This is a genomic window from Halobacillus sp. Marseille-P3879, assembly GCF_900240285.1.
GTDB lineage: Bacteria > Bacillota > Bacilli > Bacillales > Halobacillaceae > Halobacillus_A.
The window spans coordinates 288,358-346,028 of the sequence record NZ_OESS01000003.1; the positions used below are offsets into that span (position 1 = coordinate 288,358).

Consider the following 57,671-nt stretch of genomic DNA (forward strand, 5'->3'; position numbering starts at 1 on the left):
TACAGCATAAACTCATCTGTTGTCTGGTCAAATTCACCCGATAGAATCTCCCCGGTAAATTTCATTCGATCACCCCATCGTTTTTTGTCTCTTGTTAGTTTGTCCTGTTTAACGGTCCATATGAGAACTTTAGAAAGGCAGGAGCGTGTTTATAGACATCGTTCTTCTTTTCCTTTTACTATAGAGATGAGAGAAACAAAATAGAAAGGATGAAGAAGATGAAAGTACTCGTTGTTGGAGCAAACGGTCAAATCGGTAAGCATCTTGTTTCATTTATTCAGGAGCATGACAGCCTTGAGGCCAAAGCCATGATCCGTAAGCAGGATCAAGTCTCCTTTTTTGAAAACCTGGGTGCGGAAACGGCAGTCGTCGATCTGGAAGATGATATAGAGACTATTGCCAAAGCGGCTGAAGGAGTCGATGCGGCTGTATTCACAGCTGGTTCCGGGCCAAGCACGGGGAAAGATAAGACAATCCTAATTGACCTCGATGGTGCTGTGAAAACGATCGAAGCCGCTAAAGCAGCTGGAGTGAAACGGTTTATTATGATTAGTTCATTCGACACGAGACGAGAAGCCATTCAATCTGCCAATTCATCATTTGCACCATATGTGGCTGCCAAGCATTATGCTGATGAATGGCTGAAAAGAACAGATCTTGATTATACGATTATCCACCCGGGGATGCTGACCAATGATCAGGGGACTGGACAGGTATCAGCAGCTGTTGAAGTGGAAAGAGGAGAGATTCCACGTGAAGATGTGGCTTCGGTCATTGTCGCCAGCCTGGAAAACAACCAAACGATTGGGAAAGAATTCCAGGTTGTAGGTGGAACGACGTCAATTAAAGAGGCAATCGATTCGATTTAAATGAAGATATCTATTCGTACGAAAAGACGATTTACCTAATAAGGTAAATTGTCTTTTTTGTATTTTTATAATGTTTAACTTTGTTAAAGGTCTAAAGTATAAGAAAAACTGTGACTTCCCCGTTGGACTTAGCGTTAAGCCAAGTATTTCTAAGATTGCGGATTGGTGAACCTTGAGGAACCAGGGCTTTTGCGCGCATCCTCCAACTTTATTATCAATTTTTATTGAACCAGAAAGTATTCAAATAAGCCGGCTCTGCAGTGTGCTATGATATTCTATAATCGGAATTATCAAAGGAGGCCCTTTCACCATGTTCACGTTAAGAGACGCGATTGGTATGCGGTTAGAAGACATCCAGGAGGAGAAAAAGTATCTGCGCGAAACGATTAAGCAGCTGACTATGGAACAACAGGAATTAATCGACCGCCTCGAGCGTATAGAAGGGAAAGAAGAAGAGAACATAGATGATTCTGCGGATTTCCATTCTTTAGTGGAAACAGTAAACGATGGGAAAGTACAGCGTCAGGAGTTTTTGGCGCATTCCTCCATAGAAAAAGAATCGAGTGAGCTGCCGCCGGAAGCATCTCAAAACGAATATATTCTTCCTACGGATCCGTCAGCATTTTCTTCAGACCGATCTAAAAGCATGACTTATAAGGAATTAACCCATATTTTGATTAACTATGCGAAGGAACATAATAATCAGGTCGATCATGAAGAGTTTGAGAAATACTTAATTGATCATTACCATTTTAATCCGGAGAATTTCTCTCATATCATTTGGAGAGCTAGAAAGCAGGATCGTCGGCTTCGCAGTGTCATCAGCGGCAATCGGAAAATCACGATTCTAGATAACAGTGAGCATAAAGACAAGTAAAGTGGATCCGGGTCTTACCAGGGCATTGATAAGAAATCCATTGAGCTTAGAAGGTAAGACCTTATAGAACCATAAATGAATAAAGAGGCCTAAATTCTTTCCAATCAAAAATATCCTGGCAGCTTATTGCCGGTTATTCAAATTTATTGTGATAGTGAGCCAGTGCGATTAAGGGGAAAATGTAGCGGTAGCTGTGATAGTGAATGTAGAACGTGGCTGCCATGGCCTGCCCTTTCGGATAGTCAGTCGTCCAATCTTCTTTTTCAATCGACCGTAGGAGATAGGCGACTCCTTTCTGTATTTCTTCACCTGGTTGCTCTTCAATTGTGATCAGGATATCCAGGGCCCAGGCGGTGTCCGTCAATGTGCTGGCCCCGAGAGGAACATATTCTTTTTGGCTGTCGCTTAAACAGGATTCCCCCCATCCGCCATCACTGTTTTGAATACTTTTTATCCACCTGACAGCAGATTGTATGGATGGGTGCGTGGCTCGAGTACCTACAGCCGCAAGACCGGTGACCGCGGCCCAGGTGCCGTTAATATAGCAGATGCCCCAGCGGCTGTACCACGAGCCATCTTTCTTTTGATTGTTCAAAATCCATTTCACTGCTTGTTTTACCGTTCTCTGGTTCTGTGATAGATTCGTATAGTTTCCTAGAAATTCTAACGTTCTCCCGGTAAGGTCGGCGGAAGTAGGGTCACTAAACATGAATTCAGCCTTTTCAATCGGAAGTAAGCTAACCCATGGATTTTTAATGTTTTTTTCAAAGGAAGCCCAGCCCCCGTCATCATTCTGCATGGTGAATAACCAGAACAAGCCTTGATCCCATGCACCCCGGAAATCAGAGTTTATGGAAACCTGCTCAGCTATCGATCTTAAAGAAGCAGTCGTGTCATCGATATCAGGGTTCATCGTATTTACATCGGAAAATCCCCAGCCGCCTGGCCGTCCATTGGGATTATGAACAGCCCAGTCCCCAAATTTATGATGCTGGCGATCCAGCAAATAACGATTGGCCTTTTGAATTACGGGATCGTCCGAGGGGACTCCCGCCAGCTGCAGGGCCGTACTAATGAGAGACGTGTTCCATACATTGGCGGTCGTGTACTGCATATGAGGCAGCCCGTGAATGGTTGTTTTCATCGAAATCAAGCCATCCAGAGCATTTGAAATCAGAGTGTCATTCCTGGAGTAACCGAGTGAAAGTAAGGCAAATACCATTAAAAAAGTGGAACTGAAATAGCTGTAAAATGTCCCATCTGGTTCAATGCGGTCGAGCATATAGCTTTTGGTTCGCTCCATCGCCATTGAATGAAGCTGCGAAGGTAAGCCGATTAAGCTTTTGATTCCTTCTTCAATTGTTGAGAATAAAGAACGCCATTCTGCAGGGAACTCCCAGTTCTCTTCTTCCGCTCGGTTCGTAAATAAATCAGAAAGATCAGGGCTCAAAGCAGTCTTTTTACTAAATTTATTCTCAGCTAGTATTAAAATAGGTGCAAGATTGGTGCGGCCATAAACAGAGGTTTGATAGAAATTAATTGGAAACGACAGCGGCAGAAGCATCATTTCGACCGGAACTGGGAACATAGTCGGCCATTTATACTGACCGGTAATGGCCAGCATGATTTTAGTATAAATATTGACCTTTTCCATTCCTCCATTAGCCAGAATGAATTTCCTGGCAGCACGCAGTCTGGTGTCGGTTTTTGGAAAATACCCTGAGTACAACAGGGCGTAATAAGACTCCACGCTCAGTGCTAAATTTCCGTTTGGTTCGTCATGGAAAAGCTTCCATGCTCCATTATCCTCCTGCCTGCTGAGAATTCTTGAAGTCAGCCCCTGAATTAATTCTTCTTTATCCTCTATTTCTAAAGTCCTTAATAAAACGATCATGTAAGCATCTGTTAATACCCCTGTTTCAAATGGGTAGTTCCAGGAACCATTAAAAGTTTGATCGTACTTAAGCTTATCAATTATCTCTTGAATGCCCTGGTTGACAGGGATCCGCGCCATATACTTATCCTCCCCTGAAAAATTTGCTCAGTTATATGTATTCATCAAGTTTTAAAAGTATTTAGTATGGGGGGGAATATTAAAATCAAAGAAGTCATCGACTGCCAGCGAATTTCTACTGTGTCGCTGACTTCCAATAATATTTTCTTTTTCACCTTCTGTATCTTTTCTTAAAGTCATATTTACTTAAGCAGCCAAAAGGATGACTTCATATGCTGGCAGTTTCTTAGGCGGTTAATTCTAATAGAGATGAAGTAAACTAACTACATAAAGAAGAAGGAATGATACACTTTATTTAACAACTTATTGAATACAGGAGAAATTTCATGACCAAATCACGATTTAAGCTGAGCACGATGATTATTTTCTATGTGCTCTTAGTTGTTTTACTTTCACTGTTAATTACTGATCTGCTCATCACAGAAAATACGAGCGATGATATTCGTGATCAGCTTGAAGAGAAAGCGCTGATTGTATCCCGCTCTGTGGCAGAATCTCAGATTGTTCAAGAAAGTCTGCAAAATCAAGCAAACGATGAAACGATTCAGGATTATGCCATGAGTATTCAAGAAGCGACCGATGTTCTATTCGTCGTAGTCATGGATATGGAGGGGATTCGTAAATCTCATCCTAATCCTGAACGAATTGGAAAAAGCTTCGTAGGCGGCGATGAAGAAAGGGTTTTAAACGGGGAAGAATACATATCCATATCCGAAGGAACGCTTGGGCATTCGGTGCGAGCCTTTACACCGATTTATGGAACAGACGGAGAGCAGGTGGGGGCTGTATCAATAGGAATATCCTTAGATGCCGTGGAAGCTTCTCTTCAAAGGAGTCACCGAAACATTTTGATCGGCTCCTTAATTGGCGCTCTTGTCGGAGTAATTGGGGCTTTTCTGCTCGCTCGATATATTAAGAAAAGTTTGTTTGGGTTAGAACCTGTGGCGATAGCAAGAATACATGAAGAGCGTAACCGAATGCTGCACTCCGTTAGAGAAGGGATTATTGCTGTAGATTCCGATGCAAAAATTACGCTGGTGAACAAATCGGCACGGGAAATTTTTCAGAAGGCGGGGATCCACGTTGAAGATCCCTTGGGGCTGCACATTTCATATTATCTTCCCCATTCTATGCTGGAACGGGTTCTAGAAACCGGGGAGGCTGAGCTGGATGAGGAACAAGTGATCAACGGTTCATCTATTATCGTGAACCGTGTACCATTGATCGTAAATGATGAAGTAGTGGGTGCGATATCGACCTTTAGGGATAAAACCGAAGTGAATCAGCTGGCAGAACAGTTGACAGGCGTTCGATTATATGCGGAGTCGCTGCGAGCCCAGTCGCACGAATTTAAAAATAAGCTGCATGTACTGCTTGGTATGGTCGAGATGGAGTCCTTTAAAGATGTGAAATCGTATATTAAGCAGCTCGTAGATCATCAAGTTCACGAAGCAGATGCGATCACGAATAAAATAAAGGATCCCGTTCTGGCCGGGTTTATGATTGGTAAATTGAGCTTCGCCCGGGAACAAAATATTGATCTGTCTGTAAGCTGCGAAACCGTCATCCCGGCTCCGGGACATGTAGCGGTCACCCATGAATTAGTAACGATTATCGGCAATTTGCTGGACAATGCTATTGAAAGCCTGGCAGGGAGCGAAGAGAAAAGGATTTCCCTTTTTATGTCGTATGTAGATGAATTGCTGACGATTGAATTGAGCGATACAGGAACTGGGATTGAAAATGGAGTTCAGGAAGAAATTTTTCAAAGAGGGGTGTCGACAAAAGGAGAGGACCGCGGGTATGGACTGCATCTCGTGAGAGCAAGTGTCGATGCTCTCGAAGGATCACTTGAACTGGAGTCAATCTTACAAGAAGGAACGAAATTTACCGTAATTATTCCCTATGAAGCAGAGGTGAATGAAGAATGATTCAAGTGCTTATTGTAGAAGATGATCCAATGGTGGCTGATTTAAATAAAAGGTATGTTGAACAGGTCGAAGGTTTTCAGTTAGTGGATGCGGCTTCAAATGTAGAGGAGGCTTATCAGTATTTAGATCAATTTAAAATAGATCTAGTCCTGCTCGATGTTTACATGCCGGGAAAAAATGGGCTTCAGCTTCTGAAAGAGTTAAGAGAAAAGGATGAGCAGGTCGATGTGATCTTAATAACGGCTGCCTCTGAAAAAGAGCAGATCCAGCAATCGTTACGTCTCGGTGTCGTTGATTATTTAATTAAACCTTTTGAGTTTGAGCGGCTTAAAGAGGCATTAAATAAATATAAACAGCATCACTTTGTACTCCATGAGAAACGCAGCGTAAATCAGGATGAGCTTGATCAAATTTTTAGTAAGCAGGACCGACAGGATAGTTATCAAATTCAAGTACCTAAAGGGTTAACGAAAACCACCTTAGAACACATCATTGAGGTCATCCGCTCGAAAGGAGACGCTGCCTTTTCTACAGATGAGATTGCCCTGGATACGGATATTTCAAGAGTTTCGGTTCGGAAATATTTAAAGTTTTTAAAAGAGATAGATTTCCTAGAAGAAACTCTCATTTATGGAGTGGGCCGTCCGGTCTATCAATATCAGGTTAAAGAAATGCATGACATTGAGTTCTACCATTAAAAAAGCAGCCAAATCTGGCTGCTAACTTAGTAGTTCCTGTTTATTTAATAGTGTTACCTCCATCAATAACTATGTTTTCTCCGGTAATTAGATCCGTTGCATCACTTGCTAAAAACACGGCTATAGCTGCAACCTCCTCTGGATAACCAAAGCGGCCGAGGGGGATTTCTTTTTTGGCCTTTTCCCCTTTTTCTCCGCTCCATGCTTTTTTACCTAATTCAGTTAGGATTACAGTTGGTGATATTGCGTTAACGTTAATGTTAAACTGTGCCCATTCGTATGCCAGGCTCTTGGTGATACTGATAATTCCTGCTTTACTTGCGGAATAAGCCACATGATTGTCTAGAGCGATTAATGCAGCTTGGGAAGCCATATTTATTATTTTTCCTCCCTGCCCTTGTTCAATCATTACTTTGCCTGCTTTCTGGCACATTTTAAAGGAAGCTGTTAAGTTAAGGTCAAGAGTAGTCTGCCAGGCATCATCGGCTAGATTCTCAGCATCATCAAGTAAGACTACTCCAGCAGAATTCACTAAAATATCTATATTACCAAATCGGTTTTTCACTTCATCAATTGCATGGTCGATACTTTGATTATCCATGATATCACATTGAATCCCGATGGCTCTCTGTGGATCGATTTTTCTAGCTTCATCCATTACATAATCCTTCACATCCAGAATAGCAACATTGCTTCCTTTCTCTGCATACAAAGAAGCAATTGCTCTTCCTATTCCACTTGCCCCGCCAGTAATTATGGCTGTTTTTCCTTCAATATTAAAATTTTTGTCGTAACCTTTAAATTCCATTGTAATATCTCCTCTCTCTTTTTGTTAACGGTTTCATTTTTATCGTTAGGGATAGGAAACCCTTCGTTTCCTAGTTAAATACCGGGGTAATAAATTCTATATTTTGTTCTTTCAATTCGGTAGAAAGAGCTACATTAGAAACCTGGTCAGTAATTAAGATATCAATTTCTTCAGGAGTGGCAAAAACCGCACTGGAAGACTTTCCAATCTTAGATGAATCTACAAGCGCTACAATTTTATTCGATTTTTTTATCAATTCCTTCTTTAAAGCTACTTCATATAGGTTGAAGTCCGTTAAACCGTTTTCCACGGAGAATCCATTTCCTGAGGTGAACATTATATCTACATTAACGTGCTCTAATATAGACAATCCTAAAGTACCTTCAATAGAAGAAGAACGGTTGGTTAAAACCCCTCCAATTAGGATAACCGTAATATCCGGATTCTCCTTTAGTTCAAGAGCTGTAAGTACACCGCTTGTTACCACTGTTAAACGGATAGGCTGATTCTTGAGGTGACGAGCTAATTCCAGGGCAGTAGAGCTCGCATCCAACAATATGCACTGTTTCTCTTCGATAAGTTCAAATGCAGTATCAGCTATTATTGTTTTTTCCTCTCGATTTTTTTTCTCTCTTGCGGAAAAACTTGTTTCATTATCAGAATCCTCATTTAGCATGGCGCCTCCATGAGTCCTTTTGAGAAGTCCGTCTTCTTCCATTTTATTTAAGTCGGTCCTCAGTGTAGCTTCGGAAACTCCAATATGTGCAGCCAGCTCTTTTACAGTTACCCGTTTCTTTTCATCCAGCAGCTGCAGTATTTTGTTTCTTCTTTCGCTTACAAACATTTTCATGTGCTAAACATCCTTATTTTTATTATTAACTTAATGATATTTCATTTGTGTTTTTTTATCAATGTTAAAATGGTTTTATTTTCGTTTTATTTCGTTTTTATTGTTATTTTTATTTATTTGAAAACATTCAAAAATAATATTGACAAAACAAAAATTAATGATAAACTAAGTGCAAATGGTTGTAACCGGTTACAAAAAAACATCCATTATCCGATGAATTTTTTGTTTGCAGAGTAATCTATTTATAAAAGGAGAGAGCAGAAATGACAGAAATGCTAGCTAAACAACAGAAGCCACAGGTGCTTCCGGAAACGATGAAAGCAGTAGTTGCTTATGGACCTAAGGATTATCGCTTCGAGGAAGTTGAAACCCCAAAGCTCGAAAATGACAAAGAAATCATTGTGAAAGTGGAAGCTTGTGGAATCTGTGCCGGGGATATTAAAGCTTACGATGGTGCTCCCAGCTTTTGGGGAGATGAAACACAACCTGCATATATAAAAGCACCCATGATCCCTGGCCATGAGTTTATTGCTCGCATTGTTCAAATAGGGGACGCTGTGGAAGGTTTTGAAGTTGGAGATCGTGTCATTTCCGAACAGATTGTACCATGCTGGGATTGCAGGTTCTGTAACAGAGGCCAATATTGGATGTGTGAGAAGCATGATTTATATGGATTCCAGAAGAATGTTAATGGTGGAATGGCAGAGTATATGAAATTCACAAAAGAGGCGATTAACTACAAAGTACCGGAAGATCTTCCTATTGAACAAGCTATATTGATCGAGCCATATGCCTGCAGTCTGCATGCCGTGCAAAGAGCTCAAATTGAACTGGGAGACGTAGTCGTTCTATCAGGTGCAGGGACACTAGGCCTGGGTATGGTTGGCGCCATTAAAAAATCAGGTGCTGGGAAATTAGTGGTTTTAGACTTAAAAGAGGATCGTTTAGAACTTGCTAAACAGTTTGGGGCTGACCTCGTACTTAATCCTAGTGAAGTGGATGTCGTTCAGGAGATAAAAGATATGACTGAAGGTTATGGGTGTGACATTTATATTGAAGCCACAGGACATCCGAAGTCTGTAGAGCAGGGACTTCACGCCATTCGCAAATTAGGTCGTTTTGTAGAATTCAGTGTATTCGGTGAGCCGGTGTCTGTGGACTGGAGTATTATCAGTGATAGAAAAGAGCTTGATGTCCTGGGGTCTCATTTAGGTCCGTACTGCTATCCTCTTGTAATCGAAGGGATTGCAAATGGGGACTATCCAACAAAGGATGTAGTCACCCATCAACTTAATCTTAAAGATTTTGAAGAAGGCTTTGAGTTAATGAAGAAAGGCGATAAATCGTTAAAGGTCATTTTAAAGCCGTAACAATCTAAAGGGATGGTGGAAATAGAATGAATGATTTAACTCAGAAAGATTCTTTTCTCGACCGGATAGGTGTTCCTTCTCACTTGGCATGGGGATATTTTGGTGTACTGATCTTTATGATGGGGGACGGGTTAGAGCTTGCCTGGATTAGCCCTTATTTAGTTGACGAGGGATTGTCTGTATCTCAAGCCGCCACTTTAACTACTTCGTATGGTGTAACAATTGCGATTGCCGCTTGGTTTTCAGGAGTATTAACGGAAGCCATTGGGCCAAGACGAACGATGCTTCTTGGTGTAGGGTTATATATATTGGGTCACGTTCTATTTGTGGGCTTAGCGATTCCAACCCTTAATTATGGGTTAATGATTCCTACTTATGCACTGCGAGGTTTTGGATACCCGTTGTTTGCTTATTCTTTCCTTGTCTGGATAACGTACCGTACACCTCAGCATCAGCTCGGTAAAGCAGTGGGATGGTTCTGGTTTGTCTTTACTGGAGGTTTAAGTGTACTTGGAGCTTACTATTCAAGTTTTTCGATAGAAGTATTTGGATACATCCCAACACTCTGGACAGCAATTATCTGGGTTTTAATCGGGGCGTTTTTTGCTATTGTAGTTAACAAAGACAAATTTGAAATCTTGGATGAGAAGCCAAGTGATACCTCTAAACTTAAAGAGCTGTTAAATGGTATAACCATTGTTAAAAGAGAACCAAAGGTTGGGATAGCCGGTATTGTGCGGATTGTTAACCAGGCTTCTCAGTATGCATTTCCTTTATTTCTTCCTATTTATTTAGCTGATCAAGGTGTCAGCACTACGGTTTGGCTTAATATATGGGGTACCATTTTTATTTCGAATATTGCTTTTAATCTGATTTTTGGGTATGTTGGTGATAAATTTGGATGGAGAAACACTGTTACCTGGTTTGGGGCAGTAGGGTGCGGGGTTTTTACAATTATGTTGTTCTACATACCCCAAGTCTTTACTGGAAACGTCTTCGTAGTCGGACTTATCGGTATCCTTTGGGGTGCTTGCTTGGCTGGCTTTGTACCACTTTCTGCGTTGACACCGACATTAGTTGGTGATGGCGATAAAGGAGCAGCTATGTCCATCTTAAATTTAGGAGCTGGATTATGCGTATTCGTCGGGCCTGCTCTAGTCGCACTTTTCTATGATTTAGTAGATACTCAGGGAATGATGTTGATTCTAGCCGGGTTGTATTTCGGAGCAGCTATTCTAACCAGGTTCCTTAAAGTACCTGAAGAGCTTCTAGAAGAAGAGGGGAAGTCAGTTAAAGATGGAGAGCAGTCTGTCATTTGAAAATAGCGAGTAGATAGCTTTTTATTAGAAGCTATCTACTCCTGCTATATTCGTAGATTAGAACTAATAGAGCAAAGGGAGTGCACTAAAAATGAAGAAGCTTATTAATGATCCTAGAAGAGTAGTTGAAGAAATGGTGGAGGGATACGTCCATGCACATCCTGAATACATAAAACAATTGCCTGAAAATGAAAGGGCTTTAGTTACTTCGCGAGAGACTAGAGAAGGGAAAGTCGGGATCTTGATTGGAGGGGGATCCGGGCATGAGCCCGGTTTCTTAGGGTATGTCGGTGAAGGTATGGCAGATGGAGTAGCTGTTGGGAATATTTTTGCTTCGCCTTCCCCGGATCCTATATTAGAAGTTACCAAATCGATCGATAAAGGAGCAGGAGTCGCTTATCTATATGGTAACTATGCTGGCGATGTTATGAATTTCGGAATGGCGGCGGAAATGGCTGATATGGAGGAAGATATCGAAGTAGGAATGGCTTTAGCAACAGATGATGTTGCCTCTGCGCCGAAAGAAGAACAGGAGAAGCGGCGCGGGATTGCCGGAGAATTCTTTATTTATAAGGCGGCAGGTGCAGCAGCAGACTTTGGTTACAGCCTGGAAGAAGTTATTAGAGTAGCTGATAAGGCAAATACCAACACTCGTTCCATGGGAGTCGGGATCAGCCCATGCTATCTTCCGCAAACAGGTGAACCTAGCTTTGAGATCGGTGATGATGAAATGGAAATCGGTCTTGGACATCACGGGGAACCTGGCCTTGAAAAAGGAAAACTTGAATCTGCAGATGCCGTAGCAGACCGCCTTGTTGGTGATATTTTAAATGATGTTGAATTTTCTCCCGGTGAAGAAGCTGCAGTCTTAGTAAATGGTCTAGGTTCAACTCCTAAAATGGATTTATATATTGTCTATCGCAGGGTTGAACAAATCTTAAAAGAACGAGGAATTAAGATTTACCGATCCTACGTCGGTGACTATATTACCTCGCTTGAAATGGGCGGCTGCTCAGTAACTTTGATGAAGCTGGATGAAGAATTAAAGAAAACGATTGACCACCCTGTAGACTGCCCGATGTTCGTTCAAAAATAAAGGAGGTTTTAAAATGGAACTATCATCTTATGATTTAAAGAATTTTTTTAAAACCGTAGCAGCCATGGTGGAAGAGGAGAAAGATTATTTGTGTGAACTGGACCGTAAGTTGGGTGATGGCGATCACGGAGTCACTATGTCTATTGGCTGGCAGGCCGTAGATGACATTCTGGATACGGACCTTAAAGAGGAAGAAGATTGCGGGAAAATTAGTATGAAAGTAGGAAAAACGTTTTTAAGTGCTGTTGGATCATCTGTTGGCCCTTTGTATGCTACTGGTCTGATGAGGGGAGCTAAATCGGGGAAAAAGAAAACAGTGATGGATGAGAAAGATTTAGTAGAGTACTGGATAGCTTTCGCGAGGGGGATTAAAGAAAGGGGTCAAGCAGAAGTAGGAGAGAAAACCATGGTTGATACACTTGAACCATTTGCAAACACTCTTGAGGAGAAATACGCTCAAACCAATCAATTCTTTGAATCGTTTGAGCATGCCATAAGCGATGCGGAAAAAGGGATGAAATCAACTAAAGATATTATATCTAAGAGAGGTCGTTCCAGCCGCTTAGGTGACCGTTCGGTTGGAGCACAGGACCCTGGAGCCACTTCCGCGTTTATGATTTTGTCAGCGTTTCATAAATTCGCACAGAATAGGTCTACCCAGGTTAGTTAACTGGCATCACTTAATCAATGAACTTAGCTTTTCATAATAGGAATCAGGATCAGCTTATTTGTTTCTGATTTCTTTTTTTTACAAAAAAACAAAAACGAAAATAAATAACAATAATAAACGAAAATAAAAAATAAATAATTATTGATAAACGAAAGTATATGTAATAATATGAAAGTATATAATTGAAGTTAATGAAGGGAGATAGTTTGATGAGGATTGGAATCGGAAGTGATCATAACGGATTTGCATTAAAAGAAGAGATCAAAGGGTTTATCGAGAAAACGTTCACCCATGAGTTGGTGGATTACGGATGTTATTCATGTGATTCTGTTGACTACCCTGACGTTGCATTTGATGTATCACAGAATATAAGTGAGTCTAAATTAGACCGGGGCATCTTGATCTGCGGCACAGGGATCGGCGTAGCGATTGCAGCTAATAAATACCCGGGGATTCGTGCGGCATTAGCACATGATACGTATTCTGCAGAAAGAGCTCAATTGAGCAATAATGCTCAAATAATTACGATGGGGTCACAGATTATAGGGCCAGAGGCAGCGAAAAAAGTAGTGGAAGCTTATCTTCATTCTACTTGGGCAGAAGGATCAAAACACAAAGTGGATAAAATCATCAAAAAGGAAAGAGAGTTTTTTCGTCAAGGAGTGGGCACCACGGCAGCCGGAAATCAGTGCCGTTAAAACCGAGGGGGTATGCTTTGATGCAACCATTATTACTGGATTTCTTAAAAGTGACTGAATCTGCCGCTATTTCTGCTTTACCTTGGATAGGAAGCGGAAATAAGATCAGCGCAGATGACGCTGCAACAAATACGATGCGTAAAAAGCTGAATGGCATGAAGATGAACGGCAGGATCGTAATTGGCGAAGGAGAAATTGATGAAGCACCTATGCTGTATATTGGAGAGACCTTAGGAACAGGTCAAGGCCCGGAAGTTGACATTGCAGTCGATCCCATCGAGGGGACGACTCCTACAGTAAATGGCCAGAGTAACGCCATTACTGTAATAGCAGCAGCACCTAAAGGGACGCTGCTGCATGCTCCAGACATGTATATGAAAAAAATTGCTGTCGGTCCGAAGGCTAAAGGTGAAATTGATATTGAGGCCCCGCTTAAAGAAAATTTAAGAGCTGTAGCAAAAGCAAATGGAAAGAGCGTTCAAGAATTAAATGTACTGATCCAAAACCGTCCACGTCATCAAGAATACGTTGACATTATTAGAAGTGAGGGGGCTAAGGTTCATCTATTCAATGACGGAGACATTATCTATGCCATAGCTACTTGTATTGAAACGTTGGAAATTGATATGTTTCTTGGAATTGGAGGAGCTCCTGAAGGGGTGCTTGGTGCAGTAGCTCTGAAATGTCTCGGTGGTGAAATGCAAGGTAAGCTTATGCCGCGGAAAGAGGAGGAGGCCAGACGTTGTATCGAAATGGGGATTAATCACCCAGAACGAGCGTTAAGCCATACAGATTTAGTAAACTCAGAGGAATGTATTTTTGCAGCAACCGGCATTACGGATAACCTATTCCTAAAAGGAGTCAGGTTGAACAATGGCAGCAACCTCACCCATTCCATTCTTATTAATGGAAGAGAAAACCAACTAAGGTATGTAGAGAGTCAATACCCCGTTGCCGAAATGGTTTAAAGAATTGAATATGTGGAGAATTCCTACGGTCAGTAAACTTTTAAAGAGGTGAAGGAAATGTTGGAAACGAGTGTGTCAACTGCACAGCTTTCCATTAACACGATTCGAACCCTGACTATCGACGCGGTAGAAAAAGCAAACTCGGGTCATCCGGGTATGCCGATGGGGGCAGCGCCAATGGCATATACTTTATGGACAGATTTCATGAACCATAACCCGGGAAATTCCAAGTGGTTTAACCGAGATCGATTTGTATTATCAGCAGGGCACGGCTCAATGCTTTTGTACAGCCTTCTTCATTTATCAGGATATGGCGTAACGATTGATGATCTTAAAAACTTTCGACAGTGGGAATCAAGAACGCCGGGACATCCTGAATTTGGACACACGGATGGTGTAGAGGCTACGACTGGTCCATTAGGCCAGGGAGTTTCGATGGCAGCTGGTATGGCGATGGCTGAAGCGCACCTTGCAGCTAAGTATAATCGTGAAGGCTATAATGTGGTAGATCATTATACTTATGCTATTTGCGGAGATGGTGATTTGATGGAAGGGGTTTCTCAGGAATCAGCTTCTTTAGCGGGTCATCTTGGTCTCGGAAAGCTTGTGGTGCTTTATGATTCTAATGATATATCGCTCGATGGGGATTTAGATCGCTCTTTTAGTGAAAGTGTGGAGAAACGATATGAAGCTTATGGGTGGCAGGTCATTCGTGTAGAAGATGGAACGGATACGGACAGCATTGCAAAAGCAATCGAACAAGCTAAACAAAATATTGAACAGCCATCCATGATTGAAGTAAAAACGGTTATCGGATATGGTTCACCTAATAAGTCTGGAAAATCAGCTTCTCACGGAGCTCCTCTTGGAGAGGAAGAAGCGATGGCAGCTAAGGAATACTACAAGTGGACTTATCATGAACCTTTTTATGTTCCGGAGGAAGTCTATCAAGACTTTAAAGATAAAGTGAAAAGTAATGGAAATAAACAAGAACAAATATGGAATGAATTGTTTCAGCAATACAAAGAAGTTTATTCTGAGTTAGCAAATGAGTTAGAAACCGCTATAGCCGGAGGACTTCCAGAAGGATGGGAAAATGAGCTTCCTGTATACACAGAAGGAGAAGACAAAACAGCAACACGGGCGTCTTCAGGGGAAGTGATCAATGCGTTGTCTCAAAAGGTTCCCTACTTGTTCGGAGGAAGTGCTGATTTAGCAGGTTCAAACAAAACGGAGATCAAAAAAGAAGAAGATTTCTCCCGTGAGAACTATGCGGGTCGAAATATCTGGTTTGGAGTTCGTGAATTTGCCATGGCTGCAGCGATGAATGGTATGGCGCTCCATGGTGGATTAAGAACGTATGCTGGTACTTTCTTTGTATTTAGTGATTATCTGCGTCCAGCTCTCCGGCTTTCGGCCATTATGAATCTTCCGGTCAATTATGTATTAACTCACGATTCCGTGGCTGTAGGTGAAGATGGACCAACACATGAGCCGGTAGAACACCTCGCTTCTCTTCGTGCGATGCCGAATCTTTCTGTGCTCCGGCCTGCTGACGGAAATGAAACCAGTGCCGCATGGAGAGTAGCACTAGAATCTAATAACACTCCACATGTGCTTGTACTAACACGTCAGAATCTCTCTGTTTTAGAAGGAACGGCCGAACATGCCTATGAAGGAGTGAAACGTGGAGCGTACGTTCTTAAAGATTCAAAAAAGCGTGTACCGGATGGGATCTTGCTGGCCTCTGGTTCAGAAGTTCAACTGGCTGTTCGTGCTCAGAAGGAATTGAAAACGTTAAAAGGCTATGATTTCCGTGTGGTTAGTGTTCCCTCTTTTGATCGTTTTGATGCTCAAAGTGCTGACTATAAAGAAAGCGTGCTTCCTTCCAATGTGAGAAAGCGGTTGGCCATTGAAATGGGAGCTTCCTTGGGCTGGGAACGTTATACAGGTATTGATGGAGCAGTGATTGGTATTGATAAGTTTGGCGCATCTGCACCAGGAGAAACAATCATTAAGGAATATGGTTTTACTGTAGATAACATTGTGGAACAAGCTGAGAACTTTTACAAATAAAACAAAAAAGCGTTTTTGGTGTGGGCATGATGTGAATCTTTAATTAATCGAAAGACAAGGTTTAAAAGCATCAAATTTGGCTGCTCTTCAGACTGTCGAAAAACTCGACAGTCTTATTTTTTGTTCTTTATGTATAATTCAACGGTTAAATAGTATGACAAAGAACTGGTCTTAAACAGCCAGTTATATTCAGATTAACCGTAATTCTGTACGTTTTGATTCGTGGAATCCATCATTTGAGCTGATTTCATCCCTACCTATTATAAGTACACCGTTTGTATATGTTTTTAAGTTTGAAAGTTCCTTATTCGTTCCCTTTTAGCTTTTTATCGTAAAAGGGTTTTTGGAAACGTCGAGACTCCTGTGGGAAATGCGGATAAGGTGTGACCCCGCAGGGCCAAAGGCCTGAGGAGGCACACCATTCGCCCACGGAAAGCGAGTTGTTTCCAAAAATCCTTTTCTCTACACCAGGCAGTAGAAAGGGATTAACCACAAGCTGAAAAGCAGCCAGATCTGGCTGCTTTTTTTAATTACAATAAGATTTTTACTTTCATATGATGGGCAAGTAAAGCGTTTGCATTTAAGATAAGGCCTATAAGTGAAAGCGATTTCTGAAAGCTGGAGGGCAAGTAAATGACGAGAGTCGATCTAAGTGAAGAGACATTGAATTTGCATCGTACCTTTAAAGGTAAAATCGAGGTGGCAAGTAAGATACCCGTCGATACGGAAGAGGATTTAAGCTTAGTGTACACGCCTGGAGTGGCTGATATATGTAAAGCAATTGCAGAGAATCCTGAGGAAGCGGACGAACTGACGTCAAAAGGAAATATGGTCGCAATTGTGACCGATGGTACAGCTGTATTAGGGCTTGGAGACATCGGACCAAAAGCAGCAATTCCGGTAATGGAAGGAAAAAGCCTTCTGTTTAAAAAATTCGCCGGCGTCGATGCTTTTCCGTTGTGCCTTGATACCAAAAGTACAGAAGAGATCATCGCTATCGTTAAAGCGCTTGCGCCGACATTTTCAGGAGTAAATCTTGAGGATATATCCGCCCCGAGATGTTTTGAGATTGAAGAGCGCTTAAAGAAGGAACTCGATATTCCTGTTTTTCATGATGATCAGCACGGAACGGCGATTGTCGTGTTAGCCGCTTTAATCAATGCACTAAAGATAGTGAAAAAAGCAAGATCACAGGCGAAAGTCGTAATAAATGGTGCTGGTGCAGCGGGGATCGCGATTGCGGAGCTGCTTATGGATGCCGGGTTTAATGATGTTACGCTTGTCAGCCTTGAAGGCGTTATCCGTAAAGGGGAGACATGGATGAACCCGAGGCAGCGCGCTATGGCAGAACGAACAAACCTTAACGGTAGACACGGTGGGTTAGATGAAGTCATCACGGGAGCAGATATTTTTATCGGCGTGTCAGCTCCGGAAATTGTAACCAAAGAGCAGGTTCAGCGGATGAATAACCATCCGATTGTATTTGCATTAGCGAATCCAGTGCCTGAAATTTACCCGGAAGATGCATTAGCGGGTGGAGCAGCTGTAGTAGGGACAGGCCGTTCTGATTATCCGAATCAAATTAATAATCTGCTGGCCTTTCCGGGCATTTTTAAGGGAGCGCTTAATCAAAAAGTGAGAGACATCACGGTTGATATGAAGGTAGCTGCGGCTGAAGGTATTGCAGCGGTCGTTACCGATCAGGAACTTTCTCGAGATTACGTCATCCCTGGTGCTCTAGATAAAACTGTTGCTCAAGCAGTAGCCGATGCCGTTGAACAGTCTGTGGAACAAAAGGAAGAGTGCTTAGTGTAATGCTAAGCCTCTTTAAAAATTAGTAAAGGAGAGATTGATATGTCCAGTTCAGCTGAAAGAGTTCAGGCCGAACAGCCGTCCCAATCCAATGTAACTTCCCTTACCAATGAAAAGAAAGCGATTACAATTTTTGGTCTGCCGCTTGTTTGGTTTATGGCGGTGGCCGCACTTACTTTAGTCAGCATGTATACCGGCAACTTACCGGGAGGAATGCTTGGCAGCCTGCTCGTAATGATGGTGCTTGGAGAGCTTTTCGGATGGATCGGCGACAACACGCCGGTCGTAAAAACTTACCTGGGCGGCGGAGCGATCATTGCGATTTTTGGTGCTGCCTATATGGTATATGCAGGGTTAATTCCGGACTCTACTGTCACGATGATAGATGATTTTATGAAAACCGGGGGCTTTCTTAATTTCTACATTGCCGCTTTAATTACAGGCAGTATCCTCGGAATGAACAAGAAAATTCTCATTAAAGTCGGCCTTAAATATTTCCTGCCGATCTTTGGTGCCGTTCTAGGTGCTATGGCTTTAGCCGGTTTGTTTGGTGCGATAGCCGGATTCTCGCTTCGGGATGCTGTGCTTGTCATTGCGATGCCAATTATGGGAGGAGGCATGGGAGCAGGTGCTGTGCCGATGAGTCAGATTTATAGTGAGCTGATGGGGAATGATCCAAGCTATTATATTTCCATGCTTGTACCGGCACTGGCCCTGGGTAATGTGTTTGCCATTATTATAGCAAGTATGCTGAATATCCTTGGGAAGAAGGTACCGTCCTTAACAGGAAATGGACAGTTGTTAAAGGGATTTGAATATAAGGAAGAGAAGTCAACGTTTGATATTCAAAAAATGGGTGTTGGACTGATGGTGGCGATTCTTTTCTTCACAATCGGTACTTTATTAGCCGGTTTTATTCCGCTGCACGCTTACGCTTTAATGATTATTATTGTAGCTTTGGCGAAAATCGCAGATGTCATTCCAAAAAGTGTGCTAGACGGAGCGAACCAGTGGTACAAGTTCGTCGCGAAAAACTGGACGCTTGCGCTGCTGTTTGGAATCGGGATCGCTTATACAGATTTAAACACGGTGCTTGAAGCCTTAACACTTCAATATATTCTAACCGTCCTAGGCGTTGTACTCGGTGCGGTAATCGGTGCAGGGCTTCTTGGAAAGCTTGTCGGTTTCTATCCTATTGAATCCGCGATTACAGCAGGGTTGTGTATGGCCAATATGGGAGGAACAGGTGACGTAGCTGTGCTTTCCTCTTCAAGAAGAATGGAGCTTATGCCATTCGCGCAGATTTCCTCTCGCTTAGGCGGAGCGATTATTCTGCTCCTGGCTGGCTTGCTTATTCCGTTATTTATGTAAAAGACAAACAAGGGTCTGTCCCCCAAAGCGGGTGGCAGGCTCTTTTTTTATTTGTGCGGAAAGCCCTTTTTCAAAAATGGAATAAATAGTAAGTCATAACTCTTTTCTTCAGGTTCAAAATAAATATGGTAAAACGTTAAATGAAGGAGCGAGAGAAATGACAGTAATTAATGATGTGAAAACTACTTTAGCTGGTCTGAAAAGTGCCCAGGCAAGCTTTGAAACATTCGCGCTGGGCACAGAAAATCAACAAGCTAAACAGCTTTATGAACAATCTGCAAAAGATACACAAGAATTGATTAATAATCTAGAGGCCCGTGTCACGCAGATTGAACAAGAAGAACCTCAATACAAACAACAATAATGGTGAACGGAAAAGGTTAGCTCATTATTGCTGGCCTTTTCTTTTTTAACCCGCTTGACCAAGGGTGGTGAATTTAATTGAAAAAATTTTTAATCGTAATGCTTGCTGTAAGTATTTTGGCTGCCGGCTGCCAGGAGGATAAGGAGTCAAAAGACAAGAAAGAATCTTCACAAACGGTCCAGCTTTCAACTAATAAACAACCGGCCGATCAAAACCCTTCTAAACAAGCAGAAAAAGTGCTGCAAAAGAAAAACCACTTAAAAGATATCAAAGCTGTAAACGATGATAAAAAGATTTTAATTGCGGCCCAAATTCCACATAATGAGCGTTTTAAAATAGCAAAAATTGAAAAGAAATTGACCAAGCAAGCCGAAAAACAATTTTCTGGCCACGAGGTTACACTCTCTTTAGATCTGAAAATTCATTTAGAAGTTAAAGAGTTGAAACAGCGAATAAAGAATAAGGAAGTCAGCAGGAAAGAAGTAACGAAAGAAATTGATCGACTCATCAAGCTTTCTAAAAGAAATCAATAAAGCAGGTGTTTACATGTCCAATAATAAGAAAAAGAATCTGACTCCGGTCCAACAGGAGTATCAACAATTTCAAAGTGATCGTGAAGTCAAACGACCTGTACTAAAAAATTGTATAAAAGCTTTTTTAATTGGGGGATTAATTTGTTTAGTTGGACAATGCATTCAAACCTTTTTCATATATAACTTTAATTTTACCGAACAGACGGCCGGGGATCCTACTGTAGCGGTAATGATTTTTCTTACAATGCTTTTAACTGGGTTTGGAATTTATGATCGATTGGCTCAGTTCGCGGGAGCAGGGTCGGCTGTACCCGTTACAGGGTTCGGTAATGCTGTTATTTCTGCCTGTATCGAACACCGCACTGAAGGGATGATCCTTGGTGTGGGCGGCAATATGTTTAAACTGGCCGGCTCAGTCATCATGTCCGGGGTTTTTGCTGCTTTTGTTATTGCTTTAATAAAGACCATTCTTATCGAGTGGGGTGGGCTGTAATGCGGACATGGATATTTAACAATAAGCCGGTGATCGTTTCCACGGGTACAGTAGGAGGTCCCTTTGAAGCTAAAGGAAAAATCGCTGAAGACTTCGATATCTTACATGAAGATTTATGGTTGAAGGAAGATACGTATGAGAAGGCTCACAAAGTGATGTTGGAAGAAGCGTCCTTAAGAGCCACAGAAAAAGCGGGAATTACGAAAGAACATGTCCAGTTCTTCCTTGGCGGAGATCTGATCAATCAGATTACTCCGACGAGTTTCTCAGCGAAGACGATCGGAGCGGCGTATCTCGGATTATTTGGGGCCTGTTCTACATCCATGGAGGGGCTGGCACTAGCTGCTTTTCTTGTGAATCATGGAGGAGCTGACTGTGTGCTGACCGGATCATCCAGTCATAATGCTGCTGTGGAGAAACAGTTTCGGTACCCGACAGAGTACGGGGCCCAGAAGCCGCCGACTTCGCAGTGGACGGTCACCGGCGCAGGGGTATCCCTGGTCAAGGATAAAGGGGAGGGACCGAGGGTAACTTCAGCTACGATTGGAAAGGTTGTAGACATGGGATTGACAGATCCTTTTAATATGGGGGGCGCTATGGCTCCGGCAGCGGTAGATACTATTGAAACCCATTTAAAAGAACGCGATATTGACCCATCCTATTATGACTTGATTGTCACAGGCGATCTCGGTCATATCGGCCGAGAATGTGCGCTCGATTTGTTTACCAAACATCATACGGAAGTAACAGCGGAACAGTTTCAGGACTGCGGATTAATGATTTACAGAGAAGGCCAGCCGGTGTTAGCAGGAGCCAGTGGTTCTGGTTGTTCTGCGGTTGTCGTCTATGGTCACTTATTAAATCGAATGAAAAAAGGAGAATTTAAACGAATGCTCGTCGTGGCGACGGGTGCTTTGTTGTCTCCTTTAACTTATCAGCAAGGTGAAACGATACCGTGTATAGCCCACGCGGTTTCCATTGAATATGGAGGTGGAAAAGAATGATCTTTTTTTGGGCTTTCGTAATAGGCGGCATGATATGTGTTCTTGGGCAGATTATGTTCGATGTGTTTAAACTAACGCCCGCTCACACCTTGAGTATATTAGTCGTCTCCGGAGCAATATTAGATGGATTCGGGTTATATGAGCCTCTTATCGCTTTTGCCGGGGCCGGGGCTACGATTCCTATTACAAGCTTTGGAAATGCTTTAGTTCACGGTGCTATGAAAGACGCTGAGGCTTACGGTGTTGTTGGTGTCATTACAGGAATGTTTGAAGTAACAAGTGCTGGTATCTCAGCAGCTATCATATTCGGCACGATCGCGGCTATCATTTTTAAACCAAAAGGGTAAGGAGCGGGAATTATGACAGTAGGTGCTAACGTCAAACAATGTCTTGCCACGTTAAAAAGTATAGAAGCAAGCCTTTCCACTCTTGCCAGTAACTCGAGTGATGAAAAGGCTCAGCGTCTTTTTCATGAACAAATGATGGTTATGGAAGAAATTAAAGAAGACATCATGAAACGCGTTGGTGAATTGGAACGAGAAGAAGAGCAGTATAAAGGATTTTAAATACAGGGAGTGATGAAGGTGCCGGACTGGCTGGATGTGGCCGTAAGAGGGGTCATTTTTTTAATCGTTTTATTTTTAATGACAAAACTATTAGGTAAAAAGCAACTGTCTGAACTATCTTTTTTTGAATATGTGTCGGGAATTACTATCGGCAGTATCGCATCAGAAGTAATTATCAATCTTGATAAAAAAATCTGGAACGGTATTATCGGGATTGTCGTCTTTTCCGTCTCGATCCTTCTTATAGAAATTCTTTCTCTATACCGTAAACGAGTACGTGATCTTGTAGAAGGATCAGGCACGGTGGTGATTAAGGATGGGAAAGTTCTGGAAGAGAATTTAAAGAAAGAAAATTACTCTACAGATGAGCTGCTCCAATTATTAAGAGGGAAGGACATTTTTAATCTTTCTGAGGTAGAGTATGCTGTCCTCGAACCGAGCGGATCCGTAAGTGCCCTTCTTAAAAAAGATTACCGCCCGGTGACGCGCAAGGACCTTGGTTTAACGAGTGTGAATGAAAAAGAACCTCAGACGGTGATCATGGATGGGGAGATTCTGGATGAAGCGTTGACCACCATTGGGAAAAACCGTGGCTGGTTACAGGCAGAGTTAGATAAGCAGAATATATCGATAGAAAACGTGTTCCTCGGCCAGATCGATTCCTACGGCGCTCTTACAGTGGACTTATTCGATGATAAAATCGAAGTGTCCGAATCGCAGGAGAGGCCATTGTTACTTGCCAATATGAAAAAATGCCAGGCCGATTTAGAATTATTTGCCTTAGCTACAGAATCTGAGTCGGCAAAGAATATTTACGCGGAGAATGCGAAAAAGCTTGAAAAATCGATGCAAAAATTGACACCTTATCTTAAGAGTTAATAGGGGAGATACTCTCTCAAACTAACGCAGGAATATAAGAAAGCCTTTCTTTGCAAGTAAGGCTTTTACATAGAATTTTTTCTTCTTACATAAGACTACTTGATCTAATGTCTAAGGCTTCACTGCTCTGAAATGGAAGATATAAGAAGATAATTTAAAAAAGCTTCCGAGCGACAATTACTCGAAGAGCCCCTCATGAACATGGTTATTAGAGGCTTGGATAAGTTTAAATAAGGCACGTTTACTGGGCAAATTCCTGGTTTGATAATTCACGCCATCCGTGGGTTAGAAGCTTTTCTACATAGGTCTCCAATTTGATTTCCTGCACTTCAATGGCCAACGGGGAAAGGGAAACCAGGCATTCTTCAGATTCATAATTAATCGTCACTTTTACCACTTCATATCCATTGTGAAAGCCAGCGTCAAATCCAGGGTCGTCTATAATATCACCTTGGACAGGACGAATATCAGAATCAAAGGATTTGACCATGGCGGCCGATTTTTGTTCCGTGTCCGAAGATGCGAAAAGAATTAAATGTATTTTCATAGCATGCTCCTTTATGTTTTATACTTTGAAGCTTACCGCAAACGCCTCTGCCTATCAACAGCATCTTAACTTATAAAACATGATTCCGCTGGAGCAAAGATTTTTATTATTCTTTTGCTGAATCAAGACATCCAAGGTCACTTGTGGGAATAAAAGAAAATGGGAATATCCTGCTTGTAACGGCTGACGGACGCAGCCCTGAAGAAAGTATTGGTCTCAGTTTCTATGAAAGTGCTCAAGTGCTTCAATCGCTTGGTGCAGTCGAAGGAATGAACCTGGATGGAGGCGGCTCGACTTCGATGACAGTAGGGGAAGAAATCGTTAATCAGCCATCTGATCCGGCTGGCGAGCGTCCGGTGTCTGACGGGATTTTTCTACTAAAATAACTCATAAGAATCTAAAAGTCTAAGTCTTGCATTTAAGGCTTAGGCTTTTTTTGCTGCTTTCTTAAACCTCTTCGAAAGATCCTCCAACTCCCAGAACAAATAATAGGGGTTTTCCCAGTTCATAATCGGGCATTTCCCTGATTACGAAATAAAAGAACCTTGCCTATACTTAAATTAGTTCAAAGCAAAACAAAAAAGTTAAGTAAGGAAGGTTATCTATGGCGCATTCATACGTTCAAGAATCTATTAAAAATCGGCGCTCCGTTAATCGGGCATTTGCATCCAAGTTCGCAAAGTCTATGTTTATCGCAGTCAGTTTACTCGTTATTTTAAGTTTTATCGGGACCCGGATGTTCACCCATGTGGATCTAAACTTATACGGCTATGTAGTAGGAACGTTCGTTTTTATCGGTGGTTTCTTCTATCGGTTTATAGCATGGGGAGAGCGGCCTCCTACAAAGATTTTTATGAAAAAAGGAATCAGGCTGTTATTCCGTAAATCTACACCAAAGACTACAGCAAACCATCTGGGAACCTATCAATTTATTTGGGATAGGGGAATTTACCGATGGACACAGCACCTGCTGATTGGCTGGGGCGTCATCCTTTCCTGTCTTGTTACTTTTCCTCTTGTCTTCGGTTGGATGTATTTCACGATGGAGGAAAATGGTTATTATACGGTGGTTGCTTTTGGGATGGATGTTATGCGTGTGGAGGCAGACGGCTGGCTTGCATTCTTCTTTTACAACGCCCTGAATTTTACAGCCATTGCAGTTATCCTTGGAGTTTGTATGGCTTTGTACCGCCGGCTGAAACATATGCAGGCAAGAGCCGAGCAGAAATTCATCTATGATTTTATGCCGCTGTATCTACTATTGTTTATCAGCATTACAGGATTAGCCTTAACCTTTATGAATGTGTTCCTTCACGGACAGGGTCATTATGTGATGTCGCTCATTCATCAATATTCGGTGATTGTGACATTAATTTATTTACCCTTTGGCAAGCTCGCTCATATTCCATTTCGACCACTCAGTGTATTTGCCAGGAATTACCGAGAACATTACAGTGAGCAATCGATGAAGAAGTGTAAAAACTGCTCCACTGAGTTTGTATCAACGGAACAATCCCGGGATGTCAGGGATGTGCTGCATGAGAATGCGATTCATTTTGATATGGAGGAAGGATTCAACTTAGCAGAACTGTGTCTTCCCTGCCGCCGTAAGTACCGAATGTCACGCTTTTCAGGTAAACCTACACACAAAGTAATCCACAAGGAGGCTAATCAAGATGCAAAAGGATAAATTTTTCCGTGAGATTGAGAACGTACGCCATCCAAATGAAAAACTGGTGAAAACCCACTGCAGCTACTGTGGGATGCAATGTGGAATGAACTTGCGAGTGAACACGTCAACGAACAAGATTATCGGAGTTGAGCCAAGGTATGATTGGCCGGTGACTGTTGGAAAAATGTGTCCTAAAGGCGTGACTGCTTATCAGCAGACCAACCATGAAGACCGGATCTTACGTCCGCTTATACGGGATGATGCTTCCTTAAAGGGAACGAAAGAAGGATTTCGTGAGGCGAGCTGGGAGGAAGCGTATGACTTAATCGCCCGCAGGTTTAAAGAGCTTCAAACAGACTATGGAAAAGATTCTTTGTCCGTATTCAGCGGGGTTTCCATGACGAATGAGAAATGTTACTTAACAGGTAAATTTGCCCGGGTGGCCCTGGGTACAAGGTATATCGATTATAACGGCCGCTTCTGCATGTCGAGTGCAGCCGGTGGATTCTTAAGAACCTTTGGTGTTGATCGCGGCTCTACCTTGCCCTGGACAGATGTTCATGAAACGGATTGCTTGTTCATTGCCGGAAGCAACACGGCTGAATGCCATCCGACTTCCATGTTCAGGGTGTGGGCGGTTCAGGAAAGAGGCGGTTATATTATTGTAGTGGATCCGCGGGAAACTCCTATTGCCCGTCGAGCAGACTTACACTTAGATTTGAAGCCGGGAACCGACCTTGCTTTAGCCAACGGAATATTAAATTTATTAATTGAAAATGGATACACAGATGAATCCTTTATCAGCAGCCATACCAATGGATTTGAAGAAACAAAAGCTCTCGTTAGTCAGTTCACGTTGGCCTATACGAGTGAAATAACAGGCGTCTCTCAAGAAAAAATCAAACGGGCTGCTGAGATTTATGGAAAAGCACCTAATGCCATCGTAATGTTTGCCCGCGGCATCGAACAGCAGCATAAAGGCGTTGATAATGTCTCAGCCTACACGAATATGGCCTTAGTCACTGGAAAAATCGGCCGTCCGAAATCGGGAGTTGCCACATTTACGGGGCAGGGGAATGGTCAGGGAGGCCGCGAACATGGACAAAAATCCGACCTGCTCCCGGGATATCGAAAAATAACTAATCCCGAACACGTTCAAGAAGTATGTGACGTATGGGGGATTACACCAGAAGAAATGCCGAACCCCGGTGTATCAGCTTATGAGATGTTTGAGCTTATGAAGGAGAAAACCATTCGCGGACTCTACCTGCTTTGTTCTAACCCTGCGGTTTCTGCGCCGAATCTTAACTTTGTAAGAGAAGCGTTGGAAAATCTTGATTTCATGGTGTGTGCCGACTTTTATTTATCCGAGTCCGCAGAATATGCCGACGTCATCTTACCTTCTGTTACCTGGTCCGAGGATGAAGGAACGGTCACGAACCTTGAAGGACGGATTATCAAAATTAATAAAGCCCAAGAGCCGATTGGGGAGTCAAAACCAGATTGGAAGATGCAAGTGGAACTTGCTGAAAAACTCGGAAAAGGAAAGTATTTCTCTCATTTAAAAACGGCAAAGGATGTAGCAGAAGAGTTCCGCTTAGCTTCTAAAGGCGGGTATGCCGATTATTATGGAGCTACATGGGATAAAATCGACAAACAGGATGGAGTGTTCTGGCCTTGTAAAGATGAAGCAGACAAAGGGACCCCCCATATGTTCCTCGATAAGAAGTTCTATCATCCAGACGGAAAGGCAAAAATTTGTGCACTTCCTTATAGACCTCCTGCAGAAGAGCCATGTAAGGATTATCCATTACGACTTACCACAGGGCGGGTTGTTTACCATTACTTATCAGGTAACCAGACGAGAAGAATTAAGTTTCTGCGAGATATGTGCCCCGATCCCTATGTGGAGGTTCATCCGCGAACAGCGGAGAAGTATCAGATCGAACATGAAGAGCTCATTAAACTCTTCACAAGACGCGGCAAGGCGGACTTTAAAGTAAAAATTACAGAAGCGATACGGGAAGACACCGTGTTTGTCCCTTACCACTTTGGGCATGAGAAATCTATTAATCTGTTAACCATTCAAGCTCTCGACCCGATTTCTAAAATGCCTGAGTTCAAAGCATGTGCCGCCCGAATAGAGAAAATAGAGAGGGAGAAGGTACGCTAAATGAAGAAACGATTATATATAGAACTTGAAAATTGTATTGGCTGCCGTTCCTGCCTGGCTGCATGTACTCAATGCGGCGGACATGAGGAACGAAATCGGAATTATGTATATGATGTCAATCCACTCGTTGACCGGCAGACTATGCCCTTAATGTGCCTGCATTGTGAAAACCCGGCTTGTGCCCGCAGCTGTCCTGCGCAGGCGATTCAAATTCACGAAACGGGAGCCGTTTTATCTGCTCTCGTGGAGAAATGTATTGGCTGTCAGAACTGTACGATTGCTTGTCCATATGGAATTCCTAAATTCGATACGGAGCAGAACCTGATGTACAAATGCGATCTTTGTATCGATCGCACAAAAGACGGCATTCCTCCAATGTGTGCAAGTGTGTGTCCTTCAAATACACTGCAGTGGCTGACGGAAGAAGAAATTGAGCAAAAAGAACAACAGCATAAACTCGATAACGATAAATGGGTAGCGAGCATGCCGTTAGAAGGAAGAACTGAAGTCAAAGTCAACCTGCCTGGAATTCTACAAGGAACGGAAAAATTGTTTTAAGGAGGACGTACGATGGCAAATCATAACGACCAGAGGCCATTTAAGGAAGATAATTATACGCATAACATTAACCGTAATGATGAACGAATGCTTGACCGCAGAGGTTTTATGAAAACGATGGCCGGAGCAGCAGGTGTGTTCGCTGTCGCCTCTCTTCCCTGGGGGGCAGTAGCAGCTAAAGAATTGATGGGGCTGAGCGAGAAAGAATATCCTCACCATAAAATCGCAGCCATAAAGGATATCCCTGTTGGCGAGTCAGTTAAGTTTGACTATCCTGGTGACCATGACAGTGCCCTGCTTATCCGCCTTAGTGAAGAAAAGTACGCAGCCTATCAAAATGCTTGTACACACTTGCAGTGCCCCGTCTTCTGGGAAAAAGAAGAAAAAGAGATGATCTGTCCATGCCACCACGGGAAATTTGACGCAGCTACTGGTGCACCGACAGCTGGTCCTCCAAGGCGTCCACTTCCTGAAATTAAAGTGAGGGTCAAGGATGGAGCAGTCTATGCAGTTGGAGTGAAACGTTATGAAACGTAGTTACTTAGGCGTCATCGCCCTATGTACAACTTTACTTTTAAATATAGTATTCATGCAGCTCGCTGTACATCAATATTTCTATGAAAACTATGCTGCTACGCTTATTTACACAGTATTAAACATCATGCTTTTCCCCCTGGCCGTTATTATTTATAAGCGGGAGAAGAACAAAGGAGGCAGCCAGTCCGATGAAAAACGAAACGTTTCTTGATTTTTGTTTTATACGTGAAGAAGAAGGTGGATTCTATGAAGACATTCATCACATGCTCACCTCTTTGTTTAAAGGTCAACGCCTTCACTGGTATTTAGATGAAAGAATCGATAACGGGGTAGAAATAATTATCGCTGAAGTAAAAGGAATGAGCAAATGGTCCTCAGAAAAAGAGGTGGAAGAATATTTGGAATATCAAGCGGATGAATCATTCTGGAAGGTAATACAGGGATATCACTTCCGTATCTACCCGGCTGAGAAAGGGTGTGCGACCTGTGGAAACCGTTCATAGAGAAGACCTCGAACCCTTTGTATCTACTTTTATCCAGGTTGGCATTTTCGGGAGGGACGATGAAGACCACCCGCCCTGGCTTGACAAAAAACTTGTAAAAACAAGCCTTTGTCCGGATCAAACCCATTTGCGCATTTACTTTGATTTACAAACGTTCGTTGCGATTCCTTTAATGAGTGAGGTCGAACGGGATGCTGATCAGTGGTGTGCTTATGATCAGGAGAGTGGATTAAGGTATGTCATAAAAAGGAGGAATACAGAATGAATAAGATAAAGAAGGTCCAGCTTCCCTTACAGACCTTAAACCTCGTCGTTGGATTTATGATTTGGGTATTGATATCTTCTCTTATGCCGTTTATTACAGAAGATATCGCCATAACATCTGATCAAATCGCCTGGCTGACAACCATTCCTGTTATCCTTGGTTCACTTTTAAGAATTCCTCTCGGCTACTTCACGAATTTATTTGGCTCTAGGATGTTATTTATGGGCAGTTTTATCCTATTGCTGTTTCCGGTTTATTTCATAAGCATCGCTGATTCATTTGCCGACCTGTTAATTGGCGGTTTCTTTATTGGATTAGGCGGAGCTGTGTTCTCTGTAGGGGTCACTTCATTACCAAAATATTACCCAAAAGAACGGCACGGATTTGTTAATGGAATTTACGGAGCAGGTAATATCGGGACCGCTGTTACAGCCTTTGCGGCACCAGTTATTGCTGCAAATTGGGGATGGACGTTTACCGTGCAGCTGTACCTCGGAATCTTAGCTGTTTTTATTATTGCTAACTTCTTCTTAGGGGACCATCAAGAAGAAAAGGTTAAAACACCAATCGTCCAACAGTGGAAAAGCGTCTATCGCAATAAAAAATTGTGGATTCTTTGTTTATTCTACTTTATAACGTTCGGTTCATTTGTTGCTTTTACTGTTTATCTTCCTAACTTCTTAGTGAATAATTTTGAACTGGATAAGGTGGATGCAGGCTTAAGAACAGCGGGCTTTATTGCATTAGCGACCTTCGCACGGCCAGTTGGCGGCTGGCTGGCCGATACCTTTAACCCGCTGGTCCTATTACTGTATGTGTTTGGAGGATTCACTTTCGCTGCGCTGCTATTGTCATTTGCTCCATCGATTCATTTATATGGGGCCGGGTGCCTTGTGATCGCCGTTTGTGGAGGCACGGGCAATGGCGTAATTTTTAAACTGGTGCCGACTTATTTCCAGAAACAAGCAGGCATTGTCAATGGGATTGTAGCGGCTGTCGGCGGATTGGGAGGTTTTTTCCCGCCCATTATCCTGACTCTGCTTTACCAAATCAACGGACATTACGCCATTGGTTTCATGGCCTTATCTCAAGTAGCTCTTGCCAGCTTTATTATCGTCTTATGGATGTACTTTAATAGTAAAATCTTTTCAGCTAATGAACTCATGCAAACGACTCCTTTGGGAATTATGGTAACGAACAACAAAGGAAACATTATAACCGTCAACCCGGCTTTCTCAAAGTTAACAGGATTTTCCTTGAAAGAAGCTATTGGGAACAAACCTAGTATGTTAAAATCGGGGAAACAATCCCAGGAATTCTATGATCAGATGTGGACGTCATTGAAGGAGAAAGGTTTCTGGCAGGGACAAATATGGAATAAAAGGAAGGACGGAGCTTTTTACTTAGAATGGCTTACGATTAACGCAATAAAAGATGACGCAGGCGAGGTCGTTCAGTATGCAGGATTCTTCAGTGATATCACCACTTCTGAACAAAAGGAATATCAGCAAGAAATAAATTAAATAACAATGTCCCAGGTGCAGGGAAAGCACCATCGGTAAAAATAATGAATTGGAGCTGTTTTCATTGATTAAAGTTCTTTTAGTAGATGATCATGCTGTCGTTAGAACGGGATTAAATCTATTGTTAAACTCCCAAGAAAACATGGAAGTCGTCGGGGAAGCCTCAGAAGGAGCAGAAGGTATAAAAAAAGCCCAGGAGACAAAGCCTGACGTGGTATTAATGGATTTAAGCATGCCCCATGGAAAAGACGGCCTGTCCTCCACTTCGGAATTGAAAAAAATTCTGCCCGAAACAGCCATTCTCATTCTTACCATGCATGATGACGAGGAATATTTATTCCGTGCGATCCAAACAGGAGCTTCGGGGTGCGTATTAAAAAGCGCGCCCCACAGTGAACTGATCAATGCCATTCAGTCAGTCAGCGTTGGTAACGCTTATCTTCATCCTTCCGCAACAAAGAAGTTAATGGAAGAGTATTTAGGTAATATTAAAGAGAGCGGATCAGATTTGTTTGAATTATTATCCGAGCGCGAAAAAGAGATCTTGACCCTCATTGCCAGGGGGTATGCAAATAAAGAGATCGCTGAGAAATTAATTATCAGTGTCAAAACCGTTGAAACACACAAAAGTAACCTTATGGAAAAACTCCAAATGAAAACGCGCCCGGAACTCGTTTCTTATGCCCTGAAAAAGGGACTGCTCGGATATGGAATCTAGCATCCAGCTGCTGCTGAACGGCGTTTGCTTGTAACTTATCAACTAGAGGGGGTAGTGATACCAATGGCTCATTTAACCAGCCAGAAAGAAGAAGCGACAATCGTTGTGGGCCCGGACGAGCGTATTGCATCTATGAACGATCAAGCTGCCCATCTATTTCAAATTGAAGAACAAGAGTCTTACATAGGGGAAAAAATTAATCTACTGCTGCCAGGAGTGAACGTGAAACGAATGGAGCAGGGAACGATTCACCATCATATCGGAAAAAGCCCTTCCCCGTTGTTTGTACGGAGGAACACCTTCCCTCTCCATGGCAGGAATTACGATCTGCTTGTCATTTTTTCAAATCAGGAAACAGCACTCATTGGAGAAGAGCCGCAAAAGGTATTAAATGAGCTGCTCGATATGAAATTTGCTTTAGATGAATCGACGATTGTGGCGATTACAGATAAGCAGGGAAAAATCAAGTATGTGAATGAGCAGTTCTGCCAGGTTTCCAAGTACTCAAGGGAAGAACTGATTGGTCAGGACCACAACATAATAAACTCTGGATATCATTCCCGTTCGTTTTTTAAAGATTTATGGAAAACCATTGGGCAGGGCGGTGTATGGAAAGGTGAAATCAGGAACCGGGCAAAGGATGGCACTCTCTACTGGGTCGACACGACAATTGTTCCTTTTCTTGACAGTGACGGGAAACCTTATCAATATCTAGCCATTCGTTCTGAGATTACAGAACGTAAGCGGGTAGAAGAGGAATTAAAGCACACGCTTAACCGGATTATGAATGTGCAGGAAGAAGAACAAAGAAGGCTGTCCCGCGAGCTGCATGATGGAATCGGGCAGAACCTCTACAGCCATATGATTACGATCAGTCGTCTGCGTGCGGAAACAGACCATCCGCTGCTCGACCAAATGACAGAAGAGGCAACAGACTTAATCCAAGAAGTAAGAAATATATCCTGGGAATTACACCCTTCTGTGTTAGATGATTTGGGGCTGATCCCAGCCATCCGCTCGTTTGTTAACCGCTATTCAGAACACTATCAGATCGATGTTATGTTTGAATGTATGCTTGACCATCGAATAGACCACCATGTTGAAATCGCTATTTATCGCATCATCCAGGAAGCTCTTACAAACATCCGGAAATATGCCAATGTAAACGAAGCCTCGGTAAGTATCCGGGAGTTTGACCATGGCATACGGGTAATGATTCATGACAAAGGGAAAGGGTTTGACAGTTCTACGACTTCAAGAGGTGTAGGATTGGTCAGTATGGAGGAACGAGCCAAATCGGTTCAAGGTAAGTTAGATGTTACTTCAACACCTGATAAGGGAACTACTGTTATTCTCGAAGTTCCTCAAGAAATGGATTCTTGAGGAACTTCGGGATTTTTTTTGTAAAAGAACGAATCAGCAGTTAAATAAGGACGTTCAATTATACGTAAAATTCCTGTTTCTGGATAATATAAGAATATTACTTTAAAAGGAATGGGTTTATGTATATTTTAATAAATATTATTTACCTGATAGCGGGCTGTCTTTGGGGAGATTGGAAGAATTGGAAGCAATACTATCCCACCATCCTTTTTTTTATCATTGGTGATCTTCTCTATAACTTTCTACTTTATAAGAAACCGATGTGGTTATTTCATGATTTGATTTTACCTAATCATACCACGGTAACTATTTTAGCTATGACTGTGACTTATTCTATTACTGTATTCCTTTACTTAGGGAATTTACCTAATGGATGGGGGAAACGAGCTTTATGGTATTTGTTATGGGTAGGGATCTATGTTACATCGGAATATATCAACAATAAATTAGGGTTTATTACATACCACAACGGGTGGAATATGGGTTGGTCCATTCTATTTACTGGTCTAATTTTTATTATTTTACCAATCCATTATAAGAAGCCTTTATTCGCCTGGTTGATTTCCGTAGTAGTGATAGTATCTTTGCTGATGATTTTTGATGTCAGAATTAGTGAAATGAAGTAGGATTTCGAAAGGCATATGAAAAGGAGGGACAGCATGACAGAAACATATGAGAAAATTCGTAACATGCACGAACAACTGACGGAAATGAGATATGATTATTGGATTTCATATAACGTATTTACTTTTCAATGGTGGCTCCTCTTGATAGTGCTTATTATTCCGTGGATTGTCTGGTGGAAATTAGTTGACAAGAGAAGGTTAAATCACATTCTGTTATTTGGAACTATATTGATGATATTTATTATCATGTTGGATGACTTTGGATTGGAACAACACCTTTGGTCGTATCCGTATCTTTTGACTAGTGTTCCAACCCGGTTGCTCCCCGTAGACCAAGGGATCATGATTGTTGCTCATATGCTGGTGTACCAGTATTTCCCTCGATGGAAAAAGTTTATTATCGCTAATGCAGTGATGGCCGTGATTTTTACATTTATTTTTGAACCCCTATCGGTTTGGTTAGGAATTTACCAGTTAGAGAACTGGCGTCACATTTACTCTTTACCTATCTACTTTTTAAAAGTTGTCCTGATAAAATGGTTAGTTGATGAGGTTATTCTAAAGAAGGTGCTTTACGAAAGGGAAAGAAGAAGTAATGACCCACAATTATAGTATCAGGAAGGAAATTGGGAATCAAAGTTAAAGTTTATTTATAATAACAGTTAGTCTGTAGGAAGCTGTAATTTAGAAGCTTACGTCATGGAAGAAAATGCATTGGAAGTTCCTGTATATGGAGAGAACAACAAAAGGGAAACCTAAGCCGCTGTTAAGCGACCAGTTATACTGGTTTATATATTTTCTGCTGCCATCTGTGGTAACCATAAATGATAAAGGACAGACCATACATCACTAAAAAATATTGCCAGGCGGAAATGTTTTTATATACAGCAATTCCTAACACACCTAATAAAGGAAGTGTAATAAAAGCCATAATTGCATCTAAAGCCAAATTTATAAACGTATACAGCAGAAACTTGTGTGAGGTAAATCTGAATATCCAAAAAGTCCCTATCAAGAAAACACCATAAGCAAAACTGACGTCAATCATATAGCCCCACGGCACAATTTGTTTGTAAATAACCCACCATTTATACGTATACGCAACTTGAAAAATAATGGTCATCAATAATGCGGTGAAAATAGTTACGGGCATATACTTTCTTCGAATTTCTGAACTGGCCAAAAGCAAAGTAAACCAGGGCAGTATTAAAGCAGCATACATAATCATTTCGACGGTCATAAGCTCCATTCACTCCAATGCTACTAAAAGATGGCTTGTTTTATCAGGAATCTAAACATGCATAGGGCAGGTGTTGAAATAAAGAAAAAATAGTTAATTTAGAGAACACCAGACTGTCGGATTTCTCGACAGCCTGGTGTATTTTAAGGGTTATTTTTTATTTCTTTGAGATTGTTGGTTTTGACGTTTCACTTGTTGAACATCTGTTTCCGTACCAAATTCTGTTCCAAAAGCCTGCTGGCTCATGTTTTGGCCACCTTGCTGTTGAGCATTTTGGGCCAGGTTTTGTAATTCCTGGGCTGCTTGTTCTTCACGCTGAGCCATACTTTGAGCTTTAGCACTGTTCTGCTGACGAAGCTGTTGAGCGTTCTGCTGTTCCTGCTGAGCGAGTTGTTGACTCTTTTGCTTAATATTTTGCTGTTGTTGGTTCTGATTGTTTTGGTGAGTCATGATAATTCCTCCTGTAGGGTTGTGGTTTTTCATTTCTTTGGCCCATATAATCTATAGGCTTCCCTAATTGATATGCGGGAAAGAAATAAGCAACAAACATACTTTTTCCTGTTTCGTTTACAATTATGTTTTCCAAAAAGAGGATGCAGAAATGAGTGAAAAGAATAGGTCAGTCATGATACTTTTTAATTGTTTCGGGGAAAATACTTAAGAGGAAGATAGTTGTTGGGGAAGAGAAGCAGGAAGAAGAAGGGTGAACTTGAAAAAGCAATTAGCAGTGGAGCAAAAGTGACCCGCACAAACCAGCTGATCTGTGCGGATCCTTTTTAAATTGATTTAAAAACTTCCTATATAAACAGTAAATACGGTCAACTGTCTGTTTTCTGCTTGTTTTCTTCGATGGCTTTCTTATCTTCTGATTTCTCTTCACCGCTTACGAGGTCGCTCGCAGCGTTTTTAAATTCCTTTAGTGTACTGCCAAACGCCTGGCCGATTTCAGGGAGTTTGGACGGACCAAATATGATTAAAGCGATGACGAGCACGAGAATTAATCCTGGAATTCCGATATTGGTAAGCATAGAGTCACCTCCGAATAATTTTTATACAATTGGCATGCCGTGACGTTGAAAGGCGGCGGCTTCCAGGTCAGACATCCCCTCAACTTCTGCAAAGGCTGAAAGCTTGTCTGATACTTGTGGTGCGTATGGTTTTGGAGGGGCGGCGTGGCCCATTTGTCTTCTGCGGCCGGCATTCTTCCTGGCGAATGGCCCCCAGATGGCAAAGGTGATTCCGGGCGTCTGGATATTGACGAAAAAGGTATCCCCCCGGGTAGAAAAGGCAGGCCCTGCCAGTTCGGAATCATTGATTTTATTTTCGGCAAACACGTACGTCTCACCTTCGGGGGTCATGCCGATTATCCGATCGACACCGTCGCCGTCTTCGGCAATCCAGAGGTCGCCCCACGGCGTAATACAAATGTTATCGGGCATTTCCAGGTCGTTCGCTGAACTGGATTCATAGAAAAGCTCTAACGTATTTGTCGCTGGGATATATCTATAGACGCGACCTAAATCTTTATCACCAGCCGAGGTGTCATCGAACCAAAAGACGCCGCCTTCAAAGAAAGCTCCTTCCAAACGGCTGAAAGCTATGCATCCTTTGTCTCCAGCTTCTGCAGTTGGTTTGTCGGGGTCAACATCCTTCCAAACGACTCCAAATCGCTGCCCGCTGTAAAATTTACTCGATTCATCTGAGCTCATCTCTTCAATAGCGGCTGCTTGAAGTTTGCCCCCTTTTTGCAGAGAACCGATCTTCTGACTGCGGTCATTGGGAATAAATCGATAGAGATAGCTTGGTCCTGCATCCTCGGTTAAGTAAACGATACCTGTCGCAGGGTCAATCGCTGTCGCTTCGTGTGAAAAAGCTCCCATCTCACGAATTGGGGTTTTCGAGAGCTTGTTTTCAGGATCGTTAGGGTCGACTTCAAATACATAGCCGTGGCCTTCTTCCAACGTCTCCTCACACGTTAACCACGTCCCCCAGGGCGTGGCCCCTCCAGCACAATTACGGATTGTACCAGAGGAGGACACGTACTCCTTCTTAATTTTCCGATCTGCTCCCACGACTAGGGTGGTAGTCCCGCCCGTGTGTTCTTTTCGGTAGGGGTTTTTACCGATGACGGGATACTTCGTGTTACCAGTCAACTCATGATTACGGACAAGAACTGTAGAGTTATCAACGCCGGAAAAAGCAGCCATACCATCAAATTTCTCAGGGATTGGCCGTCCGTCAGACAGCTTGCCTCCTTCTTCAGAAATGATTCGGTATTGGAATCCACGCGGAAGATCAAGAATTCCCCCGGGGTCCTTCACTAACGGTCCATAGCCTCCCACAATTCCCTTAGATTTACTCGGAGAGGCAAGAGCTTTACTTTCAGAGAAGGAAAAAAGGCCGGTTGTACTTAGAGCTAGAGCTGCCGTACTTACCCCGCCAGCCTTCAGAAAATCCCGTCTGTTCATATTGTTTTTTCTCATAATAAACTCCTCCTTGGTCAAAGGTTAAGCCACCGTCTGCTCGGCACCGTGTTGGGCGGCTGTTTTCTTCTTATAGACAATCGTGGATAAACTGATGCTGATCTCGTATAAAATAAAAAGCGGAACGATCACGAGAACATCAGACAAGAAATCGGGAGGTGTGATTAATACCGAAATTATCACCAGTACAAAATAAGCGATTTTTCTTGCTTTCTTAAGGCGCATAGGATTTAAGAGCCCAAGCCTTGTGAGAAACATGATAGCGAGCGGCATTTCAAACAACAGTCCAAACGGTACGGTTAGATTCAATAGAAAGCGAAAATACTTTTCAGCGGTAAACATCATCTCAAACTGCCCGGCTGATAGGGACGTCAGGAATCCTAAGACGAGCGGGAACAACAGAAAGTACCCAAAAGCAATGCCGAAAAGAAAGAGAAAGAACAAAGCCGGAATGAATTGCAGAGTTACTTTACGTTCCTCCTTATTCAATGCAGGTGAGACAAACAGCCAGACTTGAAACGCTGCGACTGGTATCGTGGCGGCAACTGCAACTACCGCTGCAATGGTAAGGTAGACCCATAGGATATCACCAGGACCGAGAACAGCCAGGTTTGAATCAAGGTCCTTAATCAGCCAGCTATAGATCGGCTGTACAAATACAAACCCTCCAATTAGAAAGACGAGGAAGGACAGCAAGGTGATGATGATCCGCTTCCTTAGTTCCTCTAAATGACCAACGAGCTGGAGATTTTTGTCTTCCATGGATTACTCCTTTAGTTCGTTTGTTTTTGTTTCTTCTTTTGCTTATTGTGCGCGCGGTCATGTGCCTTGTGACGGTCCTCCTCGACTTCACTGGAGGAAGCTTCCCCTTGCGGCACAACGGTTGCTGAAACTTCCTTAAGTCCATGTTGATCTTTTTCATAGACAAAGGAGGCCCGCGTTGAAATGTCGGCACCCTGCTTCGTTACGAACGGAAGGACGCGATAATCCGTTTTCCAGCTCGTCGGCGTTACTTCACAGCGGACGTAGCCCCGGTAATCATTAAAAAATTGGATATGTTCGTTCTGTGCTAAAATCCTGTCGGTATCTGCCCGTTTATCAGCACCGTTGCCTCCGGAAGAAATCGAAGTACCGACGAACTCTGCTCCGAGAATACGGGACGTTAAATCGTCAAAGTCAGCCAGCAGATTTGATCCCCAATTAGCGTGAACGTCTCCCGTTAACACGATCAAATTATCCATGGTTTTCTTGTGAGCAAAATCGATAATGCGCTGACGGGCAGGTATGTAGCCATCCCAGCCATCCATGCTGTAGAGCGGTTCTTCGGGACTTGGACCGTAGTTTCTTTTGGCAAAAAAGATTTGCTGAGCCAGCACATTCCAATGCGCCCCGGACTGATCCAGGTGATCAAGCAGCCACCGTTCCTGCTCATCTCCGAGCAGCGTGCGAGAAGGGTCGAGTGATTCGTCAGTCTGCGGAGAGCTTTGATCGCCGTTCGCTTGATCAGAGCGGTACTGGCGTGTATCAAGCACAAAAAAATTGGCCAGATTTCCATAGGAAAAATCACGATACAACTGCATATCAGCACCATTCGGCATAGAGGATTGACGAAGCGGCATATGCTCGTAGTATGCCTGGTAAGCCGCAATCCGGCGTTTCACAAACTCTTCAACCGACTGATCTTTTTCCGGAATATCATTGGCGTAGTTGTTCTCCACTTCATGATCATCCCACGTCACCACCCATGGGAAAGCTGCATGGGCAGATTGAAGGTCCTTATCCGAACGATACTGCGCATGACGGTTGCGATAATCCTCCAGGGAGCGGATTTCCGGCCCTTTATGAGTACGGACATTTCCTGTAGGCGATACGTATTCGTCTGGTCCATACTCATAAATATAGTCACCAAGATGGAAGACAAGATCGAGATCCTCTTTCGCCATATGTTTGTAAGCTATATAGTAGCCATGTTCATATTGCTGACACGACGCAAAGGCAAACGACAGACTGCTCACCGCAGCTCCAGAAGCCGGAAGTGTTTTGGTTTTTCCAACTGGAGAGAAATCCTGCCCTACTTTAAATCGGTAGAAATAAACAGTTTCGGGTTCCAAATCTTTCACATCCACGTGAACGGAATGAGCCAAATTCGGAGATGCGATCTCCGTTCCGCGCTGTGTCACCTGACGGAAGTTCTCGTCCCGTGCAATCTCCCACTGTACAGGAATTTTCCGATCCGGCATCCCCCCGCCGTTGAGAGGATCGATCGCTAACCTCGTCCACAGAATCACACTGTCAGGAAGCGGATCACCAGAAGCCACACCAAGCGTAAACGGGTATTCATTAAAGCTCTCCTCATCCTCCGCTTTGACTTGAACGCCTCCCATGGACTGAGCAATCACCATTCCCAGCGAAACACCGGCTACCTTGCCGGCCCCCTGAAGAAAATCACGCCGATCGAGATCCTTATGCAATGTCTCCTCATTAAAACGATGAATGAGATCATTGATCGAACGTTCTTTAGCCATACATATACCCCTTTCTCAATTTCTAAAATTGAACAATTGCTATTATAGAGGGCGACTTTTAACAGGATATTAATTGTTGTAAATGTATAATTTGGAAAATGAACCGTGGATCGTAGGAGAATAGTTGGAAGTTTGGTGAATGATGTAGAGATGGATTTTAAACAGGAGGAAGGGATGAGTGAGAAGTAGTCTTAATTTCCTGAATTTGTTTACAAGAAATTTATAATAAATAAAAAAAGATTGAGCCCGAAGATGATTCAGGCTCAATCTTTGTTAATAAACTGGGAAACAAAAAAACTAACACTCAATCAAAAGTGTTAGTGATTCTAAACAACTTAGGTGACCCAACCATGTAAGAATCATCCTTGATCTTACATATTCCTAAACTTTACCTTTAGAAGGATAATTCTTAAAGAATTCGTTTCCTTCTTCCTTTGGTTAAGTCCGAATTTTTTTCTTTATAATCATTTGTTTCATCAAACGATAATAAAAAACTGGCTTGTAATGTTAGACTACCTCTTTAGGGTTGCGTCACCCCTGTTAAGGTCATCGTCTTACAAGTGATAAGGTGAACTCATTTTCTCTGTGATGCATCTAAGCATCAGAGCAATCAGGACGGCCTGAATACAGGGCTTGTCTCAATCCTTACACAGGTTGTGTTCCCTTTGATGACCATCTCCTTTATTCGTTTTAGAAACGAATTCACGATGGTTGAGCCACCTAAGTTGTTTAACTATTATGTTTTTTCTGTCTACAATTTGATTATAACACTATAGATTCAAAAGGTATAGTAGTTTCATTAAAAAAATGTCAGCGCTTACATTGAGTGAGCGTCACAAGGGGCATAATATGTTAAAATAGTTATCAGAAAATTCGTTATCTTGTAGAGTTTCTTGAGCAGCATGAGCAGAATAGGCCTGAATTCTATGGAAGAGGTGAAGCCTGAGTGCTGGATCAAATTACAAAAGGAGACTGGAAGCGCTTTGTACAGGAAGGTGTGTTGGATGAATCACGGATAAACGAACGTATCGCAGCGTCCTGGAACCATTGTAAACAAATTGGTGTAGATCCTTACAATGGTAAAGGAAATCAGTTGTTGTCGCTGGATGAGTTAAAAAAGAGGCGTAAAGAGAACAGTCGTTTAATGAGATTAGCAGAACCCTTCATCAAAAAGCTTGCAGCCATGTACCAGGAATCGAATGTGGTTTTACTTCTAATTGACCGAGAGGGTTATGTACTGCATATGGCAGGAGAAAAAAGGGTCAAAGCTTATGCGGAAGATATTAATTTCAGAGAAGGAGTTCGATGGACGGAAGAACAAGTGGGTACAAATGCAATTGGGACAGCCCTGACGATTGGGGAGTCGATCTGTATTAAAGGGATGGAGCACTTTTCGGTAGCTTCACAGAATTGGAGCTGTTCTGCTTGTCCCATTAAAGATGAGAATGGTGAAGTGATCGGGGTGCTCGACATCTCAAGTCCTACCATTCCTGATTACCATAACCATTTGCTGGCTGCTGTAGTCTCGGCTGCGTACGCCATTGAAACGGATTGGAAGAACATGGTGAAAGAAGAAGAGCTGGCTCTGATAAATTACGGAATTCAAGAAGAAAGAGAAGGCTCAGATTCCTCTTTTATTCTTTATAATCGAAGCAATCGTATCGTTTATAAGTCCCCCGCTGTTCCAGATAAGCTGCAAGGGCTGGGACTTGATTTTCCATCAGAGATGAATAAGTTTCCAGTGTTTGCCGGGGAGGAGAATGAGATTATCGGCCACCGGGTTTCCTGGACGGCGAAGCAGTCAGAAGAAACTTCAATACGTGGAATGGGTTCCACATTTAAGTTTCAGGGCGTTGCTGGAAGAAGTCCTGCTTTTCAATCTGTGTTAAAACGCGCAGAGAAAGCGGCTCATTCAAATGTAACAATCCATATTTCTGGAGAAACAGGGACAGGAAAAGAAGTGATGGCCCGGTCTATCCATAATAGTGGGAACTCGAAGTCTCCTTTTATTGCTGTTAACTGTGGAGCGTTACCGGAAGATTTACTTGAAAGCGAATTGTTTGGATATGTAGCAGGAGCTTTTACGGACGCACAAAAAGGGGGATACAATGGAAAGATCGTACAGGCCGATGGAGGAACGTTATTTCTCGATGAAATTGGGGACATTTCGCTAAAAACGCAGGTCGCACTGCTTCGCACGCTGCAGGAAAAACAGGTCGTTCCCATCGGCGGACACAAACCGATCTCTGTTTCCTTCCGATTGATCACAGCTACCAACAAGAACCTTGGAGAACTTGTGAAAAACGGTACCTTTCGGGAAGATTTATATTACCGCATTTATGTGTACCCGCTCCATATGCCGCCACTAAGAGAGCGTGCAGATGATCTCTCAGATGTCATCCGCTTTTATTTTCGAAAACGAAATTGGCCCTTTCAATGGACGGATAAAGCAATACAAGCTCTGCAAAGTTATCACTGGCCGGGTAATATCCGTGAGCTTTTTAATGTTTTAGAGGGGATCTATACGGAAAACGGGCCCCTCAGCCCGGATAGCTTTCAAATAGAATCCTATATCCGGAAAATTTCGCCTTATGACGCTAAGGAGAGACCATCTGCTGAATCTAAAGCTTTATCCTATCGTGAACAAATGGAGAAGGATTATATAGTGAAAGCCTTGAAGCAGCATGGAGGACATGCGGCAGCGGCTGCTCAGCAGCTGAATATTGCCAGGAGCACATTTTATCGAAAGTTGAAAAAGTATGAGATAGACAGGTGAGATGGAATGAGACAAAATGGGACAATTTCTCATTTTGTCTCATTTTTTTCTTCAAAGTAAAAATTTATCCGCTTTATGTAAGCGTTTTCTTTATTGGCATGAATCTTGCATCTACATAAGTAAGAGCGTCTTACTGCGGAAGGCGTTACCAATAAAAAGGAGGCGGCATGTATGAAAGTGTCGGAAATCCAGCAGAGTTCTTTAACCTCAGAAAAAGCAAAGTGGATGTATCAGAAGATGGTGGAAATTCGTCGTTTTGAGGATCGGGTCCATGAAACGTTTAGTACAGGAACAATCCCAGGCTTTGTACATTTATATGCAGGGGAAGAGGCAGTAGCTGTAGGGGTGTGTGCTCACCTGGATGATCAAGACTACATTACGAGTACACACCGGGGACACGGACATTGTATTGCCAAGGGCTGTGATTTAAAAGGAATGATGGCTGAAATCTATGGGAAATCTACGGGCCTTTGTAAAGGAAAAGGCGGATCTATGCACATTGCGGATGTCAGTAAAGGAATGTTAGGAGCTAACGGAATCGTTGGGGGCGGCTTTCCTCTTGCCACAGGTGCTGGCTTAACAGCTAAATTAAGAAAAACGGGAGGGGTATCCGTCTGCTTCTTTGGTGACGGCGCGAACAATCATGGAACGTTTCATGAAGGAATCAACCAGGCGGCGATCTGGAACCTTCCTGTCATATTTGTAGCAGAGAACAATGGCTATGCAGAAGCCACACCATTTGAGTACGCATCGAGCTGTACATCGATTGCCGATCGGGCGAGTGCTTATAATATCCCGGGAGAAACGGTTGACGGCAAAGACACCCTGGCTGTATATGAAGCAGCACAGCGAGCTGTAGAGCGTGCGCGCAAGGGGGGAGGACCAAGTTTAATAGAGTGTAAGACTTATCGTAACTATGGCCATTTTGAAGGGGATGCACAAACCTATAAGCAGGCGGAGGAGCGAGAAGAACACCTTGAAGCGCTTGATGCCATTATCCGTTTCCGTGAGAATCTCATTTCCGGTAACTTAGCTTCTGAAGAGGACTTACATGCGATTGATGACCAAGTTCTTCAGGCGATTGATGATGCCGTCAATTTTGCGGAGAAAAGTCCAATGCCTGAGGCGGACCAGCTGACCACTGACGTTTATGTGAACTACATTCCAGGCGGGGAGGAATAACAAATGGGTAGACAAATTACGTTTGCAGATGCTGTTAATGAAGCGCTCCGGGAAACGATGAAAAATGATGATAATGTCATCTTGCTTGGAGAAGATGTAGCCGGCGGAGCAGAGGTGGATCACCTGCAGGATGAAGAAGCCTGGGGCGGCGTCATGGGGGTAACGAAAGGACTAGTTCAGGAGTTTGGGAGAGAGCGTATCCTCGATACTCCAATCGCAGAAGCCGGATATGTCGGTGCTGCCGTCAGTGCTGCAGCTACTGGCATGCGCCCGGTTGCCGAATTGATGTTCAATGATTTCATTGGCAGCTGCCTGGATGAAGTAATGAACCAGGGGGCGAAGTTAAGGTATATGTTCGGCGGTCATGCAAAAATTCCACTGGTCATCCGTACGATGCACGGAGCGGGTTTTCGAGCAGCTGCCCAGCATTCGCAAAGCCTCTATGGTTTATTTACAGCTATACCAGGTGTAAAAGTAGTAGTGCCTTCATCACCTGCTGACGCGAAAGGGCTGTTGATCTCAGCAATTGAAGATGATGATATGGTGGTGTTTTTTGAAGATAAAACGCTCTATAACGTCAAAGGAGAAGTGCCGGAGGGGCATTATACAATCCCGATTGGCAAAGCCGACATTAAGCGTCAGGGAGATGACTTGACGATCGTCGCAATTGGGAAGCAGGTGCAGACAGCACTTGATGCGGCAGATAAGCTGGCGGATAAAGGAATTGAAACAGAAGTCGTCGATCCTCGAAGCCTTTCACCATTAGATGAAAATACGATCTTAAAGTCTGTACAGAAAACAAGCAGGCTGATCATCGTCGACGAAGCGAATCCACGCTGTAACGCAGCCACAGACATCTCTGCATTAGTCGCGGATAAAGGTTTCGACTTTCTGGATGCTCCTATTAAAATGGTTACGGCTCCTCACAGTCCCGTACCGTTCTCACCAGCGTTAGAAGATTTGTATCTTCCATCACCAGAGAAGATTTTAGCTGTAGTGGCAGAGCTTATTGATGATGATTCCATTGTAGCCATTTAAATAACCCAACCCATAAAGGAGTGTGAAAGCCATGGCAGAGAAAGTGGTGATGCCTAAATTTGGAATGAGCATGAAGGAAGGCACTGTTGCTGAGTGGTTGAAACGGGAAAATGAACCTGTGAAAAAAGGGGAACCGATTGCGACGATCAGCTCGGAGAAGTTAACGAATGAATTAGAAGCTCCGGCCTCAGGCATCGTTTTAAAAATTACGGCCGACGTGGATGAAACGATTAATGTAGGAACGACATTAGCTTATATCGGAGAAGAAGGGGAAGACGTGAACGAAGATTCCCAGCAGCCATCTCATGAAAATGATGAACCTTCTGCAAAGAGCGAGGGGGCAGCAACGGTTATGACGAAAACGGAGCCTGTGGCCGATGTGGATACAAGAAGAATTAAGATCTCTCCAGCAGCAAAAAAACTTGCTAAATCCAATGATGTGCCGATTCAGGAACTGCAGGCTACCGGACCACAAGGACGAATTACGAAGCAGGATGTTCAGGACTATATCGACCGTGCGCCTGGTGTTGAAGAGGAAACTCAAAACGAGGAGCCTGTTGTTTCTGAAAAAACATCGAATGCTGTACCTGCTAAAGGAATGAGGAAGGTCATAGCAGAGCGAATGCATCAAAGCCTGCAGGAAAGTGCCCAGCTCACGTTAATGAGAAAAGCGGATATTACAGAACTCCTCTCGATTCAAAAGCAGGCAAAAACAGAACTGCAGACATCCGAATCCGACTTTTCTTTGACATTGACGGCTTTTATAGTAAGAGCGACCGTCCTTGCGCTTCAAAAGCACAAAGCTGTGAATAGTGCTTATATTAATGAGGAAATCCATACCTTTGAGCAGGTTCATCTCGGGCTGGCCACATCTTTGGATGAAGGGCTTGTCGTTCCTGTCTTATTTAATGCAGACGCTCTCTCTGTATTATCGCTTGCGGAAAGGATTTATGAGCTTAGTCAGAAGGCCAGGGATAATCAGCTTTCCAGTGATCATTTGAGCGGCTCCACGTTCACGATTACCAACCTGGGTGCTTCCGGAATTGAGTATTTCACCCCGATATTAAATCCTCCTGAAACAGGGATCTTAGGTACAGGGGCTTATCAGAAAAATCTTGTACTGCGCGATGGGGAAGTAAGAGAAAGAATCGAACTGCCGCTTAGCTTAACCTTTGATCACCGCGTTCTTGATGGAGACCCGGCCAGCTCCTTTTTAAACGAAATTATTCATTACTTGGAGCATCCTTATCAAATGCTGCTTTAGGAGAGGGTGAAAACAGATGATAACTACAGATGTCCTTATAATCGGGGCTGGACCAGGTGGGTATGTGGCGGCGCTTCGAGCTGCCCAGTTAGGAAAGAAGGTTACCATTGTTGAAAAGGGAGGGCTTGGAGGGACATGTTTGAATGAGGGATGTATTCCCTCTAAAGCCCTTATTGAGGCAAGCCATTATGCGGCTTTGCCTCCTAAAGCAGCACAAGCCGGCGTCCATTATGGAAATGTCTCGGTTAATTTTGGAAACCTGCAGGATTGGAAGAATTCAATTGTCCATCAATTGACGAGTGGTGTGGAAGGACTGCTGATCAGCAGAAACGTCTCGATCATAAAAGGAGAGGCTTCCTTCCTGGACCCTTATACTGTATCGATCACGGGAGAAAAAGAAACTATCGTATCTTTTTCAAACTGTATCATTGCTTCAGGTTCGACGCCTGTGAACGTCCCCTCTTTTCCATATGGTGAACGGGTTCTTTCTTCAAGTGAAGCCCTGAATTTAAGTGAGAAGCCTTCGTCACTTGCTGTCATTGGAGGAGGATACATTGGAATTGAGCTTGGAACCGTATTTGCTAACTTTAAAACGGAAGTAACCATCCTAGAGGGAATGAACAGCATTTTATCAGGATTTTCCGAGGATATGGCTTCCATCGTATCACACGGACTGAACTCAAAAGAGAATGTCTCAATCCATACAAATGCAAAAGTACATCACATAGAAAGTAATGTGGAAGAAGTCGTGATTGATGTCGAAGTGGACGGGAAGCCTAAAAAGGTCCAAGCAGAATATGCTCTTGTCACTGTCGGCAGGAAACCAAATACCGACCAGCTCCAGTTAGAAAAGGCGGGCATCGACACGACCGAAAGAGGTTATATTCCTATTGATACAGAGTGTCGGACCAATCACTCTCATATTTTTGCCATTGGAGATGTAACACCAGGACAGGCCCTCGCTCACAGAGCATCCCTTCAAGGAAAACTGGCTGCTGAGGCGATTAATGGGGATACGGTGGATGCTACGGATTACGTCATACCAGCAGTTGTTTTCTCAGATCCACCCCTCGCTGTAGCCGGCCCTTCTGAAGCGGAATTGAAGCAAGCCGGATGGGAGGTTGAAGTTCATAAATTTCCTTTCAACCACAATGGCAGGGCCTTGACCCTTGGGGCAGAAGAAGGATTCGTTAAACTTATGATCGACCCGCAGGATCAAACCATTTTCAGTGCTGAGGTGGCGGGGCAGGGAGCTCCCGAACTGATTAACGAACTTGCCCTCAGCATACAAGCCGGTTTAACGGCAGAAGATGTCTCTTTGGTGGTACATGCTCATCCTACGTTAGGAGAAAGCATAATGGAGGCTGCAGATAAAGCCATTGGCTTCCCGGTTCATAGTTTATAACGCGCAGGAGAAGACATATGTGGGAGCAGAAAGTTGCTGTTTTTACAGGCTCCCGCATCCTTAGATTATGGTTACATGGCAGCCCATCTACCTTGATAGATGGAAGGGTAGAGTTTATGTAAATTATGAAAAGGTATACGTTAAGGCAAACAACCGACTTCCTTTACTAGATAAGGACGTCGGTTGTTTAACTTATTTTATACGCAGCACTTTAATTAAAGCAGCGACCCTGCCCCATCAATAAATAACTCCGTTCCTGTAATATGGCGCGACTTATCTGATCCAAGAAACACAATTAAATCAGCTACTTCTTCCGGACGCCCTGGTCGATTCTGCAGCGGTTGATTACCCTCAGGGAACTCCACAGGGATTTTGATTTTCTCTAAGTTATCTTCTTCCGGATGCGTATTTTCCTCAATGTTCGTCTCAATAGCACCAGGGCAGATGACGTTGACGCGAATGTGATACCTCGCTAATTCAAGTGCTGCCATTTTACCAAAAGCCATCTGCCCGGCTTTAGATGAGCTGTAGGCAGAAAAGCCGAAGTTCGAGAAGGTGCGGTTTCCGTTTACTGAGCTCGTAATAATAATACTGCCGCCTTCTTCTTTCATATATGGTATCGCATGCTTCACCGTAAGAAATGTACTCTTTAAATTCGTGTCAATTGTCTGCTGCCATTCTTCAACCGCCATATCTTCAATCGGGGTGATCTTTCCGTTTACCCCGGCATTGGAAAAAATAATATCAAGACGGCCGAATTGGTCGATAAGCTGCTTGTAGCAGCGTTCGATACCTTCTTCTTTCGAGACATCCGTTTCAATGATCAGGGCTTTTCCGCCAAAGGATTCAATTTCTTCCTTTGTTTCCTTCGCGTCATCTTCCTTAATATCAGCCAGAGCAACACGGGCTCCTTCTTTAGCGAGCTGTAACGCGGAGGCCTTCCCAATTCCTGAACCGCCGCCGGTCACCAGGGCGACTTTTCCTTCTAACGATTTGTCCATAACGATTCATCTCCTTTTTTCCATTGATCGAGGTTAGTTGATTTATACCCTTGTTTTTGAAAATGTAACAGAAATACGATTTTTTCTAATAAATTGTCTTGCAATTCAGAATTATATAACTTACACTTATTGTAATCGGTTACATTATATAAGAGGTTAGAGTAGATAGGGAGACGTTATTTATGACGAAAATGAGCGACGTAGCAAAACTAGCTGGTGTATCTACTGCAACAGTTTCAAGGGTATTAAGAAATCCGGAAGCTGTGAGAACTGCAACTAAACAAAAAGTACTTGAGGCGATCGAAGAGCTGAAATATCAGCCTAATATGCTTGCACGTCATTTTCGACGGAGCGAAACGAACACTATTTTAGTAGTTGTGCCTAACATTATTAACACTGTTTTCGCAGAGATTGTAGGTGGAATAGAAGACGAAGCCTCTAGAAACGGGTATAGAGTTTTGCTTCGTAATTCAAACAATCAAATCGATAGTGAATACGGTTCTATTGAACATATGAAACAAAGGCAAGTGGATGGAATGATATTGCTTTCACCTAAGTTGGACGAGGACACTTTATTAGATATAAATAAAAAATATCCTATTGTGCTCGCTACTGCCCATTTGGATGTAACAAAGATTCCAGTAGTTTCGATTGACAATGTCAATAGTAGTAAAAAGGCTACTGAACATTTAATCAGCTTAGGCCATAGAAGAATTGCCCACGTTGCAGGTCCTCTGCATTCATTGATTTCTAAATATAGATTCAAAGGATATCGACAGGCTATGAAGGAGAACGGAATAGATTTTGATACAAATCTTATCCGAGAAGGAGAATTCACTTTTGAGTCCGGATATGAACAAATGCTTCAGCTTCTCGATTATAACTTCCCTCCTTCAGCAGTATTTGCAGCAAGTGATGAAATGGCTATGGGTGTAATAAATGCGGCAAAACATCGAGGGATTAAAGTCCCGGACGATTTAGCTGTGGTGGGGTTTGATAATATCAAGTTTTCATCTATTTTCGATCCGCCTCTTACAACTATTGCTCAACCCAAGTTTGGAATGGGAAAAAGAGCAATGGAGTTACTAATTAAAAAATTTAATGGTGAAGTACTATCACAAACCGAGCATATCCTACCAGATGAATTAATTATTCGAGAATCCTGCGGTGCGAAACAACAGGAGATATTATTCCAACAAAACTAAAATAAGTTAGAAATAAAACTAAATGTAATCGATTACATTTAACATTTAAGGAGGTGAAACCTGCGTGAACAAGTCTCTATATTAAATTTTGTAATCGATTACATAAATATTATGAAAGGAGATGGTATTTTGTCGTATATACCAGTGGCAGTACAAATGTTTACACTACGCAAGGAAAGTAAGGGAGATTTTGTAGGAACATTAGAAAGGGTGGCTGAAATCGGATACAAAGGGATAGAATTTGCCGGATATGGGGGTATGTCACCCAGTGATTTAAAAAAGACGATCGATCGTTTGAATTTGAAAGCTGCTTCAAGTCATATTCCTCTTTCTTCAATTGAGACTGAATTAGATAAGGTTATTCACGACCAGCACTTATTGGGAAGTAAACACATTGTTTGTCCTTTTTTGCCTTCCGACAGAAGAAGGGAGAAAGATTACAGAGAGTTAGTTGATATTCTGAACAAAGCTGGACGGAAATGTTTTGAAGAAGGAATTTCTTTATCTTATCACAACCATGATTTTGAGTTAGAGGAAATGGAAGATGGTAGGATGCCTCTTGAACTATTGTTGAAAGAAACTAATCCCGAATGGGTAAAAGCCGAATTTGATATTTATTGGCTGACTAAAGCAGGGGAATCTCCAGTTGAATGGTTAAGTCAATATGCCGAGCGTACGCCCCTGGTTCACTTGAAGGATATGACTCCAGACGATGAGCAATTTTTTGCAGAATTAGGTACTGGAGGAGTTAATGTACAAGAAGTGTTGGGGAAAGGTGATAAGAATAATGTGGAATGGTGGATTGTAGAGCAGGATCAATCGAGAATATCTCCCTTTGAAAGTATTCAAGAAAGCTTTAATTATTTGAAGAAACACAATGTAGTGTCTATTTAAAATAGAAAAGGAGAGATCAATTTGAAAAAATTATTTCCTATGCTCATGTTTTGTTGTCTAATATTTTTGGCAGCATGTGGTGGCTCTTCGAGTAGTTCAGGTGAAGGGAACGACAAAAAAGAATTAGAATTCTGGCACATTGATCCTGGTGATAAGGAAAAAGTTTATGAAGAGGCAGTTTCAAGGTTCGAGGAAAAAAACCCTGATGTAAATGTGAAGGTCCGCCGTATTCCAAATGATTCTTATAAACAAAAGTTGTCTGTCGCGATGTCAGGAGGAAATCCCCCCGATGTGTTTCATAGCTGGGGCGGAGGTTGGTTAAACCAGTTTGTGGAACAGGACAAGGTTATGGAGCTCACAAGCGAAGTTGATGCCTCACATTTCAATGAACTTGCTTTAGATAATGGAACATTTGATGAAGAAATTTATGGTTTACCACTTGGACTCTCTATTGACGTGGTTTTTTATAACAAGGAAATTTTTGAAGAATATAATTTAGAAGAGCCGGAGACCTATGAAGAGTGGATGGATATCATAGATACTCTGAATGAAAACGACATTACTCCTATCGCTTTAGCAAATAGTACAAAATGGCCGGGTGCGTACTACCTGATGAATTTTGCCAGTCGTATTGCTGGTCCGAATTTATTTGACAGCGCTTTTAATCGTGAAGGAAAAGGATTTGATGATGAAGCGTATGTACAAGCTGGAGAGTACATACAAGAAATGGTGGAAAAAGACGCATTTAACGAAGGCTTTAATGGCATTCCTTATGACGAGGGGAGAGGTCGCCAATTATTGTATTCAGGTGAGGCTGCCATGATGGATATGACCATTTCATTTTTAAATAATGTACGGTCAGAAGCGCCAGAGTTTGAGGAGAAACTAGATTTCTTCTTATTCCCTACTGTAGATGGTGGAGAAGGAAAGCAAACTGAAGTTGGCGGGGCCACTGGGCCAGTATGGTCTGTTTCAGAAAGTACAGAAAACGCCGATCTAGCAACAGAATTAGTCAAGGAATTGACGAGCGAAGAAACGGCTCAAGATTATTCAGACAGAACGGGGTCACTTAACGCTGTGCAAGGTGTAGAGCCTTCTGATGACTTTACGAAGCGTTTTTATGAAGTGGCAGAAAATGCAACTCACATACAGATGCCGTATGACCAAACTTTGCCCCCAGAATTAGCAGAACTTCACAAGGATACGACACAAGCCATCTTTGGTTTGGAAATGACTCCTGAAGAAGCGGCTGATCAGATGGAGCAAGAGGCAGAAAAGACTTTGGAATAACTTTGTTGAAGAGAGGGGATAAGCCCCTCTCTTTAGTAAAAAGGAGGGATTGTGTGGATACGCATATCAATGTCACTCGTTCTCACGCGAAGAAACGAGTTATTTCAAAAGGAAACAGTACGTTCAAAAATAACCTAACCATTTTTCTATTTATTGCACCGGCGTTCATTGTTTATGCTGTTTACGTTTTATATCCGATCTATTCGACTTTTAATTATAGCTTTTATAAGTGGGATGGAATGAGTGAGAAAACCTTTATTGGTCTTCAAAACTACGTCCAATTATTCAATGATTCTATATTTTTGAGTGCTTTAACTAATAATACGTGGGTTGTGTTAGTCTCTATATTTGTTCAAATTCCTTTAGGTTTGATAATGGCTCTAATGCTATTTGCCCCTATTCGGGGAATCCGACTTATGAATAGTGTCTATTTTTTTCCTTTTCTTATGTCAACTGTTGCAATCGGACTATTATGGGTACTTATGTATGATCCGATTAATGGAGTCATCAATCAGCTTGTTACCTTATTAGGGTTTGAAAATGTCTCCTGGTTAAGTGAGTCTAACACTGCAATGATTGCAGTGCTGCTTGTTGTTGTATGGCAATTCTCCCCGTTCTACATGATTCTGTTTAAAGCAGCTATTGTAGGTGTTCCAGAAGAACTATATGAAGCGGCGGAAATGGATGGAGCTAATACTTTAACAAAATTTATTCGCATTACTTTTCCGATGCTGATTCCTACAATCGTAAGTTCCTCTATTCTTGCTATTGTCGGTTCTTTAAAAGCGTTTGATATCTTTTATATCATGACTGGCGGGGGTCCTAACCATAGTACGGAGATTATGGGTACCTACATGTTTAAGCAAGCGTTTGTGAACTTTAATATGGGGTATGCCAGTGCTATTGCATTCCTTATGTTCTTCATTGCTTTAATTGTCACGATTATCATTCAGTTGATGGATTATTATCGTAAGAAGAAAGGAGAGTTCTCGTGAGCATGGTAATGAAGAAAATTTCCTTGTACATTATTGCTCTATTATTGCTGATATTTACTGGTTACCCTTTCCTCTATATGATTTCTACAGCTTTCAAAAGTCAAAATGATTTTTTTGAAAAACCATTTTCGTTGTTTTCATCCTTTAACCTAGAAAATTTCGCTTCTGTTATGGAAATGGGTTTATCTCGTTATTTTTTTAACAGTATCTTGGTTACAATTGTTGCTGTTCTTGTCGTTATGTTCATTGGCGCTTTAGCTAGTTACCCTTTGAGCAGGATGAATTTTAGATTGAACAGAGTAGTGTTTTTACTGTTCATTTCAGGGATGATGCTTCCCATTCATGCTACCCTCATTCCAATATTCAAATTGACCGAAAACATCGGACTTTATGACACTCTTTGGGCTTTATTGGGGCCCTATATCGCTTTTAGTTTGCCAATTTCCATTTTTATTCTGACTCAATTTATGAGAGAAATTCCGAAAGCGTTGGAAGAGGCTGCTAAAATGGATGGATGCACTCACTTTGGTATTTTCTGGAGGGTCATTCTACCTATGTTGACACCAGCCTTAATGACTGTACTGATATACAATTTCATTCATCTATTTAATGAGTTTATTTTCGCTCTTGTTTTAATCTCCAGCCCAGAAAGCATGACACTCCCTTTAGGGTTGCAGGATTTTAGAGGAGAGTTTTCCGTTAATGTTCCAGGCTTAATGGCAGCTTTAACCTTAGCTAGTTTACCAATCTTGGTCGTTTATCTCTTCTCTCAGGAGAAAGTTGTGAAAGGTTTAGGTGGTGGAGCTGTAAAAGAATAAATATTAGTTTGAAGTTAAGGGGGAATCTCTATGGAAAAAGTAAAAGTAGGAGTCATCGGGTGTGGGAATATAAGTGATATTTATTTTAAAAACTTATCATCATTTAGTTCTCTGGAAGTCGTTGCATGTGCTGATCTTAATGAAAAGTTAGCTAAAGATAAAGCTAATGAACATCATCTTCCTGAGTCACTTTCAGTAAATGAGCTTTTAACTCATCCTGAAATAGAACTTATTCTTAATTTAACACCACCTAAAGTTCATGCTGAGATTTCATTACTGTCCTTAGAACATGATAAGCATGTATATAGTGAAAAGCCTTTAGCTGTGTCAAAAGAAGAAGGTCAACTTATCATCAATTTAGCTAAAGAAAAAAACTTATTTGTCGGCTCAGCTCCTGATACGTTTTTAGGATCTGGAATTCAGACGTGCTTAGATTTGGTTCAGAAAGGAGAAATAGGGACACCTGTGGCAGCTACAGCAATAATGATGAACGGAGGACCGGAGCAATGGCATCCTAATCCTGAATTTTTTTACCAGGAGGGAGCAGGACCTTTGTTTGATATGGGTCCTTACTATTTAACAGCACTCATTCAATTGCTTGGTCCCATTGATTCGGTATTTTCCTCATCTACCATCAACTTTCCAGAACGCGTAATCAAAACTGGAGAAAAACAAGGAAAAGTTATTAAAGTTGAAACCCCTACTCATTTCTCGGGGAACTTGGAATTTGAAAGCGGTGCTGTGGCTACTATGATTATGAGCTTTGATGTGTCAGTAGCAAACCCTCCTTCTTTGGAAATTTATGGGGCGGAGGGAACGATTCGTGTCCCTGACCCTAATCATTTCGGAGGGCCTATTTTACTAAAAAAGAAAGACGAGTATAAGTGGCGTGAGATAGAACTTCAGTACCCTTACACAGAGAATAGCAGAGGGATAGGACTATTAGACATGGTTTCGTCGCTGCAACATGCCACCCCTTTTAGAGCAAACGGTGAACTAGCTTATCACGTGCTAGAAACGATGGTCGCTTTTTGCGAATCATCAGAAATGGGAGAAAGGAGAAAATTAGAAAGTTCATGTAAACCTGCCCCTTTATTAGCTGAGAATTCTATACTAAATCAAAATAAAATAGGAGGATGATTAAATGATGAATACACTTAAAATAGCTGTTATTGGATGTGGCAGTATAGCGAGAAAACGTCATCTGCCAGAATATAACGCAAATCCACGGGTGGAAATTGTCGCTGTATGTGACATTGTTGAGAAAAGAGCTGTAGAAATGGCTAAAGAATATGAGGCGAAACCATTTGTGCATTATAGTGAGGTCTTAGATTTAAAAGAAGTGGATGCAGTGAGTGTATGTTTACCGAACTATCTTCACGCCCGTGTAACTATCGATGCCTTGAATGCTAAGAAACACGTATTATGTGAAAAACCAATGGCTGTTTCATTAGAAGAAGCAGAAACAATGAATGAAGCATCAAAAGCAAACGAGAAGAAGTTGATGATTGCCCACAATCAAAGGTTTGTATCTTCCCATCAAAAAGCGAAGCAAATTATCGACTCAGGAGAGCTTGGAAAGATTTATAGCTTTCGAACCACATTCGGACATGGAGGGCCAGAAAACTGGAGCATAGATGGCAGCACAAGTTGGTTTTTTAATAAGGAAAAAGCTTTTGTAGGAGCCATGGGTGATTTGGGCGTACATAAAGCAGACTTAATCCGTTACTTATTAGGTGAGGTATCTGAGGTAGGTGCTTTTGTTGAAACTACAGCTAAAGAAAAGACTAGCGTCGACGATAACGCTGTATGTATATTAAAAATGGAATCAGGTATAGTTGGTACACTTACTGCCAGTTGGTCTTATGTGTCAAGTGGAGATAATTCTACTGTGATCTACGCTGAGAATGGGACTCTTCAGTTAGAAAATGACCCTAATTATTCTTTGAAAGTTGATTATAAAAATGGAGAAAGCGTTCACTATACGTTAGATAAGATACAAACAAATGAAGCTGAAGGGCAGACGACTACTCACGTGATTGATCATTTTGTGGACGCAATCACACATGATCGAAGCCCTCTAATTACAGGAGAGGAAGGTATGAAATCCTTACAGGTCATACTTTCTGCTCTGGAGTCGAATGAAAGTAAGAAGATTAATAAGGTTAATAAGGTGAGCAATGTTTATTAATTAGCGAGGATCCTAAAATAATATATAGAGAGCTATGATCGAAAATTGACTATATTTTAATGAAGTAAGATAAAGTCAAACTATGCCACACATGCAAAGGCTAAAGGAATTACATTACTTTAGAAGTTGTAGAACCTAATTGTAGTGCCATTCTTGATGATAAACACGGATAAGAAGTTAAAGAATCTATTCACCAATGGATAGGTTCTTTTATTTTGTCGTATTATCTTACGCTATCAAGAGACATACTCCTTCTAATTAAAATCCCTCTAGAAGGCTGCATAATAATTAACGACACATACCCTGATTATTGGCTAGCTAGAAAGGAATTTATTCAACGGAGAAGATAACTTTTTCAGGCTGCGTCTTAGCCCAAGGCGCAAAATTCAGTGAGCCCTGTATTGTCAGTTAAAAATGAAACGTTTACAATAAGTTAAACAACTGATGAATATCCTGGGAGGAGAACATATGAGTGAAAACTTCATCCTTAGCTCAGATGAAAAACTAAAGAATGAAGAGGTGTGGAGGGTAGAGAGGTGGATGCAGCCTAACCCTAAGTATTTATCGGAAACCTCAACTGTAAAGGAAGCAGCTGAGCAGCTTATTGAACACAATGCGGAGTGCTTGCCCGTGGTAAATAGAAACCATTACCCGGTTGGAGTGGTGACTGCTGTTCATTTACTAAATACCTTCTATGCTGGAGAAGCTGACGAACCGCTGGGAGAAAAGATCACGAGTAAAAACCCAGAGGTAATACACGTGAATAATACTATATTTGAAGTAGAGGCTTTGCCGGGGGAACACTTTTCTGTCGTGAATTCGAAAAACCAATTGGAAGGGATGATTTCCAGATCGGATATATCTAAGGGGCTTTCAGCTTATATCGAACAAATGACAGAGCATGAGCATACGGCCGAAATTTTAAATGAAATATTAGAAAGTGCCTACGAAGGCGTTGCGGTTGTCGATGAGAATGGAATTGTGCAGGAATTTAACGAGGCATACAGCCGGTTTACCGGAATCGTCCAACAGGATGCCATTGGAAAACACGTAAAAGAAGTGATCGACAATACAAAGTTACCTGAAACGTTGAAAACAGGGATGCCCGAGAGAGGTGTTATTCAGTACATACAAGGTCAGGCGATGATTGTTCACCGCATACCCATATGGAAAAATGATCAAGTAGTTGGGGCGATAGGAATGTTGATTTTTGAGGGAGTTACTGAAGTTTATCGAATTTACGAAAGGCTGCAGGCAGCTTCACTGAGTAAACAGGACTCCCAGTCCCTTACACCTAAAGAGATATCCCATAATGCTGTTACCTCACTTGACCAAATTATCGGGAATAGCGAAGGTACATCGAATATCAAGAGGCTGGCTAGAAAAGTGGCGAGAACTAATGCGACAGTTTTGATTAAAGGCGAAAGCGGAACCGGAAAAGAAATGTACGCCCGAGGGATCCATCAACTGAGTGCACTATCTACCGGACCGTTCATAAGTGTTAATTGCGGAGCAATCCCTGAACACTTGTTTGAATCTGAACTGTTTGGATACGAGGAGGGAGCTTTCACCGGGGCTAGAAAAGGTGGAAAA

General features: G+C 42.3%; 57 protein-coding genes and 1 pseudogene (2 of these 58 only partly in view). 46 read left to right on the forward strand and 12 right to left on the reverse strand.

Annotation, left to right across the window (positions count from 1 at the left end):
- Positions 1-65, reverse strand: partial view of a hypothetical protein gene (locus C1A12_RS15915; RefSeq protein ID WP_101845379.1) — the beginning only. It extends 199 nt beyond the left edge of the window; the window shows 65 of its 264 coding nt (coding positions 1-65); its start codon is at positions 63-65; the stop codon falls past the left edge of the window.
- A 153-nt stretch (positions 66-218) separates the two neighbouring features.
- On the opposite strand from C1A12_RS15915, the gene C1A12_RS15920 reads away from it, so the two are divergent.
- Positions 219-869: an SDR family oxidoreductase gene (locus C1A12_RS15920; protein WP_101845381.1), complete on the forward strand. Its 651-nt coding sequence runs from the start codon at positions 219-221 to the stop codon at positions 867-869.
- A 310-nt stretch (positions 870-1,179) separates the two neighbouring features.
- Entirely contained in the window at positions 1,180-1,746 is a 567-nt protein-coding gene (locus C1A12_RS15925) for a hypothetical protein (RefSeq protein WP_101845382.1), read from the forward strand.
- Positions 1,747-1,879: 133 nt separating this feature from the next.
- On the opposite strand, the gene shc is transcribed toward C1A12_RS15925, so the two are convergent.
- Positions 1,880-3,760, reverse strand: coding sequence for a squalene--hopene cyclase (shc, locus tag C1A12_RS15930; protein WP_101845383.1), 1,881 nt, complete (start codon positions 3,758-3,760; stop codon positions 1,880-1,882).
- Between the two features lie 326 nt (positions 3,761-4,086).
- On the opposite strand from shc, the gene dcuS reads away from it, so the two are divergent.
- Positions 4,087-5,691, forward strand: coding sequence for a DcuS/MalK family sensor histidine kinase (gene dcuS / locus C1A12_RS15935; protein WP_101845384.1), 1,605 nt, complete (start codon positions 4,087-4,089; stop codon positions 5,689-5,691).
- Complete coding sequence (locus tag C1A12_RS15940; RefSeq protein WP_101845386.1) at positions 5,688-6,389, forward strand: response regulator; 702 nt, start codon at positions 5,688-5,690, stop codon at positions 6,387-6,389. The genes dcuS and C1A12_RS15940 overlap by 4 nt, the downstream gene beginning before the upstream one ends.
- A gap of 40 nt (positions 6,390-6,429) precedes the next feature.
- Here C1A12_RS15940 and C1A12_RS15945 read toward each other — a convergent pair whose 3' ends face one another.
- Both C1A12_RS15945 and C1A12_RS15950 read right to left on the reverse strand, forming a co-directional pair.
- Entirely contained in the window at positions 6,430-7,197 is a 768-nt protein-coding gene (locus tag C1A12_RS15945) for a GolD/DthD family dehydrogenase (protein ID WP_101845388.1), read from the reverse strand.
- 70 nt (positions 7,198-7,267) lie between these two features.
- The gene (locus tag C1A12_RS15950) at positions 7,268-8,047 is read right to left on the reverse strand and encodes a DeoR/GlpR family DNA-binding transcription regulator (RefSeq protein WP_101845390.1); all 780 of its coding nucleotides are present in this window, start codon (positions 8,045-8,047) and stop codon (positions 7,268-7,270) included.
- Positions 8,048-8,310: 263 nt separating this feature from the next.
- Between C1A12_RS15950 and C1A12_RS15955 the strand changes: the two genes are divergently transcribed.
- The 16 genes from C1A12_RS15955 to C1A12_RS16030 all read left to right on the forward strand — a co-directional run bounded on the left by C1A12_RS15955 (position 8,311) and on the right by C1A12_RS16030 (position 23,266).
- Positions 8,311-9,417, forward strand: coding sequence for an alcohol dehydrogenase catalytic domain-containing protein (locus tag C1A12_RS15955; protein WP_373420476.1), 1,107 nt, complete (start codon positions 8,311-8,313; stop codon positions 9,415-9,417).
- Positions 9,418-9,443: 26 nt separating this feature from the next.
- Complete coding sequence (locus C1A12_RS15960; RefSeq protein ID WP_101845392.1) at positions 9,444-10,736, forward strand: MFS transporter; 1,293 nt, start codon at positions 9,444-9,446, stop codon at positions 10,734-10,736.
- 91 nt (positions 10,737-10,827) lie between these two features.
- Positions 10,828-11,832, forward strand: a complete 1,005-nt coding sequence (locus C1A12_RS15965) for a dihydroxyacetone kinase subunit DhaK (protein WP_101845394.1) — start codon at positions 10,828-10,830, stop codon at positions 11,830-11,832.
- 13 nt (positions 11,833-11,845) lie between these two features.
- The gene (gene dhaL, locus C1A12_RS15970; RefSeq protein ID WP_101845395.1) at positions 11,846-12,502 is read left to right on the forward strand and encodes a dihydroxyacetone kinase subunit DhaL; all 657 of its coding nucleotides are present in this window, start codon (positions 11,846-11,848) and stop codon (positions 12,500-12,502) included.
- A gap of 209 nt (positions 12,503-12,711) precedes the next feature.
- A complete protein-coding gene (rpiB, locus tag C1A12_RS15975) occupies positions 12,712-13,200 on the forward strand; it encodes a ribose 5-phosphate isomerase B (protein ID WP_101845397.1) in 489 nt (162 codons plus the stop codon).
- Between the two features lie 20 nt (positions 13,201-13,220).
- The gene (gene glpX / locus C1A12_RS15980) at positions 13,221-14,168 is read left to right on the forward strand and encodes a class II fructose-bisphosphatase (RefSeq protein ID WP_101845399.1); all 948 of its coding nucleotides are present in this window, start codon (positions 13,221-13,223) and stop codon (positions 14,166-14,168) included.
- A gap of 57 nt (positions 14,169-14,225) precedes the next feature.
- Positions 14,226-16,244 carry a transketolase gene (tkt, locus tag C1A12_RS15985; RefSeq protein WP_101845401.1) on the forward strand — a complete coding sequence of 673 codons (2,019 nt, stop codon included), beginning with the start codon at positions 14,226-14,228 and terminating at the stop codon, positions 16,242-16,244.
- Between the two features lie 633 nt (positions 16,245-16,877).
- A complete protein-coding gene (locus C1A12_RS15990; RefSeq protein WP_101845403.1) occupies positions 16,878-18,059 on the forward strand; it encodes an NADP-dependent malic enzyme in 1,182 nt (393 codons plus the stop codon).
- 39 nt (positions 18,060-18,098) lie between these two features.
- Positions 18,099-19,427: a 2-hydroxycarboxylate transporter family protein gene (locus tag C1A12_RS15995; protein ID WP_101845405.1), complete on the forward strand. Its 1,329-nt coding sequence runs from the start codon at positions 18,099-18,101 to the stop codon at positions 19,425-19,427.
- A gap of 157 nt (positions 19,428-19,584) precedes the next feature.
- Entirely contained in the window at positions 19,585-19,791 is a 207-nt protein-coding gene (locus C1A12_RS16000; RefSeq protein ID WP_101845407.1) for a DUF1657 domain-containing protein, read from the forward strand.
- A gap of 77 nt (positions 19,792-19,868) precedes the next feature.
- Positions 19,869-20,324, forward strand: a complete 456-nt coding sequence (locus tag C1A12_RS16005; RefSeq protein WP_101845409.1) for a hypothetical protein — start codon at positions 19,869-19,871, stop codon at positions 20,322-20,324.
- Positions 20,325-20,337: 13 nt separating this feature from the next.
- The gene (gene spoVAC, locus C1A12_RS16010; protein ID WP_101845411.1) at positions 20,338-20,817 is read left to right on the forward strand and encodes a stage V sporulation protein AC; all 480 of its coding nucleotides are present in this window, start codon (positions 20,338-20,340) and stop codon (positions 20,815-20,817) included.
- Entirely contained in the window at positions 20,817-21,821 is a 1,005-nt protein-coding gene (spoVAD, locus tag C1A12_RS16015; protein ID WP_101845412.1) for a stage V sporulation protein AD, read from the forward strand. The genes spoVAC and spoVAD overlap by 1 nt, the downstream gene beginning before the upstream one ends.
- A complete protein-coding gene (gene spoVAE / locus C1A12_RS16020) occupies positions 21,818-22,168 on the forward strand; it encodes a stage V sporulation protein AE (RefSeq protein WP_101845414.1) in 351 nt (116 codons plus the stop codon). The genes spoVAD and spoVAE overlap by 4 nt, the downstream gene beginning before the upstream one ends.
- 12 nt (positions 22,169-22,180) lie before the next feature.
- Positions 22,181-22,387 carry a DUF1657 domain-containing protein gene (locus tag C1A12_RS16025; RefSeq protein ID WP_101845416.1) on the forward strand — a complete coding sequence of 69 codons (207 nt, stop codon included), beginning with the start codon at positions 22,181-22,183 and terminating at the stop codon, positions 22,385-22,387.
- A gap of 18 nt (positions 22,388-22,405) precedes the next feature.
- Positions 22,406-23,266, forward strand: a complete 861-nt coding sequence (locus C1A12_RS16030) for a DUF421 domain-containing protein (RefSeq protein WP_101845418.1) — start codon at positions 22,406-22,408, stop codon at positions 23,264-23,266.
- 241 nt (positions 23,267-23,507) lie between these two features.
- Here the strand turns inward: C1A12_RS16030 and C1A12_RS16035 are convergent, their stop codons facing one another.
- Positions 23,508-23,813 carry a hypothetical protein gene (locus C1A12_RS16035; protein WP_101845420.1) on the reverse strand — a complete coding sequence of 102 codons (306 nt, stop codon included), beginning with the start codon at positions 23,811-23,813 and terminating at the stop codon, positions 23,508-23,510.
- A 134-nt stretch (positions 23,814-23,947) separates the two neighbouring features.
- Between C1A12_RS16035 and C1A12_RS16040 the strand changes: the two are divergent.
- The 13 genes and pseudogenes from C1A12_RS16040 to C1A12_RS16100 form a co-directional block, all read left to right on the forward strand.
- Positions 23,948-24,199 (forward strand): annotated as a pseudogene (locus C1A12_RS16040) (phosphodiester glycosidase family protein); the annotation flags it as partial.
- A gap of 218 nt (positions 24,200-24,417) precedes the next feature.
- Positions 24,418-25,503 (forward strand): hypothetical protein, encoded by a 1,086-nt coding sequence (locus C1A12_RS16045; RefSeq protein WP_101845424.1) that lies wholly within the window; start codon positions 24,418-24,420, stop codon positions 25,501-25,503.
- Positions 25,490-27,658, forward strand: coding sequence for a molybdopterin oxidoreductase family protein (locus C1A12_RS16050; protein ID WP_101845425.1), 2,169 nt, complete (start codon positions 25,490-25,492; stop codon positions 27,656-27,658). The genes C1A12_RS16045 and C1A12_RS16050 overlap by 14 nt, the downstream gene beginning before the upstream one ends.
- Entirely contained in the window at positions 27,659-28,216 is a 558-nt protein-coding gene (locus tag C1A12_RS16055) for a 4Fe-4S dicluster domain-containing protein (RefSeq protein ID WP_101845427.1), read from the forward strand. It abuts the gene before it with no gap.
- Between the two features lie 12 nt (positions 28,217-28,228).
- Positions 28,229-28,753, forward strand: a complete 525-nt coding sequence (locus tag C1A12_RS16060; protein WP_101845429.1) for a ubiquinol-cytochrome c reductase iron-sulfur subunit — start codon at positions 28,229-28,231, stop codon at positions 28,751-28,753.
- Positions 28,743-28,964, forward strand: a complete 222-nt coding sequence (locus C1A12_RS16065) for a hypothetical protein (RefSeq protein ID WP_101845431.1) — start codon at positions 28,743-28,745, stop codon at positions 28,962-28,964. Before C1A12_RS16060 ends, C1A12_RS16065 begins: the two co-directional genes overlap by 11 nt.
- Positions 28,942-29,256 (forward strand): hypothetical protein, encoded by a 315-nt coding sequence (locus C1A12_RS16070; RefSeq protein WP_101845432.1) that lies wholly within the window; start codon positions 28,942-28,944, stop codon positions 29,254-29,256. The genes C1A12_RS16065 and C1A12_RS16070 overlap by 23 nt, the downstream gene beginning before the upstream one ends.
- Positions 29,240-29,521: a hypothetical protein gene (locus C1A12_RS16075; protein ID WP_101845434.1), complete on the forward strand. Its 282-nt coding sequence runs from the start codon at positions 29,240-29,242 to the stop codon at positions 29,519-29,521. Before C1A12_RS16070 ends, C1A12_RS16075 begins: the two co-directional genes overlap by 17 nt.
- Entirely contained in the window at positions 29,518-31,044 is a 1,527-nt protein-coding gene (locus C1A12_RS16080; RefSeq protein ID WP_101845436.1) for an MFS transporter, read from the forward strand. Before C1A12_RS16075 ends, C1A12_RS16080 begins: the two co-directional genes overlap by 4 nt.
- 64 nt (positions 31,045-31,108) lie before the next feature.
- On the forward strand, positions 31,109-31,762 hold the full coding sequence (locus C1A12_RS16085) for a response regulator transcription factor (protein WP_101845438.1): 654 nt from the start codon (positions 31,109-31,111) through the stop codon (positions 31,760-31,762).
- Between the two features lie 63 nt (positions 31,763-31,825).
- The gene (locus tag C1A12_RS16090) at positions 31,826-33,145 is read left to right on the forward strand and encodes a PAS domain S-box protein (RefSeq protein ID WP_101845440.1); all 1,320 of its coding nucleotides are present in this window, start codon (positions 31,826-31,828) and stop codon (positions 33,143-33,145) included.
- 119 nt (positions 33,146-33,264) lie between these two features.
- Positions 33,265-33,771 (forward strand): CBO0543 family protein, encoded by a 507-nt coding sequence (locus C1A12_RS16095; protein ID WP_101845442.1) that lies wholly within the window; start codon positions 33,265-33,267, stop codon positions 33,769-33,771.
- Between the two features lie 33 nt (positions 33,772-33,804).
- The gene (locus C1A12_RS16100; protein WP_101845444.1) at positions 33,805-34,383 is read left to right on the forward strand and encodes a CBO0543 family protein; all 579 of its coding nucleotides are present in this window, start codon (positions 33,805-33,807) and stop codon (positions 34,381-34,383) included.
- Positions 34,384-34,549: 166 nt separating this feature from the next.
- On the opposite strand, the gene C1A12_RS16105 is transcribed toward C1A12_RS16100, so the two are convergent.
- The 6 genes from C1A12_RS16105 to C1A12_RS16130 form a co-directional block, all read right to left on the reverse strand.
- Positions 34,550-35,011, reverse strand: coding sequence for a hypothetical protein (locus tag C1A12_RS16105; protein WP_101845446.1), 462 nt, complete (start codon positions 35,009-35,011; stop codon positions 34,550-34,552).
- A 150-nt stretch (positions 35,012-35,161) separates the two neighbouring features.
- Complete coding sequence (locus C1A12_RS20950) at positions 35,162-35,461, reverse strand: gamma-type small acid-soluble spore protein (RefSeq protein ID WP_145997059.1); 300 nt, start codon at positions 35,459-35,461, stop codon at positions 35,162-35,164.
- 368 nt (positions 35,462-35,829) lie between these two features.
- Positions 35,830-36,039, reverse strand: a complete 210-nt coding sequence (locus tag C1A12_RS16115) for a twin-arginine translocase TatA/TatE family subunit (protein ID WP_101845448.1) — start codon at positions 36,037-36,039, stop codon at positions 35,830-35,832.
- Positions 36,040-36,060: 21 nt separating this feature from the next.
- Positions 36,061-37,494: an alkaline phosphatase PhoX gene (locus tag C1A12_RS16120; protein WP_101845450.1), complete on the reverse strand. Its 1,434-nt coding sequence runs from the start codon at positions 37,492-37,494 to the stop codon at positions 36,061-36,063.
- Positions 37,495-37,518: 24 nt separating this feature from the next.
- Positions 37,519-38,256 carry a twin-arginine translocase subunit TatC gene (tatC, locus tag C1A12_RS16125; protein WP_101845452.1) on the reverse strand — a complete coding sequence of 246 codons (738 nt, stop codon included), beginning with the start codon at positions 38,254-38,256 and terminating at the stop codon, positions 37,519-37,521.
- 11 nt (positions 38,257-38,267) lie between these two features.
- Positions 38,268-40,019, reverse strand: a complete 1,752-nt coding sequence (locus C1A12_RS16130) for an alkaline phosphatase (protein WP_101845454.1) — start codon at positions 40,017-40,019, stop codon at positions 38,268-38,270.
- 946 nt (positions 40,020-40,965) lie between these two features.
- Between C1A12_RS16130 and C1A12_RS16135 the strand changes: the two genes are divergently transcribed.
- From C1A12_RS16135 to lpdA, 5 genes are all read left to right on the forward strand, one after another.
- Positions 40,966-42,795, forward strand: coding sequence for a sigma-54-dependent Fis family transcriptional regulator (locus C1A12_RS16135; protein WP_101845456.1), 1,830 nt, complete (start codon positions 40,966-40,968; stop codon positions 42,793-42,795).
- Positions 42,796-42,966: 171 nt separating this feature from the next.
- Positions 42,967-43,977, forward strand: a complete 1,011-nt coding sequence (locus C1A12_RS16140; RefSeq protein ID WP_101845458.1) for a thiamine pyrophosphate-dependent dehydrogenase E1 component subunit alpha — start codon at positions 42,967-42,969, stop codon at positions 43,975-43,977.
- A 3-nt stretch (positions 43,978-43,980) separates the two neighbouring features.
- A complete protein-coding gene (locus C1A12_RS16145) occupies positions 43,981-45,015 on the forward strand; it encodes an alpha-ketoacid dehydrogenase subunit beta (RefSeq protein ID WP_101845460.1) in 1,035 nt (344 codons plus the stop codon).
- Positions 45,016-45,046: 31 nt separating this feature from the next.
- Positions 45,047-46,279 carry a dihydrolipoamide acetyltransferase family protein gene (locus C1A12_RS16150; RefSeq protein ID WP_101845461.1) on the forward strand — a complete coding sequence of 411 codons (1,233 nt, stop codon included), beginning with the start codon at positions 45,047-45,049 and terminating at the stop codon, positions 46,277-46,279.
- Between the two features lie 16 nt (positions 46,280-46,295).
- Positions 46,296-47,684 carry a dihydrolipoyl dehydrogenase gene (gene lpdA, locus C1A12_RS16155; RefSeq protein ID WP_101845463.1) on the forward strand — a complete coding sequence of 463 codons (1,389 nt, stop codon included), beginning with the start codon at positions 46,296-46,298 and terminating at the stop codon, positions 47,682-47,684.
- 215 nt (positions 47,685-47,899) lie between these two features.
- On the opposite strand, the gene C1A12_RS16160 is transcribed toward lpdA, so the two are convergent.
- Entirely contained in the window at positions 47,900-48,685 is a 786-nt protein-coding gene (locus C1A12_RS16160) for an SDR family NAD(P)-dependent oxidoreductase (RefSeq protein ID WP_101845465.1), read from the reverse strand.
- A 182-nt stretch (positions 48,686-48,867) separates the two neighbouring features.
- Between C1A12_RS16160 and C1A12_RS16165 the strand changes: the two genes are divergently transcribed.
- The 8 genes from C1A12_RS16165 to C1A12_RS16200 all read left to right on the forward strand — a co-directional run.
- Complete coding sequence (locus tag C1A12_RS16165; RefSeq protein WP_101845467.1) at positions 48,868-49,890, forward strand: LacI family DNA-binding transcriptional regulator; 1,023 nt, start codon at positions 48,868-48,870, stop codon at positions 49,888-49,890.
- 129 nt (positions 49,891-50,019) lie between these two features.
- Positions 50,020-50,784 (forward strand): sugar phosphate isomerase/epimerase, encoded by a 765-nt coding sequence (locus tag C1A12_RS16170; RefSeq protein WP_101845468.1) that lies wholly within the window; start codon positions 50,020-50,022, stop codon positions 50,782-50,784.
- A gap of 21 nt (positions 50,785-50,805) precedes the next feature.
- Complete coding sequence (locus C1A12_RS16175) at positions 50,806-52,074, forward strand: ABC transporter substrate-binding protein (protein ID WP_235001636.1); 1,269 nt, start codon at positions 50,806-50,808, stop codon at positions 52,072-52,074.
- Positions 52,075-52,127: 53 nt separating this feature from the next.
- Complete coding sequence (locus C1A12_RS16180) at positions 52,128-53,069, forward strand: carbohydrate ABC transporter permease (RefSeq protein ID WP_101845470.1); 942 nt, start codon at positions 52,128-52,130, stop codon at positions 53,067-53,069.
- Positions 53,070-53,071: 2 nt separating this feature from the next.
- A complete protein-coding gene (locus tag C1A12_RS16185; protein WP_306417023.1) occupies positions 53,072-53,887 on the forward strand; it encodes a carbohydrate ABC transporter permease in 816 nt (271 codons plus the stop codon).
- A gap of 30 nt (positions 53,888-53,917) precedes the next feature.
- The gene (locus tag C1A12_RS16190; protein ID WP_101845474.1) at positions 53,918-55,027 is read left to right on the forward strand and encodes a Gfo/Idh/MocA family protein; all 1,110 of its coding nucleotides are present in this window, start codon (positions 53,918-53,920) and stop codon (positions 55,025-55,027) included.
- 7 nt (positions 55,028-55,034) lie between these two features.
- Entirely contained in the window at positions 55,035-56,078 is a 1,044-nt protein-coding gene (locus C1A12_RS16195; RefSeq protein ID WP_101846501.1) for a Gfo/Idh/MocA family protein, read from the forward strand.
- A gap of 468 nt (positions 56,079-56,546) precedes the next feature.
- Positions 56,547-57,671: the 5' portion of a sigma-54-dependent Fis family transcriptional regulator gene (locus C1A12_RS16200; protein WP_101845476.1), read on the forward strand. Its footprint extends 693 nt past the window's final position; the window shows 1,125 of its 1,818 coding nt (coding positions 1-1,125); it begins with the start codon at positions 56,547-56,549; its stop codon lies beyond the right edge, outside the window.

Coding starts and splice junctions, on each gene's coding strand:
- C1A12_RS15945 (WP_101845388.1), bottom strand. CDS start 7,197: ATGGAATTTAAAGGTTACGACAAAAATTTTAATATTGAAGGAAAAACA.
- C1A12_RS15925 (WP_101845382.1), top strand. CDS start 1,180: ATGTTCACGTTAAGAGACGCGATTGGTATGCGGTTAGAAGACATCCAG.
- tatC (WP_101845452.1), bottom strand. CDS start 38,256: ATGGAAGACAAAAATCTCCAGCTCGTTGGTCATTTAGAGGAACTAAGG.
- glpX (WP_101845399.1), top strand. CDS start 13,221: ATGCAACCATTATTACTGGATTTCTTAAAAGTGACTGAATCTGCCGCT.
- dcuS (WP_101845384.1), top strand. CDS start 4,087: ATGACCAAATCACGATTTAAGCTGAGCACGATGATTATTTTCTATGTG.
- C1A12_RS16090 (WP_101845440.1), top strand. CDS start 31,826: ATGGCTCATTTAACCAGCCAGAAAGAAGAAGCGACAATCGTTGTGGGC.
- C1A12_RS16115 (WP_101845448.1), bottom strand. CDS start 36,039: ATGCTTACCAATATCGGAATTCCAGGATTAATTCTCGTGCTCGTCATC.
- C1A12_RS16150 (WP_101845461.1), top strand. CDS start 45,047: ATGGCAGAGAAAGTGGTGATGCCTAAATTTGGAATGAGCATGAAGGAA.
- C1A12_RS15990 (WP_101845403.1), top strand. CDS start 16,878: ATGACGAGAGTCGATCTAAGTGAAGAGACATTGAATTTGCATCGTACC.
- C1A12_RS16120 (WP_101845450.1), bottom strand. CDS start 37,494: ATGAGAAAAAACAATATGAACAGACGGGATTTTCTGAAGGCTGGCGGG.
- spoVAC (WP_101845411.1), top strand. CDS start 20,338: ATGTCCAATAATAAGAAAAAGAATCTGACTCCGGTCCAACAGGAGTAT.
- C1A12_RS16140 (WP_101845458.1), top strand. CDS start 42,967: ATGAAAGTGTCGGAAATCCAGCAGAGTTCTTTAACCTCAGAAAAAGCA.
- C1A12_RS16145 (WP_101845460.1), top strand. CDS start 43,981: ATGGGTAGACAAATTACGTTTGCAGATGCTGTTAATGAAGCGCTCCGG.
- C1A12_RS16165 (WP_101845467.1), top strand. CDS start 48,868: ATGACGAAAATGAGCGACGTAGCAAAACTAGCTGGTGTATCTACTGCA.
- C1A12_RS16105 (WP_101845446.1), bottom strand. CDS start 35,011: ATGACCGTCGAAATGATTATGTATGCTGCTTTAATACTGCCCTGGTTT.
- C1A12_RS15960 (WP_101845392.1), top strand. CDS start 9,444: ATGAATGATTTAACTCAGAAAGATTCTTTTCTCGACCGGATAGGTGTT.
- tkt (WP_101845401.1), top strand. CDS start 14,226: ATGTTGGAAACGAGTGTGTCAACTGCACAGCTTTCCATTAACACGATT.
- C1A12_RS16185 (WP_306417023.1), top strand. CDS start 53,072: ATGGTAATGAAGAAAATTTCCTTGTACATTATTGCTCTATTATTGCTG.
- C1A12_RS16160 (WP_101845465.1), bottom strand. CDS start 48,685: ATGGACAAATCGTTAGAAGGAAAAGTCGCCCTGGTGACCGGCGGCGGT.
- C1A12_RS16100 (WP_101845444.1), top strand. CDS start 33,805: ATGACAGAAACATATGAGAAAATTCGTAACATGCACGAACAACTGACG.
- C1A12_RS16065 (WP_101845431.1), top strand. CDS start 28,743: ATGAAACGTAGTTACTTAGGCGTCATCGCCCTATGTACAACTTTACTT.
- C1A12_RS16130 (WP_101845454.1), bottom strand. CDS start 40,019: ATGGCTAAAGAACGTTCGATCAATGATCTCATTCATCGTTTTAATGAG.
- C1A12_RS16035 (WP_101845420.1), bottom strand. CDS start 23,813: ATGAAAATACATTTAATTCTTTTCGCATCTTCGGACACGGAACAAAAA.
- C1A12_RS16055 (WP_101845427.1), top strand. CDS start 27,659: ATGAAGAAACGATTATATATAGAACTTGAAAATTGTATTGGCTGCCGT.
- dhaL (WP_101845395.1), top strand. CDS start 11,846: ATGGAACTATCATCTTATGATTTAAAGAATTTTTTTAAAACCGTAGCA.
- spoVAD (WP_101845412.1), top strand. CDS start 20,817: ATGCGGACATGGATATTTAACAATAAGCCGGTGATCGTTTCCACGGGT.
- C1A12_RS16045 (WP_101845424.1), top strand. CDS start 24,418: ATGGCGCATTCATACGTTCAAGAATCTATTAAAAATCGGCGCTCCGTT.
- C1A12_RS16195 (WP_101846501.1), top strand. CDS start 55,035: ATGAATACACTTAAAATAGCTGTTATTGGATGTGGCAGTATAGCGAGA.
- C1A12_RS15940 (WP_101845386.1), top strand. CDS start 5,688: ATGATTCAAGTGCTTATTGTAGAAGATGATCCAATGGTGGCTGATTTA.
- C1A12_RS16000 (WP_101845407.1), top strand. CDS start 19,585: ATGACAGTAATTAATGATGTGAAAACTACTTTAGCTGGTCTGAAAAGT.
- C1A12_RS16050 (WP_101845425.1), top strand. CDS start 25,490: ATGCAAAAGGATAAATTTTTCCGTGAGATTGAGAACGTACGCCATCCA.
- C1A12_RS15965 (WP_101845394.1), top strand. CDS start 10,828: ATGAAGAAGCTTATTAATGATCCTAGAAGAGTAGTTGAAGAAATGGTG.
- C1A12_RS16070 (WP_101845432.1), top strand. CDS start 28,942: ATGAAAAACGAAACGTTTCTTGATTTTTGTTTTATACGTGAAGAAGAA.
- C1A12_RS20950 (WP_145997059.1), bottom strand. CDS start 35,461: ATGACTCACCAAAACAATCAGAACCAACAACAGCAAAATATTAAGCAA.
- C1A12_RS15920 (WP_101845381.1), top strand. CDS start 219: ATGAAAGTACTCGTTGTTGGAGCAAACGGTCAAATCGGTAAGCATCTT.
- lpdA (WP_101845463.1), top strand. CDS start 46,296: ATGATAACTACAGATGTCCTTATAATCGGGGCTGGACCAGGTGGGTAT.
- C1A12_RS16025 (WP_101845416.1), top strand. CDS start 22,181: ATGACAGTAGGTGCTAACGTCAAACAATGTCTTGCCACGTTAAAAAGT.
- C1A12_RS16080 (WP_101845436.1), top strand. CDS start 29,518: ATGAATAAGATAAAGAAGGTCCAGCTTCCCTTACAGACCTTAAACCTC.
- C1A12_RS15995 (WP_101845405.1), top strand. CDS start 18,099: ATGTCCAGTTCAGCTGAAAGAGTTCAGGCCGAACAGCCGTCCCAATCC.
- shc (WP_101845383.1), bottom strand. CDS start 3,760: ATGGCGCGGATCCCTGTCAACCAGGGCATTCAAGAGATAATTGATAAG.
- spoVAE (WP_101845414.1), top strand. CDS start 21,818: ATGATCTTTTTTTGGGCTTTCGTAATAGGCGGCATGATATGTGTTCTT.
- C1A12_RS16060 (WP_101845429.1), top strand. CDS start 28,229: ATGGCAAATCATAACGACCAGAGGCCATTTAAGGAAGATAATTATACG.
- rpiB (WP_101845397.1), top strand. CDS start 12,712: ATGAGGATTGGAATCGGAAGTGATCATAACGGATTTGCATTAAAAGAA.
- C1A12_RS16190 (WP_101845474.1), top strand. CDS start 53,918: ATGGAAAAAGTAAAAGTAGGAGTCATCGGGTGTGGGAATATAAGTGAT.
- C1A12_RS15955 (WP_373420476.1), top strand. CDS start 8,311: ATGACAGAAATGCTAGCTAAACAACAGAAGCCACAGGTGCTTCCGGAA.
- C1A12_RS16095 (WP_101845442.1), top strand. CDS start 33,265: ATGTATATTTTAATAAATATTATTTACCTGATAGCGGGCTGTCTTTGG.
- C1A12_RS15950 (WP_101845390.1), bottom strand. CDS start 8,047: ATGAAAATGTTTGTAAGCGAAAGAAGAAACAAAATACTGCAGCTGCTG.